The organism is Marinovum sp., from assembly GCF_048263515.1.
Classification (GTDB): Bacteria; Pseudomonadota; Alphaproteobacteria; order Rhodobacterales; family Rhodobacteraceae; genus Marinovum.
The window spans coordinates 223,426-281,096 of sequence record NZ_JBLXEC010000001.1 but is presented as its reverse complement, the minus strand read 5'-3'; the positions used below and the strand labels follow the sequence as shown (position 1 = coordinate 281,096).

The 57,671-nt window shown below is 65.6% G+C and carries 52 protein-coding genes (2 of these 52 only partly in view); 20 read left to right on the top strand and 32 right to left on the bottom strand.

The genetic code is table 11. From position 1 onward, the window contains the following. The 12 genes from ACN0SE_RS01335 to ACN0SE_RS01280 form a co-directional block, all read right to left on the bottom strand. Positions 1–60, bottom strand: the 5' end (the start) of a protein-coding gene (locus ACN0SE_RS01335; RefSeq protein ID WP_417522666.1) for an ABC transporter ATP-binding protein. The gene continues 684 nt to the left of window position 1, outside the view; only the first 60 of its 744 coding nucleotides appear in the window; the start codon lies at positions 58–60; its stop codon lies beyond the left edge, outside the window. Further along, entirely contained in the window at positions 53–1,057 is a 1,005-nt protein-coding gene (locus ACN0SE_RS01330; RefSeq protein ID WP_417522665.1) for a branched-chain amino acid ABC transporter permease, read from the bottom strand. The genes ACN0SE_RS01335 and ACN0SE_RS01330 overlap by 8 nt, the downstream gene beginning before the upstream one ends. Positions 1,058–1,061: 4 nt before the next feature. Then, positions 1,062–1,931 (bottom strand): branched-chain amino acid ABC transporter permease, encoded by an 870-nt coding sequence (locus tag ACN0SE_RS01325; RefSeq protein WP_417522664.1) that lies wholly within the window; start codon positions 1,929–1,931, stop codon positions 1,062–1,064. Between the two features lie 58 nt (positions 1,932–1,989). Next, positions 1,990–3,162, bottom strand: coding sequence for an ABC transporter substrate-binding protein (locus tag ACN0SE_RS01320; protein ID WP_417522663.1), 1,173 nt, complete (start codon positions 3,160–3,162; stop codon positions 1,990–1,992). Positions 3,163–3,204: 42 nt separating this feature from the next. Continuing rightward, positions 3,205–3,984, bottom strand: coding sequence for a benzoate diol dehydrogenase BenD (gene benD, locus ACN0SE_RS01315; protein WP_417522662.1), 780 nt, complete (start codon positions 3,982–3,984; stop codon positions 3,205–3,207). Further along, a complete protein-coding gene (benC, locus tag ACN0SE_RS01310) occupies positions 3,981–5,000 on the bottom strand; it encodes a benzoate 1,2-dioxygenase electron transfer component BenC (RefSeq protein ID WP_417522661.1) in 1,020 nt (339 codons plus the stop codon). Before benC ends, benD begins: the two co-directional genes overlap by 4 nt. A 74-nt stretch (positions 5,001–5,074) precedes the next feature. Further along, positions 5,075–5,599: a benzoate 1,2-dioxygenase small subunit gene (gene benB, locus ACN0SE_RS01305; protein WP_417522660.1), complete on the bottom strand. Its 525-nt coding sequence runs from the start codon at positions 5,597–5,599 to the stop codon at positions 5,075–5,077. A gap of 12 nt (positions 5,600–5,611) precedes the next feature. After that, entirely contained in the window at positions 5,612–7,000 is a 1,389-nt protein-coding gene (gene benA / locus ACN0SE_RS01300; RefSeq protein ID WP_417522659.1) for a benzoate 1,2-dioxygenase large subunit, read from the bottom strand. A 71-nt stretch (positions 7,001–7,071) separates the two neighbouring features. Then, complete coding sequence (locus tag ACN0SE_RS01295; RefSeq protein WP_417522658.1) at positions 7,072–8,220, bottom strand: muconate/chloromuconate family cycloisomerase; 1,149 nt, start codon at positions 8,218–8,220, stop codon at positions 7,072–7,074. Positions 8,221–8,505: 285 nt separating this feature from the next. Beyond that, positions 8,506–9,465: a glutathione S-transferase family protein gene (locus ACN0SE_RS01290; RefSeq protein WP_417522657.1), complete on the bottom strand. Its 960-nt coding sequence runs from the start codon at positions 9,463–9,465 to the stop codon at positions 8,506–8,508. 12 nt (positions 9,466–9,477) lie between these two features. Then, positions 9,478–10,299, bottom strand: a complete 822-nt coding sequence (gene ygiD / locus ACN0SE_RS01285; protein WP_417522656.1) for a 4,5-DOPA dioxygenase extradiol — start codon at positions 10,297–10,299, stop codon at positions 9,478–9,480. Positions 10,300–10,360: 61 nt separating this feature from the next. After that, positions 10,361–10,792, bottom strand: a complete 432-nt coding sequence (locus ACN0SE_RS01280; RefSeq protein WP_417522655.1) for a DoxX family protein — start codon at positions 10,790–10,792, stop codon at positions 10,361–10,363. A 288-nt stretch (positions 10,793–11,080) separates the two neighbouring features. Between ACN0SE_RS01280 and ACN0SE_RS01275 the strand changes: the two genes are divergently transcribed. Beyond that, entirely contained in the window at positions 11,081–11,968 is an 888-nt protein-coding gene (locus tag ACN0SE_RS01275) for a LysR family transcriptional regulator (protein ID WP_417522654.1), read from the top strand. Positions 11,969–12,024: 56 nt separating this feature from the next. On the opposite strand, the gene ACN0SE_RS01270 is transcribed toward ACN0SE_RS01275, so the two are convergent. Continuing rightward, positions 12,025–12,198: a GntR family transcriptional regulator gene (locus ACN0SE_RS01270; protein WP_417522653.1), complete on the bottom strand. Its 174-nt coding sequence runs from the start codon at positions 12,196–12,198 to the stop codon at positions 12,025–12,027. Positions 12,199–12,391: 193 nt separating this feature from the next. Then, positions 12,392–13,282: a LysR family transcriptional regulator gene (locus ACN0SE_RS01265; protein WP_417522652.1), complete on the bottom strand. Its 891-nt coding sequence runs from the start codon at positions 13,280–13,282 to the stop codon at positions 12,392–12,394. 95 nt (positions 13,283–13,377) lie between these two features. Here ACN0SE_RS01265 and ACN0SE_RS01260 point away from each other — a divergent pair, with 95 nt between their 5' ends. From ACN0SE_RS01260 to ACN0SE_RS01195, 14 genes are all read left to right on the top strand, one after another. After that, positions 13,378–14,751: an ABC transporter substrate-binding protein gene (locus ACN0SE_RS01260; protein WP_417522651.1), complete on the top strand. Its 1,374-nt coding sequence runs from the start codon at positions 13,378–13,380 to the stop codon at positions 14,749–14,751. Positions 14,752–14,861: 110 nt separating this feature from the next. Further along, positions 14,862–15,740: a carbohydrate ABC transporter permease gene (locus tag ACN0SE_RS01255; RefSeq protein WP_417522650.1), complete on the top strand. Its 879-nt coding sequence runs from the start codon at positions 14,862–14,864 to the stop codon at positions 15,738–15,740. Beyond that, positions 15,737–16,585: a carbohydrate ABC transporter permease gene (locus ACN0SE_RS01250; RefSeq protein WP_417522649.1), complete on the top strand. Its 849-nt coding sequence runs from the start codon at positions 15,737–15,739 to the stop codon at positions 16,583–16,585. The genes ACN0SE_RS01255 and ACN0SE_RS01250 overlap by 4 nt, the downstream gene beginning before the upstream one ends. Next, positions 16,582–17,631 (top strand): aldose 1-epimerase family protein, encoded by a 1,050-nt coding sequence (locus ACN0SE_RS01245; protein ID WP_417522648.1) that lies wholly within the window; start codon positions 16,582–16,584, stop codon positions 17,629–17,631. Before ACN0SE_RS01250 ends, ACN0SE_RS01245 begins: the two co-directional genes overlap by 4 nt. A gap of 5 nt (positions 17,632–17,636) precedes the next feature. Next, the gene (locus tag ACN0SE_RS01240) at positions 17,637–19,166 is read left to right on the top strand and encodes a sulfatase (protein WP_417522647.1); all 1,530 of its coding nucleotides are present in this window, start codon (positions 17,637–17,639) and stop codon (positions 19,164–19,166) included. Between the two features lie 2 nt (positions 19,167–19,168). After that, positions 19,169–20,236: an ABC transporter ATP-binding protein gene (locus ACN0SE_RS01235; protein ID WP_417522646.1), complete on the top strand. Its 1,068-nt coding sequence runs from the start codon at positions 19,169–19,171 to the stop codon at positions 20,234–20,236. 651 nt (positions 20,237–20,887) lie between these two features. Beyond that, the gene (gene dgoD / locus ACN0SE_RS01230; RefSeq protein WP_417522645.1) at positions 20,888–22,060 is read left to right on the top strand and encodes a galactonate dehydratase; all 1,173 of its coding nucleotides are present in this window, start codon (positions 20,888–20,890) and stop codon (positions 22,058–22,060) included. After that, on the top strand, positions 22,060–22,821 hold the full coding sequence (locus ACN0SE_RS01225; protein ID WP_417522644.1) for an SDR family oxidoreductase: 762 nt from the start codon (positions 22,060–22,062) through the stop codon (positions 22,819–22,821). The genes dgoD and ACN0SE_RS01225 overlap by 1 nt, the downstream gene beginning before the upstream one ends. Before the next feature lie 28 nt (positions 22,822–22,849). Next, on the top strand, positions 22,850–23,824 hold the full coding sequence (locus tag ACN0SE_RS01220) for a substrate-binding domain-containing protein (protein WP_417522643.1): 975 nt from the start codon (positions 22,850–22,852) through the stop codon (positions 23,822–23,824). A 64-nt stretch (positions 23,825–23,888) separates the two neighbouring features. Further along, the gene (locus ACN0SE_RS01215) at positions 23,889–25,421 is read left to right on the top strand and encodes a sugar ABC transporter ATP-binding protein (protein WP_417522642.1); all 1,533 of its coding nucleotides are present in this window, start codon (positions 23,889–23,891) and stop codon (positions 25,419–25,421) included. After that, on the top strand, positions 25,418–26,407 hold the full coding sequence (locus ACN0SE_RS01210; protein WP_417522641.1) for an ABC transporter permease: 990 nt from the start codon (positions 25,418–25,420) through the stop codon (positions 26,405–26,407). The genes ACN0SE_RS01215 and ACN0SE_RS01210 overlap by 4 nt, the downstream gene beginning before the upstream one ends. 7 nt (positions 26,408–26,414) lie before the next feature. Then, complete coding sequence (locus tag ACN0SE_RS01205; RefSeq protein WP_417522640.1) at positions 26,415–27,161, top strand: FadR/GntR family transcriptional regulator; 747 nt, start codon at positions 26,415–26,417, stop codon at positions 27,159–27,161. Between the two features lie 6 nt (positions 27,162–27,167). Further along, positions 27,168–28,079 (top strand): hypothetical protein, encoded by a 912-nt coding sequence (locus ACN0SE_RS01200; protein WP_417522639.1) that lies wholly within the window; start codon positions 27,168–27,170, stop codon positions 28,077–28,079. A gap of 296 nt (positions 28,080–28,375) precedes the next feature. After that, a complete protein-coding gene (locus tag ACN0SE_RS01195) occupies positions 28,376–30,235 on the top strand; it encodes an ABC transporter ATP-binding protein (protein WP_417522638.1) in 1,860 nt (619 codons plus the stop codon). A 97-nt stretch (positions 30,236–30,332) separates the two neighbouring features. Here ACN0SE_RS01195 and ACN0SE_RS01190 read toward each other — a convergent pair whose 3' ends face one another. From ACN0SE_RS01190 to ACN0SE_RS01180, 3 genes are read right to left on the bottom strand one after another with little or no spacing between them, the layout of a single operon-like run. Then, complete coding sequence (locus tag ACN0SE_RS01190) at positions 30,333–31,976, bottom strand: alkaline phosphatase family protein (protein WP_417522637.1); 1,644 nt, start codon at positions 31,974–31,976, stop codon at positions 30,333–30,335. Between the two features lie 55 nt (positions 31,977–32,031). Further along, positions 32,032–33,063, bottom strand: coding sequence for a TAXI family TRAP transporter solute-binding subunit (locus ACN0SE_RS01185; protein WP_417522636.1), 1,032 nt, complete (start codon positions 33,061–33,063; stop codon positions 32,032–32,034). Positions 33,064–33,086: 23 nt separating this feature from the next. After that, complete coding sequence (locus tag ACN0SE_RS01180; protein WP_417522635.1) at positions 33,087–34,949, bottom strand: TRAP transporter permease; 1,863 nt, start codon at positions 34,947–34,949, stop codon at positions 33,087–33,089. A 136-nt stretch (positions 34,950–35,085) separates the two neighbouring features. Here ACN0SE_RS01180 and ACN0SE_RS01175 point away from each other — a divergent pair, with 136 nt between their 5' ends. The 3 genes from ACN0SE_RS01175 (at position 35,086) to ACN0SE_RS01165 (ending at position 37,137) form a co-directional block, all read left to right on the top strand. After that, complete coding sequence (locus ACN0SE_RS01175) at positions 35,086–35,865, top strand: IclR family transcriptional regulator (protein ID WP_417522634.1); 780 nt, start codon at positions 35,086–35,088, stop codon at positions 35,863–35,865. Between the two features lie 13 nt (positions 35,866–35,878). Further along, a complete protein-coding gene (locus tag ACN0SE_RS01170; RefSeq protein ID WP_417522633.1) occupies positions 35,879–36,277 on the top strand; it encodes a DUF488 domain-containing protein in 399 nt (132 codons plus the stop codon). A gap of 155 nt (positions 36,278–36,432) precedes the next feature. After that, on the top strand, positions 36,433–37,137 hold the full coding sequence (locus tag ACN0SE_RS01165; protein WP_417522632.1) for a 5-formyltetrahydrofolate cyclo-ligase: 705 nt from the start codon (positions 36,433–36,435) through the stop codon (positions 37,135–37,137). A 13-nt stretch (positions 37,138–37,150) separates the two neighbouring features. On the opposite strand, the gene purU is transcribed toward ACN0SE_RS01165, so the two are convergent. The 7 genes from purU to ACN0SE_RS01130 form a co-directional block, all read right to left on the bottom strand. Continuing rightward, complete coding sequence (gene purU, locus ACN0SE_RS01160) at positions 37,151–38,062, bottom strand: formyltetrahydrofolate deformylase (protein ID WP_417522631.1); 912 nt, start codon at positions 38,060–38,062, stop codon at positions 37,151–37,153. Beyond that, complete coding sequence (locus ACN0SE_RS01155) at positions 38,028–39,440, bottom strand: L-serine ammonia-lyase (RefSeq protein ID WP_417522630.1); 1,413 nt, start codon at positions 39,438–39,440, stop codon at positions 38,028–38,030. The genes purU and ACN0SE_RS01155 overlap by 35 nt, the downstream gene beginning before the upstream one ends. 4 nt (positions 39,441–39,444) lie before the next feature. Continuing rightward, positions 39,445–40,719, bottom strand: coding sequence for a serine hydroxymethyltransferase (gene glyA / locus ACN0SE_RS01150; RefSeq protein ID WP_417522629.1), 1,275 nt, complete (start codon positions 40,717–40,719; stop codon positions 39,445–39,447). Between the two features lie 78 nt (positions 40,720–40,797). After that, positions 40,798–41,328 (bottom strand): sarcosine oxidase subunit gamma, encoded by a 531-nt coding sequence (locus tag ACN0SE_RS01145; protein ID WP_417522628.1) that lies wholly within the window; start codon positions 41,326–41,328, stop codon positions 40,798–40,800. A gap of 13 nt (positions 41,329–41,341) precedes the next feature. Then, positions 41,342–44,344, bottom strand: coding sequence for a sarcosine oxidase subunit alpha (locus tag ACN0SE_RS01140; RefSeq protein ID WP_417522627.1), 3,003 nt, complete (start codon positions 44,342–44,344; stop codon positions 41,342–41,344). Further along, positions 44,341–44,640, bottom strand: coding sequence for a sarcosine oxidase subunit delta (locus tag ACN0SE_RS01135; RefSeq protein WP_417522626.1), 300 nt, complete (start codon positions 44,638–44,640; stop codon positions 44,341–44,343). The genes ACN0SE_RS01140 and ACN0SE_RS01135 overlap by 4 nt, the downstream gene beginning before the upstream one ends. 11 nt (positions 44,641–44,651) lie before the next feature. Continuing rightward, positions 44,652–45,905, bottom strand: a complete 1,254-nt coding sequence (locus tag ACN0SE_RS01130; RefSeq protein ID WP_417522625.1) for a sarcosine oxidase subunit beta family protein — start codon at positions 45,903–45,905, stop codon at positions 44,652–44,654. Positions 45,906–46,031: 126 nt separating this feature from the next. Here ACN0SE_RS01130 and ACN0SE_RS01125 point away from each other — a divergent pair, with 126 nt between their 5' ends. Continuing rightward, positions 46,032–47,006, top strand: a complete 975-nt coding sequence (locus tag ACN0SE_RS01125; RefSeq protein ID WP_417522624.1) for a GlxA family transcriptional regulator — start codon at positions 46,032–46,034, stop codon at positions 47,004–47,006. A gap of 46 nt (positions 47,007–47,052) precedes the next feature. On the opposite strand, the gene ACN0SE_RS01120 is transcribed toward ACN0SE_RS01125, so the two are convergent. The 8 genes from ACN0SE_RS01120 to ACN0SE_RS01085 form a co-directional block, all read right to left on the bottom strand. Beyond that, positions 47,053–47,814 (bottom strand): BCCT family transporter, encoded by a 762-nt coding sequence (locus ACN0SE_RS01120; RefSeq protein ID WP_417522880.1) that lies wholly within the window; start codon positions 47,812–47,814, stop codon positions 47,053–47,055. Positions 47,815–47,939: 125 nt separating this feature from the next. Further along, positions 47,940–49,025, bottom strand: a complete 1,086-nt coding sequence (locus tag ACN0SE_RS01115; protein ID WP_417522623.1) for an ABC transporter ATP-binding protein — start codon at positions 49,023–49,025, stop codon at positions 47,940–47,942. A 5-nt stretch (positions 49,026–49,030) separates the two neighbouring features. Beyond that, positions 49,031–50,026, bottom strand: coding sequence for a levansucrase (locus tag ACN0SE_RS01110; protein ID WP_417522622.1), 996 nt, complete (start codon positions 50,024–50,026; stop codon positions 49,031–49,033). A gap of 10 nt (positions 50,027–50,036) precedes the next feature. Next, complete coding sequence (locus ACN0SE_RS01105; protein WP_417522621.1) at positions 50,037–50,918, bottom strand: carbohydrate ABC transporter permease; 882 nt, start codon at positions 50,916–50,918, stop codon at positions 50,037–50,039. After that, positions 50,918–51,988, bottom strand: coding sequence for a carbohydrate ABC transporter permease (locus tag ACN0SE_RS01100; RefSeq protein WP_417522620.1), 1,071 nt, complete (start codon positions 51,986–51,988; stop codon positions 50,918–50,920). The genes ACN0SE_RS01105 and ACN0SE_RS01100 overlap by 1 nt, the downstream gene beginning before the upstream one ends. Before the next feature lie 54 nt (positions 51,989–52,042). Then, the gene (locus ACN0SE_RS01095) at positions 52,043–53,305 is read right to left on the bottom strand and encodes a sugar ABC transporter substrate-binding protein (RefSeq protein ID WP_417522619.1); all 1,263 of its coding nucleotides are present in this window, start codon (positions 53,303–53,305) and stop codon (positions 52,043–52,045) included. Between the two features lie 20 nt (positions 53,306–53,325). Then, complete coding sequence (locus ACN0SE_RS01090) at positions 53,326–54,381, bottom strand: LacI family DNA-binding transcriptional regulator (protein ID WP_417522618.1); 1,056 nt, start codon at positions 54,379–54,381, stop codon at positions 53,326–53,328. Between the two features lie 358 nt (positions 54,382–54,739). Continuing rightward, positions 54,740–57,175, bottom strand: a complete 2,436-nt coding sequence (locus ACN0SE_RS01085; protein WP_417522617.1) for a GcvT family protein — start codon at positions 57,173–57,175, stop codon at positions 54,740–54,742. A 183-nt stretch (positions 57,176–57,358) separates the two neighbouring features. Here ACN0SE_RS01085 and ACN0SE_RS01080 point away from each other — a divergent pair, with 183 nt between their 5' ends. After that, positions 57,359–57,671 carry the beginning of a trimethylamine methyltransferase family protein gene (locus ACN0SE_RS01080; RefSeq protein ID WP_417522616.1) on the top strand. The gene runs 1,208 nt beyond the window's last position, so 313 of the gene's 1,521 nt are visible here — the first part of the coding sequence; the start codon lies at positions 57,359–57,361; its stop codon lies beyond the right edge, outside the window.

The following is a 57,671-nucleotide window of genomic DNA, read 5'->3' as shown; positions in this document are numbered from 1 at the left end:
GACCGATCGGGTGACGTGGACGGCGCCGAAGCTCTTGTCCAGATTGCATGTCTCAAGCATCGCTCAGCACCTCCTTCGGGGTTTGTTTGCGACTGGCATCCGCCGTGCGACGGTCGGCCCGCGCGCTCCAGCGGGCCTCGATCCAGCCAAAGAGCCCGTTGGCGCGGCTCATCACCACGGCGATCAGGATGAGGCCGACAACCAGGTGCCAATAGGTCGTGACCGCGCTGAGTTCGTGCTTCAGCACGACAAAGGCCGCAGCCCCAACCAGCGGGCCGACAAGGGTGCCGAGACCGCCAAGGATCACCACCACCAGAGCTTCGCCCGAGACCGTCCAGGCCAGCAGTCCGGGCGAGATGTAGAGGATATGCTGAGCTGCCAGAACACCCGCGATCCCTGCGATCATGCCAGACAGGCCGAAAACATCCGCCTTCACCCGCCAGACGGTCAGGCCCAGCGCCCGCATCCGCTGTTCGTTGTGCATGACCCCGGTCAGCGAGCGCCCGAGACCGGAGCGCAGGATCAGCACCGAGGCCCCGTACAGTGCCGCCAGCACGGCAAGGCAGAAGAGCGCGAAGCTGCGGCTGTCGTTCAGGTCGACGCCGATGACGCTCAGGTCAAACCGCGAGATCCCGCCCAACCCGTCATCGCCGCCAAAGATCGGCGCTTCGAAGACGTAGGAATAGGCCATCTGGCCAAAGGCCAGCGTCGCCATGATGAAGTAGATGCCATGGCTGCGGGCGCAGATCGCGCCGATGACCCAGGCGATGGCCCCGGTCAGGACGACCGCCCCGGCCATCGCCACCGGCGGCGCGATGCCGGCCTTGGTCGACAGCAGCACATAGGCATAGGCCCCGACGCCCATCAGCGCACCGTGGCAGAGCGAGACCATGCCGCCGAAGCCTGCGACGATGTCGAGCGCCAGTACCAGCATGGCGAGGATCAGGATCTCGGTCAGGATCTCCAAACCGAAGTAGCCGGCGGTAAAGGCCTGAAACAGCGCGCCTGCGGCCAGCAGGGCCAGCACCGCGTAGCGGAGAGAATTGTGGGAAAACATCGTCTTATCCTTTCGCCGGGAACAAGCCCACCGGCTTGACCACCAGAACGGCAGCCAGCAGGGCGTAGATCAGAACCGAGGCAAGCTGCGGCGCCAGCACCGCGCCGAAGGTCTGTACGAAGCCGAAGATCAGCGATCCGGCGATTGCGCCCCTGAGCGATCCGAGCCCGCCGATCACGATCACGATCAGGGTCGGGATCAGGATTTGCAGCCCCATGTCCGGCGTCACGCTCAGCAGCGGTGCGGCCACCGCCCCGGAAAGCCCGGCCAGCGCGCATCCGACACAGAACACGATGAAGAACAGCCGTTCGACGTTGATCCCGAGGCAGGCCGCCATGGCGTCATTGTCGACACCGGCCCGGATCATTGCGCCGATCTGCGTGCGGGAGAGGCCAAAGGCCAGCACGGCAAAGATCGTCAGACCCAAAGCGATGATGAACAGGCGATAAGTCGGATACTCGACGCCGAGAAAGCTCAGGCGGCCGGAGAGCACCGCTGGCACGTCGATCGCCAGCGCCAGGTCACCCCAGACGATCCGTGTGAGATCGAGCAGCACGAAGATCAGCCCGAAGGTCACCAGAACCTGCGCCATGGGGCCGGATTTGCGCATCCGCTTGATCAGCCCGGAATAAAGCAGGATGCCGACGCCCGCGACGGCCACGGGGGCCAGGAAGAACCCCATCCAATAGCCGCCCACTGCGGCCAGCGACGCGGCAAAATAGGCGCCCAGAGCATAGAGCGAACCATGCGCAAGGTTGACGAAATGCATCAGCCCGAAGATGACCGTCAGGCCGATGGAAAGCAGAAACAGCAGCATGGAAAGTTGCAGCGCGTTGAGCGTCTGAAGTGTCCAGAAACCAAGATCATGGGTCATGAGAAGGTCCTCCTCGCAGGGTGCGACCCGGCCACCGACAGGCGACCGGGCCAGACAGTCAGTTGGAGACAGGTGCCATCTCGCAGCCGTTGATCGGATCGGCCTCGGCCGGCAGCTGGGCCAGGATCTTCTGGGTCAGCCCGCCCTCGCCCGCCACGGTCTCGTAGACGTAGATCGGCTGGATCAGGTTGTTGGTGGCCGGATCGACCGACAGCGCGCCGCGCGGCCCCTCGAAACGGACCTGACGCAGAGCAGTGGCCAAGGTGGCACGATCAGTGGCCCCGGTCTTGACCGCTTCGATCAGGGCGTGCGCCGCGTCATAGCCATGCACCGCGAATTCCGACGGCATGCGCCCGGTTTCCTCGATGAAGGCACCGACAAAGGCTGCGTTGGGACCGCTGTCGATAGTCGGCGCATAATGCAGCGCAGTGATGATGCCTTCGGCCGCTTCGCCCTGCGCATTGACGTAGAGCGGCGAGGTCAGGAAGCCCGAGCCATAGAGCGGCAGGTCGGCCTTCATCCCGAAGCTGTCGTATTGTTTGACAAAGGAGATCGCCTCGCCGCCGGCGTAGAAGACATAGACGGCGTCCGCGCCGCTGGCCTTGGCCTGCGCCAGATATGGCCCGAAGTCCTGGGTTTTCTGGAACGGCGTAAACTCCTGTCCGACCACCTCTCCGCCGGCGGCGGTGAAGCTGTCGACAAAGCCGCCGATCATCTGGTGGCCTGCCGCATAATCCGGCGCCAGTGTGAACACCTTCTTGATGCCCTGCTGCGCCATCCAGGCGCCCATCGGCCGGTTGACCTGACCGTTCGAAAAGGACATCCGCGTGATGTAGGGCGAACAGGCGGCACCCGTGGCCTCGTCATTGCCGGCGTTGGCAACGATCAGCGGCACCCCTGCGCCATGCACCATGTCCCGCAGGGCGCTCAGCACGCCGGAGCTGACGACGCCGACCAGCACATCGGCCTTGTCCTGCAGGATCAGCTTCTTGGCCTTGCCAAGCGCGACGGGCGGTTTCACCTCGGTGTCTTCGCGGACGATCTCGAAGGTGACGTCGGTCTCGGCGCCATACTGCGCAAGCCCTAGGTTGAAGCCGGTCTCGATCTCGGTGCCAAGCGCGGCATAGACCCCCGAGAAGGGCAGCAGCAGGCCGACCTTGATGTCTTCGGCTGCGACAGGCACAGCGAGGCTGGTGGCGAGCCCGAGGGCCGCCAGGATAGAACGTTTCATTTGGTATCTCCTCCAGTTGGTTGAACGGCCCCTCCTCAGGGCCTATCCCAAGTCGCCCCCACCCACCGGCACGGTCACGCCGGTGATGTAGGAAGCGTCGTCCGACGCCAGGAACAGGATCGGGCCTGCCTGCTCGTCGAGCGTTCCGTATCGTTTCATCAGGGAGGACTGGATCGTCTGGTCGACGATGGTCTGGTACCAGTCCTCGCGCTGCTCCTCTTCAGCGTTGGCATTGCGCGGCACCACGCGCGGCGGCGCCTCGGTACCGCCCGGCGCTGTGGCGACCACGCGAATGCCGCGCTCTGCGACTTCCCAGGCCAGGCTTGCGGTGATCGCGTTCACGCCGCCTTTTGCTGCCGCATAGGGCACGCGGTTGAGCCCCCGCGTGGCGATGGACGAGACGTTGACGATCACGCCAGCGCCCTGCGGCAACATCCGCTCGATTGCGGCGCGGCAGCAAAAAAGCGTGGGAAACAGCGACCGGCGCACTTCGGCCTCGATCTGCTTGGGCTCGTAATGTTCGAAGGGCTTGGCCCAGATCGTGCCGCCGACGTTGTTCACCAGGATGTCGATCCGGCCCCAGACATCCATGGCCTTTTGCATCGCCTTGTCGCAGCCGGACCAGGTTTCGAGGTTGACCGAGAGCGCCTCGGCCGTGCCGCCTGCCGCGCGGATCGCGGCGACCACGTCCTTGCGGGCCGGGGAGCGGTCGACGATCAGCACCTTGGCGCCTTCGGCAGCGGCCCGTTCGGCGACGCGGCGGCCGATGCCCTGCGCGGCGCCTGTCACCACCATGATCTTGTCCTCGAAACGACGGGTCATGCCGCTTCGGCCTTGTCTTCCGTCGGGTTGAACTTCTCGTAGTAGAAGTTCGCGGGCGCGACACCCAGCTTGCCGAAATGGCCGCGCACCGCGTCCACCATGGGGGGCGGTCCGCAGAGATAGACGTCGCAATCGCCGCCGGTCAGGTCATCGGCGGTCAGGTGGTCGGTCACGAAACCCTTGCGGTCATGCGCGTCGTCTTCTGCGGCGAGAATGGTGATCACGGTGACATTGCCGATCCTGTCGGCCAGCGCCTTGACCCGCTCGAGCTCCACCAGGTCGGCGGCCCGGGTCACGGCGTAGTAGAGCACGATGGGGTGATCGCTGCCCTGCTCGGCCACCTGTTCGAGCATCGACAGGAAAGGCGCGAGGCCGGTGCCGCCGGCCAGCCAGAGCTGCGCGCGCTCGATCGGACGCAGGTAAAAGGCGCCCATCGGCCCGGTGGCTGTCAGCGCATCGCCGGGTTGTGCTTGCTGGCCCAGATAGCTGCTCATGACGCCGCCCGGAATATTGCGGATCAGGAAGGTCGCCTCCTGCGCGCCCGGCGCCGACGAGAAGGAATAGGACCGGTGCTTGTCGGTGCCCGGAACACTCAGGTTCACGTATTGCCCCGGCAGAAAGCTGATCGGCTTGGCCAGCTTCACCCGAAGACCGAAGGAGGTCTCGGACAGCCGGTCGACGCCCTGCACCTCGGCCTCGACGGCCTCTGGCGCGGTCTTGCAGAGGGCGGACGAGGCCGGAACCCGCACGACGCAATCGCTTTCGGGGATCATCTGGCAGGTGAGCGCATAACCTTCTGCGGCCTCTTCGTCGCTCATCGACTCGTCCATGTAGAATTCCAGCTCGTATTCGCCCTTTTCGACGAAACACTTGCAGGTGCCACAGACGCCGTCGCGGCAGTCCATCGGCAGGTTGATCTTCTGACGGAAGGCCGCATCGGTCACCTTCTCGTCGTCATCGCACTGGATGACGCGGGTGACGCCATCTTCGAAATTCAGGGCAATGTTGTAGGTCATCTTGGCATGCTCCTCCCATGGCCGCGCACCACAGGCGGTGCGCGGAGGTTCGTTTCTCTCCCCTGTGGCAGAGATCAGATGTGGTAGATGTCGATCACGTGGTGGATGTGATCGTTCTTCAGGACCACCTTCTTGTCGGTGATCAGCGGCTTGGGCCCGCTGGTGTCGAGCGTGTAGAACGACGTGCCCCAGTGCTGGTCGGTCTGGCCGTAGCGATAGCTCAGCGTGTGCCAGTTGAAGCGCAACCTGATCTCGCGGCCCTCCCGGCTCAGCACCTCGATGCCCGACAGGTAGTGGTTGGTCCGGGGCTCGGGCAGCGAGGTCGCGGACGACCGGTCGGTCTTGATCCGGAAGACGCGGTCCTCGATCCCCTGCTTGTTGGGGTAGTACATCAGCGACATTTCGTTTGCCGGGTCTTCCGTCAGGGTGTCGAAGTCATCCCAGGCCGGCATCCAGAACGGGCAGTCCTGATGATAGAAGGTCAGCCAGGTGTCCCAATCCCGGTCGTCCAGGGCGCGCACCTCGGCGTGGAGGAAGGCCTGGATGTCTTCGTAGGACAGCGTTCCGGCGTCGGGGCGTTCAAGCGTGTCAGTGGTCATTGTCTCTCCTCCTCATTCGGCCGCGACAGCCGCGCCGGGCGCGGTTTCGCGTTCCTTGGAGATGGCCTGGCCCATGCGCTCGGACCAGTTGCTGTGCTGGATGACGAAGAGCCCTTCGTCCTCGGTCCGGGCGCCGGACAGAACCGGGTTGATGCCCAGGGCCTTGGCGTCTTCGTCCGGGCCTTCGATCCACTGGGTCGCGCCCCGGGTCAGGTCGTTCCACTTGGCATGCGCCGCGCCGGCATAGCCGCGCTGGGTGGCACGGAATTCCTCGGTATCGTCCGGCGTCGCCATGCCGGAGGCGTTGAAGAAATCCTCGTACTGGCGGATGCGGCGGGTGCGCGCCTCCTGGGCTTCGCCCTTGGGCGCGATGCAGTAGATCGTGACTTCGGTCTGATCGACGCTGATCGGGCGGAACACCCTGATCTGGCTCGAGAACTGGTCCATCAGGAAGACGTTGGGATAGAGGCAGAGGTTGCGCAGCACGCCGACCATCCATTGCGCCTTGGTCTCCCCGTACTTCTCGGTCCATTCCGCCAGTCTCGGATAGCCCGGACGGTTCGTCGGGTCGGCCCATTCGGTCCAGAGCAGGATGTGGCCGTTGTCATAGGCGTGGAAACCGCCGCGCTGCTTGGCCCATTTGCTGGCATCGGTCGCCTTGATATTGTCTTCCTTGCCGTCGTCGGTGCGGTGCGCGGTGGTGGCGACATAATTCCAATGCACGGCAGAGACGTGGTATCCGTCAGCGCCGTTCTCGGCCTGAAGCTTCCAGTTGCCGTCATAGGTATAGGTTGACGAGCCGCGCAGCACCTCGAGGCCCTCGTCGGCCTGATCGACCATGATGTCGATCATCTTGCGCGCCTCGCCGAGGTACTCCTCCAGCGGCTTCACATCGGCGCTGAGCGAGCCGAACAGAAAGCCCCGGTAGCTTTCGAACCGCGCCACCTTGGTCAGGTCATGGCTGCCGTCGGTGTTGAACTGCTCGGGGTAGCCCGCGCCCTTTGGGTCCTTGACCTTGAGCAGCTTGCCGGTGTTCGAGAAGGTCCAGCCGTGGAACGGGCAGGTAAAGGTCTTCTGGTTGCGGCGCTTGAAGCGGCAGAGCTGCGCGCCCCGGTGCGAACAGGCATTGACCAGCGCATGCAGTTCGCCGTCCTTGTCGCGGGTGATGACGACGGGCGTGCGGCCCATGGTCAGGGTGAAGTAATCGCCGGGGTTCGGGATCTGGCTTTCGTGCGCCATGTAGATCCAGTTGCCCTCGAAGATGTGCTTGATCTCGAGCTCGAAGAGCTCTTCGTCGGTAAAGATGTCCCGGCGGCAGCGAAAGGTGCCGGTTTCCGGATCATCCTGGATCGCGCCATCGAGGCGCGCCTCGAATTCATCGAGATTGGATTGGGTGAACATATGGGGTCCTCCTCCTGTCTGCCGTCACGCGTCTCCGGCGCGGCGGCTGGGTTTGATATCGGGCCGCCGGGTTATGCGCCGGCGACAGCGGTCATGGTCCGGCCGCCATCGCGGCGGAAGAAATCGATCTTGTCGGGGTCGAGCGTCGTGCCGATGCCGGGGCCGCGCGGGATGTCCACGCAGAAATCGCGATAGGTGATGGGCTCGGCGAGAATGTCCTCGGTGAGCAGCAGAGGCCCGAAGAACTCGGTCCCCCAGTGCAGCGTCTCGACCGTTGCGAAAAGCTGCAGCGCTGCGGCGGTGCCCAGCCCGGTTTCGAGCATCGTGCCGCCGTAAAGGCCAAGCCCCGCAGCCTGGCCGATGGCGACGACCTCCGAGGCCCGCTTGAGCCCGCCGGATTGCGCGACCTTGACGGCAAAGACGTCGGCGGCCTTGCTGGCGGCCACCTCGAAGGCGTCCTCGGGGCCGTTCAGCGCCTCGTCCGCCATCACCGCGATCTCGTAGCCGCGGGTCAGTTCCGCCAGGTCCTTGCGATAGCGCGCCGGCACTGGCTGCTCGACCAGCTCGCAGCCGGCGTCCTGCAGGCCTTTCAGACCCCAGCGCGCATCCTGCAGCGACCAGGCGGTGTTGATGTCGACGCGCACGCTTGCGGCCTCGCCCACCGCCGCCTTGATCCGGGCGACATGGGCCACGTCATCGCGCACCGAGCGCTTGCCGATCTTCAGCTTGAAGATGTTGTGGCGCCGGGTTTCGATCATCTCATGCGCTTCGGCGATGTCGGTCTCGGAATTGCCCGAGGCGAGTGTCCAGGCGACCGGCAGCCGTTCGTGCACCGCACCGCCAAAGAGCTGCGACACCGGCACGTTCAGCCGCTTGCCCAGGCCGTCCCAGAGCGCCATTTCGACGGCGGTCTTGGCAATCCGGTTGCCCTTGACCAGCTTGTCGACCAGCTGGATCGCACCGTTGACGTTATCGGCGTCGCGCCCGGCCAGCGCCGGGGCGATATAGGTGTCGATGGCCGACTTGATACCTTCGGGGCTTTCGGGCCCGTAGCTCAGCCCGCCGATGGTGGTGCCTTCGCCGATCCCTTCCGACCCGTCGGAAAACCGGACCCGCACCAGAACCGCGGTCTGGACCCGCATCGTGGCCATCGACAGCACGTGGCCGCGGATGGTCGGGATATCGAGGATCAGGGTCTCGATCTGGTCAATCTTGGTCACTGGGGCACCACATCTACATGTTTCGTTGGACTGCAGACTGCGCCGCGAACCGGGATTCTGTCGATGATTGGGGGGGTCTTGACTGATACCCTGGCGTCGGCATTTGGCCGGGACGCAGGCGCAGAAAAGGCCGGCCGGTCCTCCGGCCGGCCTGAACCGGAGATCTGATTTTGCAGTGAAGGGTCGTCCGAGCTGTAGCTCGCCAAAGGACCGGCCTGCCCGATTCCGCCCGGCACCCCCCCCTGGAAAGGGCCAAACCCGTCAAACCGCCTGGCCCCTGCCAAGTCAGGCCGCGAGCAGTCTTTCGACGTGCGCCGGGCCGGTCGGCCTGATGCCGGTCGGGTTCAGAGCCTTGATCGAGTAATACCCGTGGGTGATGTGGTCGATATCAACGGTCTCGGCCACCCCCGGCAGGCGCAGAATGCGCGCCATGTAGGCCGAGAGCCGCGGATAGTCGCTGATCTGCCGACGGTTGGTCTTGAAGAGACCGTGATAGGCGGCGTCGAAGCGGATCAGGGTGACAAAGGCGCGGATATCCGTCTCGGTCAGGCGGTCGCCGAACAGGAAATCCCCCGAGAGCCGATCCTCGAGCTCGTCGAGCATGGCAAAGACTCCGTCGACAGCCTCGTCATAGGCGGCCTGCGACGAGGCGAAGCCCGCCTTGTAGACCCCGTTGTTGAGCAGGGTATAGAGCCGCGGGTTCAGTGCGTCGATCTCGGCGGCAAGGTCCGCAGGATAAAGCCGCAGGTCGGACGGGACAAGCTGTTCGAACGCGGTGTCGAACATGCGCAGGATATCGGCGCTCTCGTTGTTCACGATCACATTCCGCACCGTGTCCCACAGAACAGGCACGGTGGCGCGGCCGGTGAAATGCGGATCGGCCCGGGTATAGATCTCATGCATGTAGCGCGCCCCGAACAGCGGGTCTTGATCCGCACCGGGATAGCCACCGAAACACCAGCCCTGATCAGTCAATGTGGGGTTCACCACGGTCACCGGGATGACATCCTCAAGCCCCTTGAGCTTTCGGGCAATCAGCGTCCGCGACGCCCAGGGACAGATCAGCGCGACATAAAGCCGGTAGCGGCCGGGTTCAGCCTTGAAGCCGCCCTCCCCGGTCGGGCCGGGGGCGCCATCGGGCGTGATCCAGTTGCGAAAGCTCGAGACCTGGCGCACGAAGCGGCCCTTCTCGTCGGCCTTCTGCACGGGTTGCCAGTTCTCGATCCATTTTCCGTCGACAAGCATGGGGCTGTCTCCTCAATTCGCATGAAAGATGAACGACCGCATCGACACCGATCCAAGGTCGATGGCGTCGGTCATGAAGGTCAGGTCGTCGCGGGTGTCCGACGCGCCGGCGATGGTCAACGCCGGCAGGTAGTGATCCACGGTCGGGTGGGCGACAGAGAGCATCGGGCCGAGCCCCCTGGCATCTGCAAGCGCCGCGAAATTGCGGTCGGTCAGGCGCTCGGCAACAAGCGCATCGAACTCCAGCGCGAAATCCTGCGGTTTGCCGCCCGGGCGCATGGCGTGCAGGTTGTGGACCACGTTGCCCGAGCCGAGGATCAGGACGCCCCGGTCGCGCAGCTCCGACAGGGTTCGACCGATCTCGAGCTGGTGGTCCAACCCGCGGCTCATGTCGATGGAGACTTGGAAGACCGGCACATCGGCCTCGGGATAAAGGTATTTCAGCACCGCCCAGGCGCCATGGTCGAGCCCCCAGCGATCGTCTTCCTGCGCCCGGTGGCTTTTCAGCAGCGAGACGACTTCGCGGGCCAGGGCGGGCTGACCCTGCGCCGGGTAGTGCTGATCGAACAGTGCTTGGGGAAAGCCGTAGAAATCGTGGATCGTGCGCGGCATTGCCGAGACATCGACCAGCGTGGTGCCTTGGGTCATCCAGTGCGCCGACACCACGAGAATGGCCTCGGGCCGCGGCAGACTCTTGCCCAGCTCGGTCCAGGCGCGGCTGTAGGCATTGTCCTCGATCACGTTCATCGGGCTGCCATGGCCGAGAAAGACCGCCGGCAGCCGGTCAGAGGGGGCAAAGCGATCGCGAAGGTCCTGAAGGCTGTGGGTCTGCATGATGGGTCTCCCGTGTCCGGGCCGGACCGCCGCCTTGGCGATCCGGCAGCTTGAAGTGCACTCAGGCGAGCTTGCCGAGGCTGCGGTCAAGCACCGGCAGGCGCAGGGCAAAGGCACCGGCGCCCAGCAGCAGGATCACCCCCTGCACGATGGTCCAGAACAGCGGGAATTCCCAGCCGCCACCTTCGTTCGAGAAGGTCCAGCCAAAGCCCGCGTGCGCCCAGACCGAGCCGAGCAGGATCGCGATCAGCGGGATCGAGACCGCGCGGACGGCGACACCGAGGATCAGGGCCAGACCGCCGCCCAGTTCGCCAAGGATGGTGAGGTAGGCAAAGAAACCCGGAAGCCCGAGGCTTTCGAAGAAGGCGACGGTGCCGGGGATGGTGAACAGGCTCACCTTCATCCAGCCGTGGGCGAGGAAGGTCACACCGCTTGTCACGCGCAGCACGAGGGCCGCATAGTCGGCATTGGGGTTTGCGGAATTGATGGACATGTTGGTCACTCCTTGGGGTTGGGACAGGCCGCCGGCCAGCGCCGCGCGTTCCGGGGAAGTGCCCGGCACCTGTCCGAATTGTCTGTTCATGAAGCCGAAAGGCTCGAAGTTGCGTTCTTTGGCGGTCCGGTATCGGCGGCCTCCGAACTGATCTTCACGGCTTTCTGCATCTGCGTGCCGTCCTGAGCGACGGACCGTTTTGATCTGCTCCCAACATAAGGCTTGCAGACCTTCTACGAAATGTAGAAGTTATGGAATGACTATCTCTTATATGTTCCGAATAGTGCCATGGACCTCATAGACCAGCTTCGCGCCTTTGTCGCGACGGCCCAGACCGGGTCCTTCACGGCCGCCGCTGACCACCTGGGCATTTCGAACCGGCTGACGTCCAAATACGTGGCCGAGCTCGAGGCGCGCATCGGCGTCCGCCTGTTCCAGCGCACGACCCGCAAGGTCGGGCTGACCGCGGCCGGGACCGACCTGCTGTCCCGCGCGCCTGCCCTGCTGGACGACCTGGATCATATGCTCGCCGACATCTCGGAGTCGTCGAAGGGATTGTCGGGTGTCGTGAGAGTCTCTGCGCCCATCACCTTTGGCGAGGTGCATATCGCGGGATTTCTCGCGCGGTTCGCCGAGCAACACCCCGGCATCACCATAGACCTGCGGCTGAGCGATGCGTTCAGCGACCTTGCCGCCGAGGGCATCGACCTTGCCTTTCGGATCGGCCGTTTCGACATGGCCTCACTCAAGGTTCGGCGGCTGGGCGCGTTCCAGAGCCTGCCGGTCGCCAGCGCCGCCTACCTCGCGCAGGCCGGCGCGCCGACAACGCCCGAAGAGCTCTCAGGGCACAGTTGCATCGTCGATACCAACCGCCGGAACCCCCGGCGTTGGGTCTTTGACCATGACGGCACCGAGGTCGTAGCTCAGATCGAGGGCCGGTTTCATGTAAATTCGGCCAGTGCCGCCGTCGATCTGGCGCGCCGCGGCCTCGGGGTCGCCTATGTTCCCAGCTTCGCCCTGCGCGGCGCGCTCGACAACGGCGAGCTGGTGCGGCTTTTTGACGGCTACACCGGTGAACGTGGTGACATCGCCGCCGTCTATCTCGAAGGGCGCACCTTGCCGCGCAAGGTTCGCGCCCTGATCGACTTTGCCGTCAAGGACATGCAGGAGACCTAGCGGACAGCTGGTCCGCGACGGACCGTCCCGGCGGCATCAGTCGTCGTGTCAGGCAATCAGCTTGGCCTTGAAGCCGTGCGGCCTCTGCTGACACCGAAACTTTCGGCAAGCTGCACTTCGTTCAACCTCTGGCCCGACTTCAACGCCCCCGAGGCGATCAAACGGACCAGTTCGTCTCCGACGGTTTCCGACAGGCTCTTGTTCTGGAGTTTCTTGATCGACGGGGTCATCTTTTGGTCCTTTGGTCGCTGTCCGCGAAAACCGACGAGGGGCCAGTCATCCAAGTACATCATATACTTGGATGACCGGGTAAACGGAACCATTTGAACGCCAGCGGGTCAATTGCGATCCGCCTGTTCCATCCTGACGACAGACCATGGCTGTGAAGAGGCGCCCGGTCCTGAATGCAGCGCCCCCTTCGGATCAAGGCTTCAGGGCGGTCGACAGCATCTGCGAAAACCGGCGGCCGAGCGGTGTGCTGATGTGGCCGGCGCGGCGGACGATGCCGACTTCTCGTCTGAAGTCGAAGCCTTGCAACCGGAACTGGCCGAAATCGCGAAACCCCGGCATCGCCATCGAGGACTCGGGCGCGATGCTCAGATAGCGGGTGCCTGACAGGAACTGACGGATCAGATGATCGGCGTTGGTGGTGACCTTGACCTGCGGCTTGCGTTTCAGCGACGACAGGAAAAAGGCATCAAGGGCCGCCCGCCCCGGCTCTTCGAGATCGGGAACGATCCATTCGCCGTCGTGGCATTTCTCCGGCGGCACCACCTGACCGGCGAAGGGATGCTGTGGCGAACAGATGCCGACAAAGGCATCGGCAAACAGCAGCTCGACGTCAAAGGCGGGATCGAACCTCTCGTTGTTGGCCATGCCGAGGTAGAATTCGATCCGATTGGCCAGTAGCGCCTGGCGCAGGTTGTGGGCGTGATCGGTGATCACCTTGAACTGCACGTTGGGCACCTCGCGGTCGAGGTCGCGGATGGTGTCGCTGGCGATCTGCACAAAGGCCGCGCCGACCCCGATCGAAACCGTGCCTGAGGAGCCAGAGGCAACCGCCGCCATCTCGGCCCGGCTTTCTGCCTCGTCATGCAGGAGCCGACGGGCATGAGGCTCCAGCGTCAGGGCAAAGGCCGTGGGCCGCACGCCGCGCGGCAACCGCCGGAACAGCGCAACGTCGTAATAGCTTTCCAGCGCCCCGATGCTCTTGCTCAGGGCCGGTTGGCTGATGTTGAGCTTGCGCGAGGCTTCGAGCAGGCTGGCGCTTTCGAGAACGGCGATGAAATGGCTGTACTGGCGCAGATTGATCATCTTTCACCTCTGGAGGTCGGCCGGACAAAGGTATAAGCAAAGGTTGCATAACTGAAGAAAAAAGAAGTTAGTAGTTTTACCTCGATGCGGGCAGGATGACCGCAGTTTCAAGGGAGGAAACCATGGGCACTTTGCCGTTCATGCCGCGGGCGATGTCATTCGCCGTTGCCGCGTCACTTGCCGTCCTTGTCGCGCCGGAAAGCCGGGCGCAGACTCAGGATCCGATCAACATCGTCATCAACCAGTCGCCCTGGCTGCAGGGCTTTGCCAATATCGTCGATCTCTATCAGGAGCAGACCGGCAACAGCGCGACGCTCGACGTGAACCCCTATGCCGGCAGCCTCGAGAAGCAGCGCAATGCGGTCCGCGCAGCTGAGAGCGAATACGACATCCTGATCGTCAACGGCATCTTCTATCCCGAGATGTACGAGGGCGGGTTCCTCGAACCGCTGACCAGTATCGACGCCGGCTTCACCCTCGACCCCAATGTCTATACCTTTGACGACACGCTGTATTACGACAGCGAAACCGGGACGGTGAACGCCGAGACCGGTGATCTGCTGACCATTCCGGTCAACCCCAACATCACCATGATGTTCTATCGCGCCGACCTGTATGAAAAGCACGGGCTGGCCATCCCCGAGACCTGGGACGAGCTGCTGGCCAATGCCAAGGCGATCCAGGAGGCCGAGGGAATGGTCGGGATGATGCAGCGCTCCGCGCGGGCCACCATCTCGATCAGCTGGGATTACTGGCCCTACATGAACAGCTATGGCGGGTCGATGTTCCGGGACGAGGGCAACGGTGATTTCTTTGTCACGCTGAACAGCCCCGAGGCGCTGGCAGCGCTGGAGATGTACCTGAAGATCGCCGAAGAGGTCGGTCCGCCGAACCCGGCGTCGATGGATCAGGCGACCCTGATCCAGTATCTCGTGACCGGCCAGGCGGCCCATGCGATCCTGCCGGTGGCAGCGCAGTCGCAGATGGACGACCCCAACAAATCCGCGGTGGTGGGCAAGATCGGCTACATGAACCTGCCGCATGCGCCGGGCGGCGAGAGCGCGCCGGCGATCGGCCACTGGCTGGGCGGTATTCCCAAGAACATCCCCGATGCACGCAAACAGGCGGCGCTGGCCTTTCTCGACTGGTTCCAGCAGACCGAAACCCAGGTGGCCTATGCCGAGCTGGGCGGCTCGCCGATCAGTGCCGCGGCCTATGAGGGCGAATTCGCCGAGAAGCCGGAAAACCGCTACATGCCGGTGATGCGCGAGGCGCTGCCGACTGCGCGGCGGATGTGGACGATCCCCGAAGGCGCCGAGATCGTGGCCGTGACCGAGGTCGGCCTCAACCGGGCCGTCGCCGGCGAGATCAGCCCGGTGGAGGCGCTGAACTCCATGGCGGCCGAGATCGAGAAGATCATGCAGGATGCAGGCTACGAGACCGGGCGTCTGCCCAATCTGACCGAGTAATCCCTGCAGGGCATCAAACGACGTCACCGGGCCGCCACAGCGCGGCCCGCCCGAAACCGCCCTCTCCGCGTCGGTGACGCGCGCAGCGGCGAAGCTTACTGGACATGACAATGGCAACGGTCAAAGCCAGCGGCCCGGTCAAGTTGATGACCGTCCTGCCGGCGCTTCTTTTCCTCGTCCTTTTGTCGGCGCTGCCGCTGGCCAACCTCCTGGCGCTCAGCTTTGCCAAGGTCTCCTGGGTCGAAGGCCAGGCACAATGGGACTGGGTCGGGCTGTCGAACTACCGGGCGCTGGCGGACGACGCGCTGTTCAAGGCCGGCATTCTCAACACCCTGATCCTTGTGATCGTGGCGACCACCCTTCAGGTCGGTATCGGCCTTGCGTTGGCGCTGATCTGTTCGCGGCTGGGGCGCGGGGCCAAGGTCTATCGCACGCTGTTCCTGCTGCCGATCCTGATCCCCGGCATCATCATCGGCGCGATCTGGAAGCTGATGTACAACACCCAGTTCGGCATCATCAATCAGGCGCTCGGGCTGATAGGCCTCGGTCCGGTGGACTGGCTGGGCTCGTCGTCGCTGGCGCTGGGTTCGGTGATCGCGGTCGATGTCTGGCACTGGACGCCGTTCTCGTTTCTGCTGCTGCTGGCGGCGGTCGAAGCGCTGCCGCGCGATGTCTTCGAGGCCGCGCAGATCGACGGCGCCGGCGCATGGCGGACCTTTCGCCGGATCACCCTGCCGCTGCTGTGGCCGGCGATCTTCACCACCTTCGTGTTCCGCGCCATCATCGCCTTCAAGGTGTTCGACGAGGTCTATCTGCTGACGGGCGGTGGCCCCGGCACCTCGACCCAGGTGATCAGCTTCACCATCTACCAACGGTTCTTCGTGCAGGACAGCGCCGGCTACGGTGCCGCGATGTCGGTCTTCGTGATGTTCCTTGTCGCCCTTGTCATCGGCGTCGCCATGACCCGTCAGAAGGCCAGAAGCCAATGAGTGTCTCCGCCCGCCGCTTCACGTCGCGCCGCGCCGTGACCCTTGTCCTGCACGGCGCCCTGGTCGCCGCCGCGATCCTGACGCTGGCACCGTTCCTCTGGATCGCCCTCGCCTCGCTGAAGACTCAGATCGCGTTGCTGATGGGCACCGTCGCCTTCAAGCCGGTGTCGATGAACTATGCCGAGGTGCTGTTCGGCAATACCTCGACCTTCACCCGCAATTTCCTGAACTCGGTCATCGTCGCCTCGACGAGCACCCTCATCGCGCTCTCCGTCGGCTTCCTTGCCGGCTATTCGCTGCTCAGGATGCGCTGGCCGCGCTGGATCGTGAACCTGTTCCTGCTCTGGGCCGTGGTCTTCAACCTCGTGCCGCCGGTGACGCTGGCCGGAGCCTGGTACGAGGTGTTCCGCCATGTCGGCCTGACCAATTCGCTGACCGCTCTGATCCTCGCGCACACCACGCTGCACCTGCCGATGGCGCTCTGGCTGCTGTCGTCCTTCCTGCGCGAGATCCCCAACGAGCTGGAAGAGGCGGCGGTGGTCGACGGCGCCGGTTTCCTGCGGCTGATGCGACGGATCGTTGTGCCGATCATGATGCCGGGGCTGGTCTCGACCGGGATCCTGATCTTCATCTTCTCCTGGAACGAGTTCCCGGTCGCCCTGGCGCTGACCAACAACCAGTCGGCCACGGTGCCGGTGGGCATTGCCAAGTTCGCGCAAGAGAACGAGATCAAGTACACCCAGATGGCAGCGGCCTCGGTGCTGTCGGCGATCCCGGCGCTGCTCGTGCTGGTCTTCTGCCAGCGGTTCATCGTCAAGGGTCTGACCGCAGGGGCGGTGAAATGAGCGCCTGGGTGACCGAGCTGCGCCGCCGCCACGCCAGCCTCGACGCCTATGCCGGCACGCGCCTGGTGACGCTGGAGGACGGGCCGGGGCGCGGGCTGCGGGTGATCGAGATGCGCTCGGGCGGCGGGCTGGAGGCCGAGATCGTCGTCGACCGCAGCTTTGATATCGGGCGGCTGGCGCAGGACGGCGAAACCCTGTCGTGGCACACGCCCAACGGCGATCGTCACCCGGCCTTGATCGATGCGCAGGGTGACGGCGGGCAAGGGTATCTGCGGGGGCTGAACGGGTTTCTGTCGACCTGCGGGTTCGACCATATCCGCCAGCCCGAGCAGGCACCGCCGTACGATCTGCCGCTCTATCCCGGCCGGGAGATCGCCTATCCGCTGCATGGCCACGGCGCGCAGCAGCCTGCCCGGCTGATCGGCCACGGGCTGTCAGAGACCGACGAGACGCCGATGCTCTGGTGCGAAGGCGAGGTGATCCAGTCGATGACATTCGGCGGTGCGCTGCGCCTGCGGCGGCGGATCGAGATGCCGTTGGGCGGGAAAGACCTGCGGATCCGCGACCGTGTCGACAATATCGGGCCGCACCCGGCGCCGTCGATGATGCTCTATCACTTCAACCTCGGCTTTCCGCTCGTCGATGCCGAAAGCGTCATCGACCCCGGCCCGGGCGCGGCGCTGTGGCACAGCACGCCGCACGATCCCCGCAGCCCCTTCGGCCCTCCGGCCGACAGCTATCAATCCGAGATCTCGGTGCACCGCCCCGAAGCGCCGGGACCGGCCAAGTGCCGGTTGATCAACCCGGACCGCGGCCTCGCGCTGACGATCTCCTTCGACACCCGGACCCTGCCCTGCCTGCAGCTGCTGCGCCTGCGCGGCGCGGGCTACTACATGGTCGGCATCGAGCCTTGCACCACGGTGCATCGCTCCCGGGCCGCGGCGCAGGAGGCCGGAGAGCTTCCGGTGCTGGCGCCGGGCGAAGCCCGCGATTTTGCCGTCGATATCTCGCTCGTCCGAGACACTTCCATCCTTGCGAAAGCCTGACCCTGATGCGTGCGATCCTTGTCCTGTTTGACACCCTGAACCGTCACTACCTCGAACCCTATGGCGGCACCGTGATGGAGACGCCGAACTTCCGGCGTCTGGCCGAGCGGTCGGTGCGGTTCGACAACCACTACGTCGGATCGCTGCCCTGCATGCCGGCGCGGCGCGATCTGCAGACCGGGCGGCTGAATTTCCTGCACCGCAGCTGGGGACCGCTGGAACCGTTCGACGTGGCGATGACCCAGGTGTTGAAGGAGGCCGGCATCTACAGCCACATGATCACCGATCATTACCACTACCTCGAGGTGGGCGGCGCGGGCTATCTCAATGCCTTCAGCAGCTTCGAAGCCGTGCGCGGGCAGGAGGGCGACCGCTGGAAGGCCGAGCTTGCCGCGCCGCTCGACGACTGGCGCGCCGCCTATCACCCGGCACAATTCAGCGACCAACCGGGCGACATGCGCTATCACAACATGGTCAACCGGGCCGAGCGCCATAGCGAGGCGGATTTCTCGTCAGTCCAGTGTTTCGACCTTGGCTGCGCCTTCCTCGACCGCAACCGCGCAGCCGACAACTGGTTCCTGCAGATCGAGACCTTCGACCCGCACGAGCCCTTCGATGCGCCGGCGCGGCTGAAGGAGAAATTTGCCGTCGATCCCGACAGCCCGACCCGCGACTGGCCGCCCTACGCGCGGGTGACCGAGGATGCGGCAGAGGCCGAGGAGATGCGGGCCAGCTACAAGGCGCTGCTGGCGCATTGCGACGAACAACTTGGCCGGCTGCTCGACAGGATGGATGCCCTGGAGATGTGGGAGGACACCATGCTGATCGTCTCGACCGATCACGGCTTCCTGACCGGCGAACACGGCTGGTGGGCCAAGAACAAGATGCCCGCCTATCAGGAAATCGCCCATATCCCGCTGTTCGTTCACCACCCCGCCCATTCCTCGCGCGACGGCACCGCCCATGCCGGGCTGTTCCAGACGCCCGATCTGATGCCGACCCTCCTCGAGGCCTTCGGCTGCGATCTGCCCGAGGCGGTGCGGGGCCGGTCGCTGCTGCCGGCGCTGGCCGATCCCGATGATCCCGGCCATGAGGCGGTGATCTTCGGCTATTTCGGCGGCGCGGTGAACGTCACGGACGGGCGGCAGACCTACTTCCGCTATCCCGAGGACATGCTGGACCAGACGCTCTATCAATACACGCTGATGCCGTCGCATATGCTGGTGCCGTTCGGTCGGGAAGAGCTGGGCGCGGCGCGGCTGACCCATGATCTGAACTATGCCGCGGGCTATCCGGTGCTGCAGGTGCCGGTTCTGCCGTCATCGGCCTGGTACCAATCGCACGGGCCTGCGGTGATGGAAGCCAGCGGTTCGCTGCTCTACGACATCGCAGCGGACCCGGGCCAGCAGGCCCCGCTGCAGGATCCGGCGCGCGAGCACCGGATGACCGAGCTGCTGTGTTCCGCAATGGCGCGGCAGGACGCGCCGGCCGAAGCCTATGGCCGCCTGGGCCTGAACATCCATGAGGAGGCGTGATCATGGCGCATATGAGCATCCGTAACCTGCGCAAGGCCTTTGGCGCCGTCGAAGTTCTGCACGGGCTCGACATCGAGATCGAGGATGGCGAGTTCATCGCGGTGCTGGGCGAAAGCGGCTGTGGCAAATCCACCTTCCTGCGCATCGTTGCCGGGCTGGAAGATGCCAGCACCGGGGTGATCGACATCGATGGTCGCACGGTGACCCATCTGACCCCGAAAGAGCGCGATATCGCCATGGTGTTCCAGACCTACGCTCTCTATCCGCACATGACCGTGCGCGAGAACATCGAGTTCCCGCTCGAGGTTCTGGGCCAGTCGCGCGAGGAACGCTCCCGGCGGTCGGACGAGGCGGCGGCGTTGCTGAACCTCGGGCCTTACCTCGATCGCAAGCCGCGCGACCTCTCGGGCGGCCAGCGGCAGAGGGTCTCGATGGCGCGTGCCATCGTGCGCGAGCCCAAGGTCTTTCTCTTCGACGAGCCGCTCAGCAACCTCGATGCCAAGCTGCGGGTGCAGATGCGCGGCGAGATCCGGCGGTTGCAGCAGCGTCTCGGCGTGACCGCGATCTATGTCACCCACGATCAGGTCGAAGCGCTGACCATGGCCGACCGGGTGATGCTGCTCAACGGCGGCCGGATCGAGCAGTTCGCCCCGCCGCTGGAGCTCTACGACCGTCCGGCAAGCCTGTTCACCGCCGGCTTCATCGGCAGCCCGCCGATGAACCTGTTCGAGGCCACCGCCGAGGCCCCGGGTCGGGTCTCTGCCCTCGGCACCGAACTGGCGGTGCCGACCGGCGCGGTGCGCGAGGTGACCCTTGGCATACGCCCCGAACACCTTGAGATCGCGCCCGAGGGTCAGGGACATGTTGCCGGGCGCGTCGAGAGTGCCGAGAACACCGGCGACCGCCTGATCCTCGCGGTCGACGTGGCGGGGCATCTGATGAACGTCAGCCTGTCGGAGCGGCGCAACCTCGGCCCTGGCGACCGGGTGGCGCTTGCCCTGCCGTCGGAGCGGTTGCATGTCTTTGACACGACCACGGGATCGCGGCTCGAGGGCAGTCGAAACGCCTGACCCGCCCCGCTTCGACGCGGTATCCGGAAAAACGCCTCGGCCGAAAGACACCGGCCGAGGCGTTTCGGGACAGATGGTGGCGAAGAGGGACCGCCGTCCCGACCTCCCTCGCTGCCTGAGGTGAAAAACCAACTCCCCACGCCGGCCTGCCGCGCGTAGTGAATTCGGCATTGTCGATCCCAACCGGCTGCAGGTTGAGGATCACCACCGACACGGCGGCCCTGCGCACCACCGGAAGCACGCTCGACGACAGCGCGCAGGTCGTGACATACGAATAAACGCCATCCACATCGCTGGTCCGGACATCCTGCCCGGCCTGCACCGCCTTCTCACGCGTGTCGATCAGGCCGAGGGTCACCACCTCGGCATGGTCACGGCCAGGCTTGCCCTCGACGACCCCGACACAGGATTCCAGCTGGGGACGATGTGTCACGTGGAGAAACCGACTCGGAGTTCAGGGCGCGCGCGCGGGCAAACGAGCCTCGCGCCAACCAGCCCGAACCAGCGCTCGCAGCAGCCTTCTCTCGGGCCGCACTGCTGAAACCCTAACGAAATCAACCTCCTGACGGGCATGCAGCATGTATGAATGTTTTCATTGACTCGCATTATGATTCAATCTTATTAATACTACAAATAGAGGGAGAGGACGCTTTGCGGATTACGAGGATCAGCGCTGTTGCCTGCAACGCCCAGATGCGGAACTGGGTGTTTGTCCGGGTCGAGACCGACGTGCCGGGTCTCGTTGGCTGGGGCGAAGCGACGCTTGAGTGGAAGACACGGTCCGTCCTCGGCGCGATTGCCGACCTCGAGCCTCTGCTGGTCGGACAGGACCCGCGCGACATCGAACAGTGTTTCCAGATCATGACCCGCCATGGCTTCTGGCGCATGGGCGTCATCGGCATGTCCGCGATCAGCGGCATCGAGATCGCGCTCTGGGACATTCTCGGCAAATCCCTGGATACCCCGGTCTGGCGGCTGCTTGGCGGAAAATGCCGCGACGGCCTGCGCAGCTATACGCATCTGGGCATGGGCGACATGAACTCGGTCTATGAAACCGATGGCGCCGAGGCGCTGGCCGAACGGGGCCGGCAGGTGGTGGCCGCCGGCTACGACGCGGTCAAGGTGGTCTCGATCCCCTACGCCCATTACATCGCGCCCAACCGCGCCATCGACGCGGTCGGCACCGCGATGGACGCGCTGCGCGCCGCGGTCGGGCCGGATGTCGACATCATGGTGGATTTCCATGGCCGGCCGGCGTCACTGCCGTTGGCGCGCGATTTCCTGCGCGCGCTCGAGCCGGCCCGGCCGCTGTTTGCCGAAGAGCCGGTGCCGCCGGAACAGATGGACAATTGCGCCGAGCTTACCCGGACCTCGCGGGTGACCATCGCCGCCGGCGAACGGCTGATCGGGCGCGGCGCCTTTGAAGAGGCGATCCGCCGCCGGGCGTTCCACATTGCCCAGCCGGATATCGTGCATGTTGGCGGGCTTCTGGAGGCCAAGAAGATCGCCGCAATCTGCGAAACCGCGGGGATCGGCGTCGCGCCACACAACCCGCTCGGTCCGATTGCCGGCATTGCGGCGCTGCATTTCGGGGTCTCGACCCCGAACCACATCATCCAGGAGGAAATGGTTGGCGCGGTGCCGTGGTACGATGACGTCGTGCAATGGCCGATCGCGCGCCAGCCCGGCCATTGGCCCCTGCCCGAGAAACCGGGCCTCGGGCTCGAGGTCGACGAAGCCGAGATCGCCCGCCATCCGTTCGAACAGGAAGTGCTGCACACCCGCAATGCAGTGATGCCCGACGGCACCGTGGTGGATTGGTGATGGCCGGGCGGCTTCAGGACAAGGTGGCCATCGTCACCGGCGCGGGCCGGGGCATCGGCGCGGCCATCGCCCGCAGCTTTGCCGCCGAGGGCGCCAAGGTCGTGGTGGCGGAACGCAACTCCGAAACCGGGGCCGCGGTGGCCGCCGGGACCGGCGGGGTGTTCGTCGAGACCGATGTCACCGAGCAAGATCAGGTCGAGGCCATGGTGCGCACCACGCTGGAGCGTTTCGGCAGGATCGACGTGCTGGTCAACAACGCCGGGGCCAACGTGTTCTACCGGCCCCACGAGATGCCGCGCAGCGAATGGGCGCGCTGCATGTCGCTCGATCTCGAAGCCTGCTGGGCGCTGAGCGAAGCCGTGTTGCCGAACATGCGGCAGCAGGCCGCCGGCGCGATCATCAACATCGCCAGCACCCATGGCTTCAAGATCATCCCGCAGACCTTTCCCTATCCCGTGGCCAAACACGGGCTGATCGGACTGACCCGCGCGCTGGGGATCGAATATGCCGCCGAGGGCCTGCGGGTGAACGCCATCGCGCCGGGCTACATCGACACCGAGATTGCCCGCGACTACTGGGCCGGTTTCGACGACCCCGACGCCGAACGCCGCCGGGCCGAGGCGCTGCATCCGCCGCGCAGGATCGGCCGCCCCGAAGAAGTCGCCATGACCGCGGTGTTTCTCGCCTCGGACGAGGCGCCTTTCATCAATGCCGAGACGATCATGATCGACGGAGGACGATCGGCCTTGTTCCACGACTGAACCATTCGAAACTCATTGGGAGGACACCATGAAGACCCTGAAACTTACTCTGGCCTGCCTTGCCGGTCTCGCCGCGCCGCAGGCGGCGCTTGCCGAGACTGACACCATCAAGATCGGCTACATCAACAAGATGGGCGATCACCCCTGGTTCGTGGCCGAGGTCGCCGGCGCGGCCGCGGCCGCCGAAGAGGGCGGCGCCGAGTTCGTCAGCCAGGACGTGCAGTTCAACGCCGACCTGGCAATCACCACGCTCGACACCATGATCGGTGACGGTGTCGACGGCATCGCCATCGTGGTGCCCGACCGCGCGCTTGGCCCGGTCGTGGCGGCCCGCGCCGCCGAGGCCGGTGTGCCGCTGGTCGCCGTCGACGACGATATCCAGGACCGCGACGGCAATGCGGTTCCCTATGTCGGCCTCAATGCCTTTGCCATCGGCGAACGCGTCGGTGAAAACCTGGCCCGGTTCTATGCCGAGAGCGGCTGGAGCAAGGGCTCGGTCGGTGTCGTCTCGATCGAGGACCGCAAGGCCGACACCTGCATGCAGCGCAACGGCGGCGCCGAGAAGGCACTGCTGGCCAATTCCGACCTGAGCGAAGACCAGATCGTGCGCGCCGCCTATGACAACACCATGGTCAACGCCATCGACGTGATGACCACGACGCTGACCGCCAATCCGCAGTACGATCACTGGATCTTCTATGCCTGCAACGATGACGGCGTGCTGGGCGCGGCGCGGGCGATGGAGAACTCGAACTATCCGGCCGAGGCCGGCATCGGTATCGGGATCGACGGCAGCCGGGCCTGCGATGCCTTCGGCAACAGTCGGACCTCGGCCTTCAAGGGCACCATGTGGCTGAACTCGGCCAACCACGGGCGCGATGCGGTGCAGCTTTTGCTGGCCTCGATCAAGGAGGGCACGCCGCTGCCGCAGGCCACCTACTCCGATCCGGAATTCGTGACGCTCGAGAACTTCGGCGAGTACAAGGACCGGCTCTGCAACTGAACCACAGCAGAGGGCGCCCCCGGCGGGCGTCCTCTGCCACCCGGAGCCAGCCAAGGAGACCCCGATGACTATACCCTTTCTCCGCATTGACGGTCTGACCCGGCACTTTGGTCCGGTGCAGGCGCTCAACGACATCACCCTGGAGTTTCACGGCGGACAGGTGCTTGCGCTCGTCGGCGAGAATGGCGCCGGGAAATCCACCATGATGCGCCTGCTCGAAGGCGTGTTTCCTCCGACCCGTGGCAGCATCCACATCGAGGGGCAGGAGGTCAGCTTTGCCCAGCCCCGCGATGCGCATTCCGCCGGGATCCGGGTGATCCATCAGGAACCCGAGATCGTCCCGGACCTGACCGTGGCCGAAAACATCTTTGCCGGCGACCTGCCGCGCAAGGGCCGCCACTTTCTCGACTGGACCCGGCTCCAGGCCGAGACCGAGGCCCTGCTGGACACCTTCGGGATGTCCGGCGAACTCCGCCCCCGGCAGCTCTGCGCCGGCCTCGGTCCGGCCCAGCGCCAAATGATCGAGATCATGCGGGCGGTGCAGGCCGGCGGGCGCCTCATCGCCTTTGACGAGCCCACCTCGTCACTGACCGACGAGGAGACCCGCCGCCTGTTCACCATCATCCGCCGCCTGCGCGACGAAGGCGTGGCGGTGATCTACATCTCGCACCGGCTGGTCGAGATCACCCGGCTGGCCGACCGGGTCGCGGTGCTGCGTGACGGGCGGCTGGTCGACGATCTGCCGGCGGCGGGCATTACCGAGGAACGGATCACCCAGTTGATGGTGGGCCGCCCCCTGTCGGACATGTTCCCCGACCGCACCCCCTCGACCGGCAAGGTGATCCTCGACGTGGCCGGGATGAGCACCGAGCATGTCTCGGACATCACGCTGCAACTGCGCGCCGGCGAAGTGCTGGGCATCGGCGGGCTGATCGGGGCCGGACGCTCGGAACTGGCCAAGGGCATCTTCGGCTTTCACCGCCGCACCGCCGGCCGGGTGCGCATCGACGGTGTCGACCTGCCCTCTGGCGATACCGCCGCGGCGATTGCCGCCGGCATCGGCTTTGCCCCCGAGGACCGCAAGGAAGAGGCGCTGCTGCTGATGCAAACCATCCTCGAGAACGCGGTCCTCTGCGTGCCGCAGAAGGTCTCGAGCAAGGGGTTCTTCAGCCGCAACAAGGCTCTGGAGCTGATATCCCGGGTCTCGACGCAGATGCGGCTCAAGGCTTCGTCGCTGGATGCGCCGATCACCTCGCTGTCTGGCGGCAACCAGCAGAAGGTGGTGCTGACCCGCTGGCTGGCCAGCGATCTCAAGGTACTGATCCTCGACGAGCCGACCCGCGGCATCGACGTCGGGGCCAAATCCGAGATCTATGACCTGATCCGCAGCCTGACCGACACCCAGGGGTTGGGGGTCATCGTGATTTCGTCGGAACTGCCAGAGCTTCTGGGCCTGTCCGACCGGGTGCTGGTGATGGCCGATGGCCGCATCCGCGCCGAATTCGACCGCGCCGAGGCCAGTGAAGAGGCCATTCTGGCGGCGGCCATTCCACAGGGCCAGAGCGCCCGGGACCTACATGAAGGAGTCGGCCAATGACCGATCAGACCGCAAACTCCGGGCGCGGTGGCGCCACGGCCCATCGGCTTGTCGAACGCATCGGCATCCACAACATCAGCCTGCTGGTGGCCCTCGTCGGCCTGCTGGTGATCTTCGGCGTGCTGCGCGGCGACGTGTTCTTTTCGACCCGCAACCTGCTCAACATCGGCATGGGCGTGGCGATCCTCGGCGTTCTGGCGATTTCGCAGACCGGGGTGATCGTTTCCGGCGGACTCGACATCTCGGTGGGCTCCATCGTCGGGCTGACCACGGTGGCCACGGCGATGACCATCCAGGCCACCGAGATGGCCGGGCTGGGGCTTGTCGTCGGGGTGATCGTCGGCGGTCTGGCCGGGCTGATGAACGGGTTGCTCATCACCTACGGGCGCATCAACGCCGTGATCGTGACACTTGGCACCATGGCGATCTTTCGCGGTGTCGCCTTCATCCTGTCGAACGGCCAGTCGATCTCGATCTTCAATGACGCCTTCCGCTGGATCGGCACCGGCCGGATCCTCGGCCTTCCGGCGCCGATCTGGATCCTGATCGCGGTGGCCATCGGCTTCTACATCTTCATGCACAAGAGCATTGTCGGACGGAATTACTACGCCATCGGCGGCAACCCGATCGTCGCGCGCCTGTCGGGGCTGAACATCCCGCGGTACCGGGTGGCGATCTACGTCGTCTCCGGGGTGATGGCCGGCGTGGGCGGCATCCTTCTTGCGGCACGCACCGGCTCGGGGCAGCCGATCTCGGGCTCCGACGGGCTCGAGCTCGAGGCGATCACGGCGGCCTTTCTCGGCGGCTGCGCGATGCAGGGCGGGCGCGGCACGGTTGTGGGCGCACTCTTGGGCGTGGCGATCATCGGCGTGCTCAACAATGGGATGATCCTGACTGCGGTTCCGACCTTCTATCAGATGCTGGCAAAGGGTACGCTGCTGATACTCGCGGTTTTCCTTGCGGAGTACCGTCTGAACAGGAACTGAGGCAGGCATGGCAGAACCCCGACAGCGCGGACAGGGCGGCGCGCGCGAGATCATCACCACGACACTCGCGCGCATGATCCTCTCGGGAGAGATCGCGCCCGGCGAGCGGCTTCCGACCGAAGAGACCCTGCGCACGCAGATGGACGTCAGCCGCACGGCGCTGCGGGAATCCGTGCGCATGCTGGCGGCGAAGGGCCTGGTCGAGAGCCGCCCCCGGGTCGGCACGATCGTGCAGCCCGCCGCCAACTGGAACCACCTCGACAGCGAGCTTCTCGCGTGGCGCGAGGCCCTGCCCCCCGATCTGGGGTTCATCCGCGCGCTGACCGAAGCCCGACAGGTGATCGAGCCCGCCGCCGCCGAGATGGCCGCCCATCGGGCCGACGGGACCGATCTGGGACGCATGGAGGACGCCTTTCGCCGGATGTGCGCGGCCCGGGGCGACGACATCGACGAGACGGTCGCGGCCGACGAGGCCTTTCACTATGCGATCCTGATGGCCTCGCGGAACGAGATATTCTCGAACTTCGGCGCGGTGATCGGCTCGGCGCTGCGCATGAGCTTTCGGCTGACGACACAGGCGTCGGAGAACTTCGGCGCCTCGCTCGAAACCCATCGCAACGTGCTGGAAGCCATCCGCATGCGCGAGGCCGAGACCGCGCGGCACTTGATGACCGAGCTGATCGGCGTGGCCGCACGCGACCTGACGCGCGCCGCAGAGGCGCGGGCGGGCGGCGCCGCCGTGGCCGGTGCATGAGACCCCATGACGCCGGAGCCCGGGGCGGTGCGCGATAACCCCGCCACGCCCGTGATCCACCTGCAGTCGCCCCGCTTCCACATGGAGGTTTCCCCCCGGCTTGGCGCCTCGGTGCTGACGTTCGACCTGCGCCGCCAGAGCCACTGGGTGCCCGTTCTTGCGCCGCTTGACGACCGCTGTCTCGGCATCGACGCCGCGGCGATGTTTCCTATGGCGCCTTTTGCCAACCGGGCCCGAGACAATGCCCTTCACCTGGAGACGCGCAGCTTTGCCCTTCAGCCCAACACCGACGACCCCCTGGCCTTGCACGGTGTCGCATGGCAGCGTGCCTGGTCGGTGACGCAGACCGGCCCGCAGCACGTCGCGATGCGCCTCGACCTGACGGGGCGCTATCCCCTGACCGTGGCCATGACCTGCGCGATCGCCCTGATCCCCGAGGGCGCGCGGTTTGCCCTGACCCTGCAGAACACCGGGGCAGAGCCTGTTCCCGTCGGGATGGGGTTTCACCCCTATTTCCCGCGCAGGCCCGATACCCGCGTCGCCTTTGCCGCCGAGGCGCTCTGGCCGGAAGGTGCGGGGCACCTGCCGCGGGGCAGGACCGCCATCCCCGGCGTAGAAGACTATAAAGGACTTCGCCCCCTGCCGGATACCTGGCGCAACCAGTGCTATTCCGGCTGGTCCGGCAGCGCCCGGATCGTGCAACCTTCGCTCGACCACGAGGTCCGGATGACCGCGCGCGGGCTGGAGGCCTTGATGATGTTCGCCACGCCCGAAATGGATCGCTTTGCCCTGGAACCACAGAGCCATGTCAGCGGTGAAACCCGCACCGGCCCTGACGGCCTGATGCGGCTGGACCCGGGTCAAAGCGTGACCTCCGAGATGACGCTCGAAGTCCTTTCGCCGATCTCGTCACCGTGACAGATCGTCGGCGGAGCCCGTCCATGCCGTCTGGCTGTGTCTGAGCCGTCCGCAACCAGCCGACAGCCGCGATGGCGGACTGGACCGATGGCCCCTGCCCCTCGACGCCAACAGGAATGGCAGTTCGGGTCTCGTTCACGGACATTCGCGCCGCGAGCGCCCGAAAACATGCCGTTCAGCGGATGAATGCGGCTCGATTTCGGCAGATGTCTCCTCTCCGAGTTGCAGGGGCCCGGATCCGACGCCATGGTGGCGGCCTGTGGCTGAAAGGCCGTGATGTGTGAAGAGGGACGGCGGTGAAATTCTACAACTGGCTGACGCGGCGCGCGCTCAATCTCTCTGACCCTTATGTCCACGGCAACGGGGCTGCGCCGGCGGCGCGGGTCTGGCCCTATCTCAGATCGCATCTGCCGCCCCTGCGTCGGGTGCTGGTGCTGAGCGTGATCGTCACCATTCTGGCGGCAAGCGTCGAGGTCTGGCTGATCAGCTATGCCGGGACGCTGATCGACATGCTGGCCGACACCCCGCCCGCCGAGATCTGGGCGCAGCACAGCCGCAGCCTGAGCTTTGCGGCGGTGATGGTGATCCTGCTGCGGCCGCTCACGCAATTCGCCCGCTTCGCGATAAACGACATCGGGTTTTCCTGCAATGTCGCCAACCTGTTCCGCTTTCGCGCCCACGATCACCTGACCCGGCAATCGGTCGGCTGGTTCCAGGAGGACCTGGCCGGGCGCACGGCCTCGCGGCTGGTGCTGATGGGCAACTACGCCTCGGACGCGATCTATCAGACGATCAACGCCCTGGCTTTCGGCTTTGTCTACGTGATCGGCGTCGTGCTGCTGCTGGCCGGCACCGACATCAGGCTGGCCATTCCGCTGTTTGTCTGGATGGCGCTCTACATCGCGCTGATGGCGGTGATCGTGCCGCGGATGATCCGCGCGATGGAGGCGTTCAGCGCCGCCAAGTCCGGCCTGCTCGGCAAGGTGGTCGATACCTTTTCCAACTTCGACACAGTGAGCCTGTTTGCCCGGCGGGCCGATCTCGAGGCCGATCACATGGTCTCGCTCGAGGACACCCGCGAGACGCTGTTTCACGCCCGCCAGATCGGCCTGGCGCTGCGCACGGTGACGGTCTGGCTGGAGGGGGTGATCATGGCCGGGATCGTGGGCTATGGCATCTGGCTCTGGAGCCAGGGCAGCGCCAGCATCGGGCTGGTCAGTGCCGCGGTGGCGCTGTCGCTCAGGATCACCACCATGGCGGAATGGATCCTCGAGGCGGTCTGGCGGATCTTCGAGCAGGTCGGCTCGATCCGCGAGGCGCTGCACACCATCGCGCAACCGCTGGTCATTCCCTGTGACGCCGATGCGCCGGAGCTGCAGGTGACGGCGGGCGCGATCACGGTCGCGGGCGCGCGGCATCATTACGGCAAGGGCCGCGGCGGGCTGCGGGATGTCGATCTGCAGATCGCCCCGGGCGAGAAGGTCGGGCTGGTGGGCCCCTCGGGGGCGGGCAAGTCGACGCTGGTGAACCTGATCCTGCGGTTCTACGAGCCCGAGGGCGGCGAGATCCGCATCGACGGTCAGGACATCCGCAAGGTCGATCCCGAGAGCCTGCGCCGCGCCATCGGCATGGTCAGCCAGCAGGCGGCGCTGCTCAACCGCTCGGTGCGCGAGAACCTGACCATCGGACAGGAGGGGCTGACACAGGCCCAGATCGAGGCCGCGGCGCGCGAGGCGCGGGCGCATGACTTCATCTGCGAACTGAAGGACAGCAAGGGCCGCACCGGCTATGACGCGCATGTGGGCGAACGCGGCGTCAAGCTCTCCGGCGGTCAGCGGCAGAGGATCGCGCTCGCGCGGGTGCTGTTGAAGGATGCGCCGATCCTGATCCTCGACGAGGCGACCAGCGCGCTCGACAGCGAGGTCGAGGCCGAGATCCAGGCCGAGCTGACCCGCGCGATGCGGGACAAGACGGTGATCGCCATCGCGCACCGCTTGTCGACAATCGCCGAGATGGACCGGATCGTGGTGCTCGACGAGGGCCGGATCGTCGAGAGCGGCACCCACCGGGAGCTTCTGGCGGCCGGGCAGCTTTATGCGACGCTCTGGAACCGGCAGTCGGGCGGCTTCATCGGAGGCTCGCTCCAGACGCCCTGAGGTCGATCAACCTCTGTCCGGTCGCGCCGGGCACCAGACCTCTGGTCACGCGACCAACGTCCGACCGGCGACCGAGGAGCGTTTCCGGACCCTCGGGTCAGGAGGCCTTGTCGGTTTTCCTGTCGCAGTCCGCGCCGGTCCCGAGAACCTCGCGCAGTTCGGCCTCGTTGCGATAGCCGATCAGGATCCCCGCCTTGGCTTCCCCCAGACTGGGATCGAGTGAGGCGATCCAGGCATCCGACCGGGTGGTGCGCTGCGATGTGCGCCGCGCCCAGGCAAAGTGCAGCTTTTCCATGCGGGCGCATTCCGCCGCATGGGCTGGATCGGCGCCGAGATCGGTCAATTCGTCGGGGTCGTTCTGCAGGTCGAAGAGCATCGGGCGGAAGCCTTCGGCAAAGACGTATTTCCAGCGCCCGTCGAACAGCATGGTCAGCCTGGCATCCTTGACCTCGACACCCAGCCGCTTGCGGACGTCGCGCATGGAATAGTCGTATTCCGAGATCGCGACCTCGCGCAGACTGTCGGTCTGTCCATGCAGCACCGGCAGCAGCGACTGCCCTTCGAGGATATGCGGCACCGCCGCGCCGCCGAAATAATCGAGGAACGTGGGCACGAGGTCGATCGCCTCGACCAGCGCATGAGAGGTCTGCCCGCGGGTGGCATCAGCCTCTGCGCTCGGGTCGACCACGATCATCGGAATGCGGGCCGAGGCGTCGTGAAACAGCTCCTTCTCGCCCATCCAGTGGTCGCCGAGGTAATCGCCGTGATCGGAGGTGAAGACGATCATCGTCTCCTCGGTCAGGCCCTGCGCCTCGAGGAACGCCATCAGCCGCCCCATCTGATCGTCGATCTGCTTGATCAGCCCCATGTAGGCAGTCAGCACCCGGGTGCGGGTGGCGTCGTCGCAGAAGGCGCGGCTCACGCGCTCCTGCATGAAGGCGCCGTAGACGGGATGCGGGGTGTCGCGCTCGGCCTCGCTGCGCACCGGGTCGAGATGCGTCTCGGGGCCATACATGTCGTGGTAGGGCGCCGGCACGATATAGGGCCAGTGCGGCTTGATGTAGCTCAGGTGCAGGCACCACGGCGTATCGCCCGCCTCGCGGATGAAATCCATCGCGCGGGTGGTGATATAGGGGGTCTCGCTTTCCGCGTCGGCGGCGCGGGCGGGCTTGTCGGCGTTGTCCATGAACCAGCCGCTGAGGATGTTGCCGTCGGCGTCCTCGGCGCTGTTGGCGACCGTCTCCCAGGGGTTTTCATCCGGCCAGCCGCGCTGCTTCATGAACTGGTCATAAGCCGGGTTGCGCGGATAGCGCGGGCCGTCGGGGTGCAGACCGTCCTCGCGTTCGAAGGGCTCGAACCCGCATTCCGACAGCAGCACGCCGATCTCGCTGTCGGGGGCGATGCCGAGGCGCTTCAGCCCGTCCTCATCGGCCTTCATGTGGGTCTTGCCGCAGAGCGCGGTGCGCACGCCCAGGGGGCGCAGATGGTCGCCCAGCGTCATCTCGCCGACCTTCAGCGGGATGTTGTTCCAGGTGGAGCCGTGCGAGCTGACATAGCGCCCGGTGTAGAAGGACATCCGTGACGGGCCGCAGATCGGCGATTGCACGTAGGCGCGGTCGAACAGCACGCCTCGCGCGGCCAGCGCATCGATATGCGGTGTGTGCAGATGCGGATGCCCGGTGCAGGACAGGTAGTCCCAGCGCAGCTGATCGCACATGATGAATAGAACGTTCTTGGTCATGATCGGGCATCCCTGGGACGGCGGGCCGGGGCGCTGACGCCCCGGCCGGTTCGGTTTACGCGCGGGCGGCGTCGGGGATCGTCACGCCCAGCTCTTCGAGCGCACGAAGCGAGCCGGGGTGCAGCGCCAGGTTGATGTCTCCAACCGCCGCCTCAGGGGTGATCGCGGCCAGCCAAGGCGCGCCGTCGCGCATGTCCTCGACGCCGGCAAAGAACGCCTTGGTCATCTGGTAGATCATCTCCTCATCGGCATCCTGATTGGTGACGATGCTGGCGGTCACGCGGATGGTGGTCACCTCTTCGTCGTTGACCTGATTGTCGCCGTACTTGTCCGACGCCAGCGTGGTCAGGCCATAGCCGGGCCGCGCTGCGAGCGACTTGATCTTGTCGGTCTCCAGCTTGTCCTTGGGAATGCCGAGGAAGCGGATCGGGTTGGTCACCGCGATCTGCGTCAGCACCGGGCTGGGCGCGTTGGTCGGATTGCAGTAGATGTCGAGATTGCCGTCCTGGAACGACGCGGCGGCGGCATCCCAGCCGAGCTTGACCGCCTCGTAATCTTCGCCCGCCTTCAGGCCGGTGACCGCCTCGAAGAGATAGGCCATGGTGGCATAGGCGACGCCGCCCGGCGGCCCGAGGAACACCCGCTTGCCCTTGACCTGATCCATCTCGGTGATGCCCGAGCTGTCGTAGGCCGCGATGTGGTAGATGCCCATGGGGAAGTTGATCACCGTGCGCAGCTTCTTGGCCAGCTCCGGCGCCTGATCGATCTTCTCGAACATCGCGCGCTGGTTGGACATCAGCGCATGCAGCGCCGGCGAGGACATGCAGAACGCGGTCTTGCCCATCGCCACTTCCAGGACGTGGCGGGTGGCGGCGCCGGTGGCGTTGATCTGGATCTCGTAGTCCGGCAACTGGCCGTTGACGATATTGGCGAAGGTGGTCATCACCAGGTTCGGGCTGGTGCCCGGCCCCAGCGTCGACATGCGCAGCAGTTCCTTGGCAAAGGCCGCACGCGGCAGCATGGCAAGGGTCGCGGCGGCGGCGGTGCCGGCCAGCAGGCTCCGGCGGTTGAGTGTATCGGTCGTCATGATTGGGTTCTCCTCCATTGCGATCATGAAATCTGGTTCTTGGCGGTCAGCTCCAGCCGGTCGATGTACATCAGCCCGACGGCGGCCACGGTGGCGATCCACGAGACCAGCGGTCCGAAGAAGATCAGCGCGATGGCCAGTGCCAGTCCCACCGGCACCATGTAGCTCTTGCCCCGGCGCGGATAGCAGGCGCGCGAGATCAGCACCGTGGCGAGCAGGACGAACAGGATCGCCTGCGCCGACTCGGCCAGCGGGAAGCCTGTGCCCAGCAGCAGCGCCGGCTGGTAGATGAAGGCGAAGGGGATCACGAAGCCCGGCAGCGCCAGCCGCGACGCCTCGAGCGCGGTGGCCATCGGGCTGGAGCCCGCGATCGGCGCGGCCGCAAAGGCCGCCAGCGCAACCGGCGGGGTGATCGCCGACAAGACGCCGAAATAGAGCACGAACATGTGGGTGTGGACGATCGGCACGCCGAGTTTCTGCAGCGACGGGCCCATCACCAGCACGATGATCAGGTAGGCCGGCACCGTCGGCATCCCCATGCCGAGCAGCAGGCAGGCAATGGCCATCAGGATCAGCGAGATGATCAGCTGGTCTTCGGCAAGGCTCGACAGCAGCGAGGCAAAGCGCAGTCCCACGCCGGTCAGGTTCAGCACGCCGATGACGATGCCCACGGCGCCGACGATGACCACCAGCTGGGCGGAAATCAGGCCGGCCGAACGGACGAACTTCAGCCAGGCGGCACCGTTGAACAGCAGGTCGGGACGCACGGCAAAGCCCAGAAGCGCGGCCAGCGCGACGCCGACAAAACCGGCATAGGCGGGCGACGAGCCACCGACCATGGTCACCACGATCCCGGCGAGCGCGAGGACAAAGATGCCCATCTGCACCAGCTCGCGCCAGTTGAAGCTGATCTTCGGACGCGGCTCTTCGGCCAGGTCCATGTTGCGGGCAGCGCTGGAAATGGCGACGAAAAGCCCGCCGTAGTACAGCAATGCCGGCACCGCGGCGGCGGCACAGATCGTCAGATAGGGCACGCTCGTCACGTCTGCCATGATGAAGGCGACGGCCCCCATGATCGGCGGGGTGATCTGGCCGCCGCTCGACGCCGCGGATTCCACCGCCGCTGCGAACCGGGGCGAGAACCCGCGTTTCTTGATCAGCGGAATGGTGATGACCCCGGTGCCCACCACGTTGGCCACCGCAGAGCCCGAAATCGTGCCGAACAACCCGCTGGCCACGGTGGCCGCGGCAGCGGGGCCGGAGCGCATCCGCCCGGTCGCCGCCATCGCAAGCCGCACCAGCACGAGGTCGATGGCCAGCAATTCAAGCAGCGCGCCGAAGACGATGAAGATCAGGATGGTCGAGACGACCGTCGCCATCGGGCGGCCGAAGACGCCGTCGAAGGAATACCACAGCACGGTCATCAGCTCTTCGGTCGAGATCCCGGCATGCCGCAGGAACCCCGGTGCCAGATGGCCGAAGGCGCCATAGGCCAGCAGAAGGCCTGCAACCACCGCCATCACCAGACCGACCGAGCGTCGGGTCAGCTCGATCACCGCGATGAGCCCCAGAACACCCATCCAGATATCGGTCGAGGTCAGGAAATAGAGCCCGGTCTCGATCTCTTCGGCGGCGCGAAAGTACTGGTAGACGCTTAGCGACAGACAGATGGCAACGACCGCCAGAAGCCCGCGATCCACAAGGCTGTCAGAGCGGGACACCGCGGTCAGGATGATCAGCAGCCCGCCCGCCAGCAACATGCCGACCCGCAGGTAGGAATCCGAGAAAACGCCGAAGACCGAGACGTAGAACACCACGCCGATGACCATGAGTGACAAAGCCGTCACGACGTGATCGAGATAGGCAGATTTCCTGAAGTCCGACACGGTATCCTCCCCGGTGTAATGCCCCGCCGCTCAGCCTCCGATTCCCAGGTCGAAGCGCGGGGTGCATCACAAAGGGGTATCGCATCGCCGCGGATTTTGCGAAGTTGCGTTACACCAGGTGAAACGGAGAGGCAGGGTGAAACTGAACAGATCCATCGAACGCGGGCTGACGGTGCTGGAGGTCATCCATACCTCGGGCGCCAGTTCGCTCCCATTTCTGGCAAAGCAGACCGGGCTGTCTAAGCCGACGCTGTTGCGGATCTGTGCGACGCTGGAAAAGCGGCGCTGGCTGACCCGCAGAAGCAGTGACGGCTGCTTCCAGCTCGGCTCGGCCTTCCCGCAGGCTGGCGGGATGGCGGATCTGGTCGACAGGCTCGTGGCGGTCAGCAAGGAGGAAATCGTTCAGCTGTCCAGAGAGACCCGGCTTGGCGTCGATCTGGCGGCGGCGATTGGCGGCGGCCGGACCGAGATTGTCGATACCACCCGGGCCTTCAGAACCCACGGCGTCTATCCCGATGCGGTCGGCTTCCGACCCTCGCCGGTCCTGTCGGCACTGGGGGGCGCGTATCTCTCCGGCCTGTCAGGGCCGGAGCGCGCGACGGTGCTGAAGGAGCTGGTGCCAAGACTGCCGCGAGAAGACGCATCCGCCTTGCTGCAACTGCCGAAAATCCTGAAATTCATCGCAAGGAATGGCTATGCCACCCGCGCCGAGGGGCACTGGGGCCGGGCGGTGGACTACGGCGAGCTCCCGGCGGCCATAGCCGTTCCGATCCTCGCCGGCTCCGAGGTGGTCGGCGCGATCAACCTGGTCTGGAACGCCAGTGATCAAGCCGTCCACGCCGTCGCGAAACGCCACCTCTCCCGTCTTCAGGCCACGGCGGATACCATCGGTCGGAAATACGCCGCCCTGTCATGATCGGAGGTGCTTGATGCCACAACGCCCCGCCGTTCCCGATACCCCCGCCGAGCGCATCCGCATCAAGCGCATCTACCGCGCTGCCCGGGTGTCGGATGGCAGGCGCATCCTCGTCGACCGGCTCTGGCCTCGCGGCGTGGAGAAGGACCGCGCGCGGCTGACCGAGTGGTTCAAGGAGATCGCGCCGAGCGACGATCTGCGGCATTGGTTTCACGACTCCCCCGGCCAATGGGACGCGTTTCGCACAAGGTACGAGGCGGAACTGGACGCGCATGACGATTTGGTGCGCGCCCTTGCCGGATATGCACAGGACGATGTGGTGACTCTGCTCTATGCCTCGAAGGACGAGGATCACAACAATGCCGTCGTGCTGCGCGACTACCTGCGCCGATGGCTGGAGCAGGAGGCGTGACATGACGGCCCAATCGCAGCACACGCCCACCGGCGACCCGAAGGCTGTGGCGCTCTTTGCCGGTCAAGACACCTCCGACAGTCACGGTATCCTGCCAGGCGCCTTGCCGACAAGGTCGACCGGGCGCGACACATTCCGGACACCGAGGCATTGCCATGACCGACGAAAATGACAGCTTCCGCTGCCAGAGCGGCTTTTCCTCTCCGCCGTGTTCTGCCGCGGACATCGCGCCGGATTACTTCGATCCGCTGGGGGTGCACCCGGAACAGGCGCGCGACGTCGCGCGCTGGCGCACGGCGGAACGCAGGCGGCTGCGCGATGCGCGCCGGGCGTTGTCGGTGGCCGAACGCCAAGAGATCGGCAACGCCCTCGCGGGACACCTGAGGCAGGTCCTGACCGACCGCTTTGGCGGCGCGCGCGGCATGATCCTGTCCGCCTATTGGCCGATCAAGGGCGAGCCCGACCTGCGCCCCCTGATGGCCGAGTTGCACGCCGCGGGCGTGACCGTCGCCCTGCCGCTGGTCGAGGTCAGGGCCGCGCCGCTCACCTTTCGCCGCTGGACACCCGAGACGCAAATGGTGCGCGGCGACTGGGATATCCCCGTGCCTCCCCCCGACGCGGCCATCGTGACACCCAAGATCACGCTGGCGCCACTGGTCGGCTGGTCGGCGGACGGCTATCGGCTGGGCTATGGCGGAGGGTATTTCGACCGGACGCTGGCGGCCCTGAAGCCCGCACCCTTTGCCATCGGCACAGGATTCGACGCGGCGCAGCTTCAGACGATCTATCCGCAGCCGCATGACATTCCGCTCGATCTGATCGTGACCGAGGTCGGGGTGCGCGCGGCGCCCGCTGCCTGACCCCGGGCTCCTGTCAGCTGAACACCACGGTGCGTTTTCCATTCAGCACCACCCGCCCCTCGAGGTGCATCTTGACGGCGCGGGCCAGCACACGGGATTCGATGTCGCGGCCGACCGCCACCAGCGCCTCGGGCTCCATCGAATGGGTGATGCGCTCGGCCTCCTGCTCGATGATCGGGCCTTCGTCGAGATCGGCGGTCACGTAATGCGCCGTCGCTCCGATCAGCTTGACCCCGCGCTCATGTGCCTGATGATAGGGTTTCGCCCCCTTGAAGCTGGGCAGGAAGGAATGGTGGATATTGATGATCCGGCCCGAAAGCCTGCGCGAGAGATCGTCGGACAGAACCTGCATATAGCGCGCCAGCACGACAAGCTCGGCGCCGGTCTCCTCGACCAGCTGCAGCAGCCGGGCCTCGGCCTCCGGCTTGGTGGCGGCGCTGACCGGGATATGGTGAAACGGCAGGCCTTCGTGATCGGCCACGCGCCTGGCGTCGGGATGGTTTGACACGATCGCCACCACCTCGGCATCGAGCCAGCCAACCCGGACCTGATAGAGCAGGTGCAGCAGCGCGTGGTCGAAGCGGGACACCATGATCAGGACACGCGGCCTGCGCGAGGTATGGGTGAGGTGCATCTCCATGCCGAACCGGGCCTTGACCGGCGCCAGGGCGGTCTCGAGCCCCGCGACATCGATGCCGTCCCGCCCCAGAAAGGCCAGCCGCAGGAAGAACCGGTCGCTCTGACGATCCCAGAACTGCGCGGTCTCGACGATATTGGCGCCCTGCTCGGCCAGCACCGTCGTGACCGCGGCCACGATCCCGGGTTCGGCGGTACAAGACAGCTTCAGAACGAACTGACGCTCCGGCGCCTCTGGCACCTGGGTCCGGCGTTCAGCATTCGGGAAGGTTGACTGCAAGGCCTCCAAGGCTTGTCTCCTTGTATTTGATGAGCATGTCATGGCCGGTCTGGCGCATGGTTTCGATGCAATTGTCGAGCGGCATGAAATGGCTGCCGTCGCCGCGCAGGGCGAGGCTGGCGGCCGAGACCGCCTTGATCGCCCCCAGCCCGTTGCGTTCGATGCAGGGTACCTGCACCAGCCCCGCCGCCGGGTCGCAGGTCATGCCGAGATGATGTTCCAACGCGATCTCGGCGGCGTTTTCGATCTGTTCATTGCTGCCACCAAGGGCCGCGCAAAGCCCCGCCGCCGCCATGGAAGAGGCCGAGCCGACCTCGCCCTGACAGCCCATCTCGGCCCCCGAGATCGAGGCGTTGTGCTTGATCAGCCCGCCAATCGCCGCCGCGGTCAGAATGAAGTCGCGCACGCCCTCGCGGCGCGCACCAAGGCAATGGTCGCGGTAGTATCGGATGACGGCGGGCACCACGCCGGCCGCGCCGTTGGTGGGCGAGGTGACGACGCGGCCGCCGGCGGCGTTCTCTTCGTTTACCGCCATCGCGTAGACCGACAGCCAGTCATTGGCGACATGCGGCTGGCTCAGGTTGCGGCCGCGCTCCGCCAGAAGCTGTTCGTGGATCGCCTTGGCGCGGCGTTTCACCTTCAATCCACCGGGCAGAATACCGTCCATGCGCAGCCCCCGGTCGATGCAGGCGTCCATCACCTCGCAGAGGTGGTCGATGCGCGTGTCCAGTCCACCGCCGGAATGAGCCTCCTCATTGGCGCGCTTCATCTGGGCGATGCCGAGCCCCGATCTGCGGCCCATCTCCAGCATCTCGGCGGCAGAGCCGAAGGGATAGGGATAGCCCAATGCGGTTTTCTCTTCGCGCAGATCGCCGGACGCCGCAGCCTTCTCCTGCGCCAGTTCGGCCTCGGTGACGACAAAGCCGCCGCCGACCGAGTAATAGGTCTGCGTCATGTAAGGCGCGCCGCGCTCGTCAAAGGCACGCAGCACCAGACCGTTGGCATGGCCGGGCAAGGCGGGGCCGTAATCGAACACCAGATCGCTGTCGGGGTCGAAATCGAGCGTGCCCAGCCCAGGAGGGCTGATGCGTCTGCAAGCCCGCACCTCGGCCTCGAGCCGTTCGGCAGCGTCCGGATCGAGCGTGTCGGGCAGATAGCCGATCAGCCCGAGGATCACCGCCCTGTCGGTGGCATGGCCCTTGCCGGTGAACGCCAGAGACCCGTGCAACGAGGCCCCGAGGCGGGCGAGCCTGCCCGCCCCGGGAATTTTCTCGGCGCCGCCGCGCAGATCGTCAAGAAAGCGCGCCGCCGCCGTCATCGGGCCCATCGTGTGCGACGACGACGGGCCGACGCCGACCTTGAAGATATCGAAGACCGACAGGAACATGGGCCTACACGCCGTCCGCATAGATCGGGTGCGCGGCGCAGAGCGCCTGCACCTCTTCGAGCACGGCCGCCTCGACCGCCGGATCGCCTTCGGGCGTATCGGCGAGCGCGTCGATCACCTTCAGGATCAGCTCACCGACCTTGCGGAACTCGGCCTCGCCGAAACCGCGCGTGGTGCCGGCCGAGGTGCCGAGGCGCACGCCGGAGGTGACAAAGGGCTTTTCCGGATCGAAGGGAATGGCGTTCTTGTTGCAGGTCAGCCCGGCGCGTTCCAGCGCGATTTCCGCCACCTTGCCGGTGACCCCCTTGGGCCGCAGATCGACCAGAACCATGTGACAATCGGTGCCGCCCGAGACCACGCCCAGACCACCGGCGACCAGCACTTCGGACAGCGCACGCGCATTGGCGATGACGTCATTGGCGTATTGCCTGAACGCCGGTTCCAGCGCCTCGCCAAAGGCCACCGCCTTGGCCGCGATCACATGCATCAGCGGCCCGCCCTGGTTGCCGGGAAAGACGGCGGAGTTGAATTTCTTGGCCAGCGCCGCGTCATTGGTCAGGATGAGGCCGCCGCGCGGCCCGCGCAGGGTCTTGTGGGTGGTCGAGGTCACCACATGCGCATGCGGCATCGGGTCGGGATAGGCACCGGCGGCAATCAGCCCGGCGTAATGCGCCATGTCGACCATCAGGTAGGCCCCCACCTCGTCGGCAATCGCGCGGAAACCGGCGAAATCCATGTGGCGCGGATAGGCCGAGGCCCCGGCGACGATCAGCTTCGGACGGGTCTCCAGCGCCACCTTGCGAACCTTGTCCATGTCGATCAGGTGATCCTCTTCCGACACCTCGTAGCTGACCACGTCGAACCACTTGCCCGACATGGTGACCGGGGAGCCGTGGGTCAGGTGGCCGCCATGCGCGAGATCCAGCCCCATGATCCGGTCGCCCGGCTGCAGCAGCGCAAGGAACACCGCCTGGTTGGCCTGGGCCCCGGAATGCGGCTGGACATTGGCAAAGCCCGCGCCGAACAGCGCCTTAACCCGGTCGATGGCAATCTGCTCGACGGTGTCAACATGTTCGCAGCCGCCATAGTAGCGCCGGCCCGGATAGCCCTCGGCATATTTGTTGGTCAGGACAGAGCCCTGGGCGCGCAGCACGTCGCGGCTGACGATGTTTTCCGAGGCGATCAGTTCGATCTGCGACTGCTGGCGGTCAAGCTCGCGGCTCACGGCATCGGCAATGGCGCTGTCGGTGATCGCGTTGGGGGTGACGGTCTTGAGCATGGAAAGGGTCCTTTCAGACAGGGGGAGAGGGTCGCGTCCCGACAGCGGGACGCGGCAGTCAGAAGAAACAGGGCCGGATCAGAGGCCGACGGCGAACTCTCGCGTGGCGACGGTCAGGATGCCGTGGACATGCGGGAAGAACGACCGCCAGACCTCGAGCCGGAAGGCATCGTTGCCATCGCGGATCAGCACCACCTGCGCATAGTCGAAGACGGTGCGCTTGGCAGAACCCACCGCTATGCGCGACAGGTCGAGAGGGCAGCCGACCGAGAGCAGCTCTGCCGCCGCGGGCCCGGTGATGCCAAGGCTCAGCTCGCGGTCCGAGACCACCACCAGGCTGTGCGGGGTCCGGGCGCGAACCGCGTCGAAGGCGGCGACGATGGCCTGCTGGTCGGCCGCGTCGGCGTGCAGCAGCCACTCGTCCGGCCCGAGGCAATAGGCCGCGCGGTCGCCGTCCCGGGCGCCCCGGCCAATCGTGTCAGGCAGGTCCAGGCCAAAGGCCTTCGACGCAACGGCCAGGTCGGCTGGCGCAATCCGCAGGTTGAAGCGTGCCACCGGCGGCAGGATCGCCACGTCGACGGCGTCGAAGGATGTTACGGGAGCATTCATGATCGATTTCTCCTCATGCGACCTTCAGGCGGTCGCCCGCCGGGTCGTAGAACTGGGTTGAGGTTACTTTTGCGGGCGCGGTCCTGCCGTCCTCGGTCGGCACGTAGAGCACCGTGTCCATGCGGTCGAAGCCGTCTTCGATGACTGCCATGGCAATCGACCGGCCCAGTGTTTCCGACCAGTAGGACGAGGTCACGTGACCGATCATCTTCATCGGCCTCGGCTGGTTCGGATCATCGACGATCTGCGCACCTTCGGTGAGCACGGTCTTCGGATCCTCGGTCAGAAGACCGACCAGCTGCTTGCGCCCCGGCGCCACGATGTCGGGCCGGTCGAGCGAGCGTTTGCCGACGAAATCGGCCTTCATCTTGCCGATCGCCCATCCGAGGCCGGCATCCTGCGGGGTCACCGTGCCGTCGGTGTCCTGACCGACGATGATAAAGCCCTTCTCGGCGCGCAGGACGTGCATCGTCTCGGTGCCATAGGCGCAGATGTCGTAGCGCTGGCCGGCCTCCCAGAGCTTTTCCCAGAGCGCCTTGCCATGGCGGGCGGGTACGTTGATTTCGAAGCCGAGCTCGCCGGTAAAGCTGATCCGGAACAGCCGCGACGGGAACCCGGCGACGGTGCAGTTCACCACCGACATATGCGGCATCGCCTCGGCAGAGATGTCCGCCCCTTCGACGAAGGGCGCCAGCAGCTTGCGGGCGTTGGGGCCGTTCAGGGCGATGGTCGCCCATTCCTCGGTGGTCGAGGTCAGCCATACCCTGAGATCGGGCCATTCGGTCTGAAGGTAGTCCTCCATCATGTTGAGCACCCGCGCCGCGCCACCGGTGGTGGTGGTGACATGGAACAGATCATCGCGCATCCGGCCGATGACGCCATCGTCGCGGATGAACCCGTCCTCGCCCAGCAGCAGGCCATAGCGGGCCCGGCCGACGCCCAGCTTGGTCCAGGGATTGGTGTACATGCGGTTCATGAACTCGGTGGCATCCGGCCCCGAGACCTCGATTTTGCCCAGTGTCGAGGCGTCGAAGATGCCGACGCTTTCGCGGGTCGATTTGCACTCCCGCGCCACGGCCTTGTGCATGTCTTCGCCCGGTTTCCGGAAGTACCAGGCCCGCCGCCACAGGGCCACCGGCTCGAAGACGGCGCCGTTTTCGTCGGCCCAGGCATCGATCGGCGTCTTGCGCGTCACCTCGAAATGCGCGCCCTTGTGATAACCCGCAAAGGCCCCGAAGGTGGTCGGCGTATAGGGCGGCCGGAAGGTCGTGAGACCGACCTGCGGCGCTTCCTTGTTCAGCGCGTCGGCGGCGATGGTCAGCCCGTTCATGTTCGACAGCTTGCCTTGATCGGTGGCCATGCCGTTGGTGGTGTAGCGCTTGACGTGTTCGATGGACTTCATGCCTTCGCGCACGGCAAGGCGGATATCCTTGGCGGTCACGTCGTTCTGGAAATCGACGAAGGCCTTGGCCTTGCCGGGCCGGCCATCGGTGGGCAGCTCCTTCTGGGTGATGCCGGTACCGGTACGGTCGTGCATCACGTCAAAGGTCGCGGCCCCGGTCTGACCACCGAGCGCGCGCACCGCCGCGACCCCTGCCTTGGTGCCGTCGTCCAGCGCCGCGGCTATGCCCCAGAGCCCGCGCCCGGCGCCCGCGATATGCACGTCTTCGGTCTTGTGACCGGGCAGATAGACCTTGGCCTCGGGGTCCCAGTGCAAGGATCCCTTGGTGTGCGAAAAGAGATGAAGCGACGGCGTCCAGCCACCGCAGACCAGCACCGCGTCGCAGTCGAGCCACGCGGTTGCACCGACCTTGCCATGCCGGACCGGATTGACCCGCAGCGCCTTGATCCGGAGCCGGCCCCTCGTGCCGGTCGCGGTGTGGCCGAGACGGATGGCGATGCCGCGCGCTTGGGCCGCCTCCTGCAGATCCTGTGCCACGGTCTCCCGGGTGTCGACGATCGCCACCACCTGCGCGCCGGCATCGGCCATGTCGAAGGCAGAGTACCAGGCGCTGTCGTGGCTGGTGAGCACGACGGGCTTGCGCCCGACCAGAACCCCGAACCGGTTCAGAAAGGTCTGCGCCGCGCCGGCCATCAGGATACCGGGCGTGTCGTTGCCGTCAAAGACCATCGGGCGCTCGATGGCGCCCTGCGCCAGCACCACTTCCCTTGCGCGCACCCGCCACATCCGCTCGCGCGGGGCCCCTTCGGGCACCTCGCCCAGGTGATCGGTCAGCTTCTGCACCAGCCCGATCATGTTCTGATGGTAATACCCCATTGCCGTGGTGCGCGTCATGCGCGTGACGTTGGGCATCGCATCCAGCTCGGCCATCGCTGTGTCGAGCCAGTCCCACGCGGACTGCCCGTCGATCGAGACCGAGGGCTCCGACAGCAAGGTGCCGCCCATCTCGGCATTCTCGTCGACGACAACCACCTTCGACCCGGCCCGCCCGGCGGTCAGCGCCGCGGCAATGCCCGAAGGCCCGGAGCCCACGACCAGCACGTCACAATGCAGGTAGCGGCTGGCATAGCTGTCGGGGTCGACCTTGGTGGGCGCCTTGCCCAGACCGGCGGCCTTGCGGATCATCGGTTCGTAGACCCGGTCCCAGAAGCTGCGCGGCCACATGAAGGTCTTGTAGTAGAAGCCTGCGGAAAACAGCATGTAGAGCCGGTCGTTGATCGCGCCGAGATCAAAGGCAAGGCTCGGCCACTTGTTCTGGCTCTCGGTGCTCAGGCCGGGATGGATCTCCTGCATGGTGGCGCGGGTGTTGGGCTCGAACCGGCCCTCGCCGCGGCTGGTCCCGATCAGCGCATTGGGCTCTTCCGAGCCGGCGGTGACCACGCCGCGCGGGCGGTGGTACTTGAAGCTGCGGCCCATCAGGTGCACCCCGTTGGCCAGGAGCGCCGAGGCCACGGTATCGCCCTCGAACCCGGTGTAGGACTTGCCGTCGAAGGTGAATGTCACCGGAGCCTGGCGGTTGATGCGGCCACGGCCCTTGATACGAAACCCGGTCATTCTGCAGCCTCCAATGCGGTGATGTCGGGACGGGCAACGCCCGCCTTGTAGGTGGTCAGGAAACGGTCGCTCACGGTGTCGCGCAGCGCGTTGAAGAACCGCCCGCAGCCATTGATGTGACGCCAGCGCTCGGCATGGACGCCCTTGACGTTGGTGCGGATGAACAGGAAATCACGCCACTCCTCGTCGCTGAGCTTCGACGGATCTGCCGGGCGATCGATATGCGCCTCGCCGGCATAGGCAAATTCCAGCTCGGGCAGCGTGTCGTCGCAATAGGGGCAGTGGATCAAAAGCATCTCGGGTCTCCTCAGTGTGCCACCGCAGCCGCAGCGGCCTCGTCGATCAGACGACCGGTGGTGAAACGTTCCAGCGTGAAGGGCGCGTTGATCGGGTGCGGCTCGTCCTTGGCGACCGTATAGGCCAGCGTATGCGCCGCGCCGGGCGTGGCCTTGAAGCCGCCGGTGCCCCAGCCGCAGTTGACGTAGAGCCCCTTGACCGGGGTCTTGCCCAGAATGGCCGAGCGGTCCGGCGTCACATCCACGATGCCGCCCCATTTGCGCAGCATGCGCATGCGGTTGAAGATCGGGAACACCTCGCAGATCGCCGCCACGGTGTGCTCGATCAACGGCAGACCGCCGCGCTGCGAATAGCTGGTGTACTGGTCGGTGCCCGAGCCGATCACCAGCTCGCCCTTGTCGGACTGGCTGATATAGGCGTGCACCGTGTTCGACATGACGACGCAGGGAAAGACCGGCTTGACCGGTTCCGACACCAGCGCCTGCAGCGGGTAGCTTTCCAGCGGCATCCGCACCCCGGCACTGTCCATCACCACCGAGGTATGACCAGCGGCAGAGACCGCGACCTTTTTGGCCTTGATGAACCCCTTGGCGGTGTCGACCCCCTCGACCGACCCATCGGCGCCACGGCGGATCGCGATCACCGGACAATTCTGGATGATGTCGACGCCGCGTTTCGCGGCGGCCCGCGCATAGCCCCAGGCCACCGCATCGTGCCGCGCGGTGCCGGCGCGTTTCTGCAGCGCCGCACCCATCACGGGATACCGCGCGTCGGGCGAGATATTGAGCGGCGGGCAGAAGGCCTTGGCCTGCTCGGGCGTCAGCCACTGGTTGTCGACGCCGTTCAGCCGGTTGGCATGGATGTGCCGCTGAAAGCTCTGCACGTCATGCACGTTGTGCGCCAGCATCATCACGCCGCGCTTGGAATACATCACGTTGTAGTTCAGCTCGGTAGACAGGTTTTCCCACAGGTCGAGCGCGTGATCGTAGAGCCGCGCGCTTTCATCATAGAGATAGTTGGAGCGGATGATCGTGGTGTTCCGCCCGGTGTTGCCACCCCCCAGCCAGCCCTTCTCGATCACCGCGACATTGGTGATGCCATGCTCCTTGGCAAGGTAATAGGCAGCGCCCAGCCCGTGCCCGCCCGCGCCGACGATGATCACGTCGTATTCGGCCTTGGGCGGTTTGTCGGGCCATTGCTCGGGCCAGTTCTTGTGGCCGCTGAGCGCGTTCTTGAGCAGGGAAAAGGCAGAATAATGCGTCATCTGGCAGGGCCTCTCAGGTGTCAGGAGCAGTCCTTGCCTATGTGCCGCATCGAGGGAAAATCACATTGTACCTTTGCGCCAAAATCCTATGATATATGCGTCACACCCATGCATCTGGAGGCGCCGATGCCCCCCGCGCAGCCCGCCCTGAAAGTGGGCCTCATTCTGGCCCGGCAATTCACGCTTTCGGCCTTTGCCAATTTCGTCGACGTGCTGCGGCTGGCGGCGGACGAAGGCGATCGTTCGCGGCCGATCCGGTGTTCCTGGCGGGTGATTTCGACGACGATGGATCCGGTGGCGTCAAGCTGCGGCATCCCGGTCCAGCCCGACGAACGCCTAGGGGATCCGCGCGATTTCGATTACGTCGTGGTGGTCGGCGGGTTGATCCCGGCCATCGAGCGGCTCGACCCCGCCTACATCGCCTATCTCAAACGCGCGGCCGCGGCCAATGTGCCGCTTGTGGGGGTTTGTACCGGGGCCTTCATCCTGCACAAGGCAGGGCTGATGGAGGGCCACCGCTGCTGCGTCAGCTGGTTTCACCATGACGACTTTCTCGAGCAGTTCGAGGGGCTTATTCCAGTGTCCGATCAGATATTCGTAGTCGACCGCAACCGGCTCACCTGTTCGGGCGGCGCAAGCTCGGCCCATCTGGCGGCCTTTCTGGTGGATCGGCACGTCGGATCGGGGGCCGCGCGCAAGAGCCTGAACATCATGATCATCGACGAAGCCCAGTCCCAGGAAAACCCGCAGCCCGGTCTGCCGCTGGAGTTCACGACCTCCGACAAGCTGGTGCGCAAGGCGCTGCATCTGATGCGGCAGAACGTGGCGACGCCACTGACCGTCGATCAATTGGCACAGCGGCTGAAGATCAGCCGCCGCAAGCTTGAACGTCATTTCGGAGAGGCGCTGCAGATGTCGCCGGCAGAGGCCGGCATCTCGGTCCGGCTGAGCGTGGCGCGCAATCTGCTCACGAGCACCGATCAGACCGTCACCCGGATCGCCGCCGCGACCGGGTTTTGTGATGCGTCGCATTTCGGCAAGGTGTTCCGGGCTCGCGAGGGCGCGCCGCCCGATGCCTGGCGCAGCACGAAACTGGCTTAGGCAGAGGTGTCTGCGACGGGCACCCGGGCGCCCGCCGCATGGGGGGTCACTGGGTCGCGACGACCCCGTCAACCGCGTCCTTGTGATGCTCCCGGCTCAGGCAGCGGACGATGGCCACGCACATCAGCACCATGATCACCGAGAACGGCAGGGCAGCGATGATGGCCGCGGTCTGCAAGGTGCTGAGCGCGGCGCTGCCGCCGACCACCAGCAAGACCGCCGCCACGACGCCTTCGAAGGTGCCCCAGATCACCCGATGGCGGAACATCGGGTTCTCGTTGCCTTCGCTGAGGATGGTGGCCACCACCAGCGTGCCCGAGTCCGAGGAGGTGACGAAATAGGTGGTCACCAGGATCGTGCCGAGCACACCGGCGACCACGCCGATCGCACCGACCTCCATCGCCTCGAAGGTGGCAAAGAGCGCCATCGAGACGTTCGCACTGACCGCCTCGCTCACGCCGCCCGGTCCCAGAAGCTCGGCCCAGAGCGCCGTGCCGCCGTAGGCCACGATCCAGACGAAGGACAGCAGGGACGAGACGCCGACCACGCCGAAGATGAACTCGCGCACCGTCCGGCCCCGCGACACCCGGGCCACGAAGACACCGACGAAGGGCGACCAGGAAATCCACCAGCCCCAGTAGAAGGTGGTCCACCAGCCCTGCCACATGTCGCCCCAGCCGGTCGCCTCATGGGGCACGCTTTCGACGAAGACGTTCATCGCGAAGAGACCTTTGACATAGGCCATCGTGGTCTCGCCGAGACCCAGGATCAGGTACCGCGTCGGCCCCCAGGCCCCGCCATCGGAAATCGCAGCCCCACACAGGCACTGCGCAAACCCGAAAGGCCCCGCTGCATGCGGGGCCTGCGCCGGGTCTGAAGGATGCCGGAGCGTCTGGTTCGGGCGGGCCCGGGGACAGGCCCGCCCGGGCCAATTCAGTGCGCGGCGCTGGCGGTCTCGCCGGGCGCAAAGAGATGCGCCTGTTCGGGGGTGAACACCAGGTCGATGCTCTCTCCCTGCTGAAACACCTTGTCCTCGTCGAAGGCGGCGATGAACTTCGATCCGTCCTTCAGGCTCATGTTGACCACGGTTTCGGTGCCCAGACGTTCGGCCATGTTCACCGTGCCGTGCAGCATGCCCTCGCCCGCCGGAACCGCGCTGACGTGCTGCGGGCGGATGCCCAGGACGGCCTTGCCGGGGCCGTCGATGCGGCCCTTGTGCGCCACCGAAATCGGCTCGAGCGCGGCATTGGCAACACGCGCCGCGGCGGCGTCGCGGTCCGACACGTCGACCTCGAGAAAGTTCATCGACGGCGCCCCGAGAAAGCCCGCAACGAAGAGGTTGGCCGGCTCGTGGAACAGCTCCATCGGGGTGCCGACCTGCATCACCTTGCCGTCCTTGAGCACCACGATCTTGTCGGCCAGGGTCATCGCCTCGACCTGATCATGCGTGACATAGACCATCGTCGCGTCCAGCGTGCCATGCAGCCGGCCGATCTCCATCCGCATGTCCATGCGCAGCGCCGCGTCCAGATTGGACAGCGGCTCGTCGAACAGAAAGACCTTGGGCTTGCGCACGATGGCGCGGCCGATGGCCACCCGCTGGCGCTGGCCACCCGAGAGCTGCGAGGGGCGACGGTCAAGCAGATGCTCCATCTGCAGCACGCGCGCGGCCTCGGCCACCTTCTCTTCCTTCTCCTTCTTCGAGGCGCCGGCGATGGTCAGGCCGAAGGCCACGTTCTCGCGCACGGTCATGTGCGGGAAGATCGCGTAGGACTGGAACACCATGGCGATGCCGCGCTCTTTCGGCGGCAGGTCGTTGACCACCTGGCCGTCGATCTCCAGCGTGCCGGACGTGATGTCTTCGAGCCCCGAGATCATCCGCAGAAGCGTGGACTTGCCACAGCCAGAGGGGCCGACAAAGACCACGAACTCGCCATCCTCGATGTCGAGATCGACGCCCTTGATCACATCGACGGAGCCATAGGACTTCCGCACGTCTCTGAGTTTCAGTGTTGCCATTGCTCTTACTCCGCCGCCAGCGACGGGCGCACGACCTTGAGCAGCCCGTCTTCTTGATGCACCACCGGGTCGGGGTCCATGACGAACCCGCCGAACGCCCCGTCAGGTGCGGTGTGGTTGAACCCGAGGATCATCAGACCGTCGTCGGTCGGAACGATCCGCGCCGCGTAGCGCAGGCAGGGCTGCGCGCCGTCGAGAAAGGCGCCGGGGGCGATCTTCCACGGACCGCGCGGGCCCTCGCCGATCAGGTAGTGGTTGCCGGTCACCGGACCGCCGGGCGTGGCCTCGGCCTGCGCCTTCGAGAAATGCTCGTCGGCGGTGCAGAACAGGCAGTACCACTGGCCCGCGTGGTTGAAGACCTGCGGCACCTCGAGCTGGCCGAAGCCCCCCGAGAACACCGGCGGTTGCAGCGTCCAGGTCACAAGGTCGGGCGAGGTGGCAAACCCCACCGCGCCGCCGTTGTTGGCCTCGGCCTCGCCCGGCACCCGGGCGGTAAAGAACATCAGCCAGCCGTCACCCTCGGGGTCGCGCATCACCCAAGGGTCGCGCATCGCCCGGTCATGCCAGAAGCCTTTCCTATGCTCGGCTTCGTAGAGCGCGGCATTCGGCCCGGTCAGGTCGAGGCAGAGCCCGTCGCCGACACGTTCCCAGCTGTGCATGTCGGAGGATGTCGCATGGCCCACGCGCTGGTACAGCCCGTCCTCGGCGCGCGAGGTGCCGGTGTAGAACAGGTGCCAGAGGCCGGCGTCATCCTGCACCACCGATCCGGTCCAGGTGGTGTAATCGTCCCAGGCCGGGCCTTCGGCGGGCGCGAAGCAGGTGCCGAGATGCTCCCAGTTGACCAGATCGTCGCTGACCGCATGGCCTTGGCTGACGTTGAAGTGGCGCAGCTCCGGGTCGCCAAGGCTCTTGGGGGCCTTGAGGAAATAGCCGTGCCAGCGCTCGCCGTCATGGGCATACCAGCTGTCCCAGATCCAGTCGTTTTCGAGTTTCAGTGTCATGTTGAGATCCTCAGCCCTTCACGCCGGTCGAGGCAATCGACGAGATGAAGGCGCGTTGCAGAACAAGATAGAAGGCGATGACCGGGACCGAGATCAGCGTCAGATAGGCCATGACCTCGCCCCAGGCGATTTGCAGTTGGAAGAAGTACCCGAGGCCGACCATCACCGGGCGGTGCGCCTCGTCCTGAACCACGATCAGCGGCCAGAGGTACTGGTTGTTGTACATGGTCAGCGACTTCAGGATCGCGGCGGTGGCAATCACCGGGCCGGACAGCGGCATGACGATCTTGCGATAGATCAGCATCCAGCTGGCGCCCTCGACGCGGGCGGCCTCGATCAGCTCTCGTGGCAGGTCCTTGAAGAACTGCACAAAGAGGAAGATCGTCAGCGCGTCCACCATCCACGGGATGATCTGCACGCGGTAGGTGTTGAGCCAGCCGATCTCCAGGCCTTCGAGCCCGATCCACGGCAGCTTCGACACGAAGAGCAGGAGCGGCACCGCGATGGTCTCGAACGGGATGATCAGCGTCGCCACGATCACCGAGAGCAGCACGCCCCGGCCCTTCCACTCGAGAAAGACAAAGCTGAACGCCGCCAGCGAGCACAGCAGGATCGACGCCACCACCGTGACCACGGTGACAAAGACCGAGTTCAGCATGAACCGTCCGATCGGCGCGCGCTCGAACGCCTTGACGTAGTTATCGAGGCTGATGTCGCCCACCGGCAGGAAGGCCCGGATGCTCGAGGTGTCGGCCAGCAGCTGCTGGTCGGGCTTGAGACTGGAGACCACCATGAAGACCAGCGGGAACAGGAAGATGAAGCCCACGAGGATCAGGGTCAGGTAGCGCACGGCAAGCCGCAGGCCCCGGTTGTCGGATGTAACAGCAGCCATTACTTGCGCTCCCGTGTGAGATAGCCCTGGACGGCCGAGATGGTCAGGACCATGAGGAAGAGGATGACCGAGATGGTCGCACCGCCCGAGATGTCCTGCTTGCCGTAGCCGCGTTCGACGGTCTGGAAGACCAGCGTCTGCGTCGAGTCGAGCGGGCCGCCATTGGTCATCACGTCGACCTGGGCAAAGACCGCAAAGCTCTGCATGGTGATCACGATCAGCACCAGCACCGCGGTGTTCCTGAGCCCCGGCCAGGTCACATAGCGGAAGGTCTGCCATTTGCTGGCGCCTTCGATGGCGGCAGCCTCGTAGAGCGTCGGCGAGATCGCCTGCAACCCGGCGAGCCAGATCACCATGTGAAAGCCCATGCCCTGCCAGGCCGACATGGCGATGATCGAACCGAGCGCCGTGTCGGTGCGGCCAAGCCAGTCAATCGGGGTAAAGGCGCCGAAGGTCAGCACTTCGAGGATGTTGTTCAAGAGCCCGTCGTTGCCGGAGTAGATGAACCGCCAGAGCAGCGAGATCACCACGATCGAGATCACCACCGGCATGAAGTAGACGGTGCGGAAGACGTTGATCCCGCGCAGTTTCTGGTTGATCAGCAAGGCCAGCAACAGCGCCCCGCCGCCCTGCACCGGCACGATGAACAGCGCAAAGGTCAGCGTGTTGACCAGCGCCTTCATGAACAGCACGTCCGAGGCGATCACCACCTTGGCGGTGTCACCCCACTGCCAGCGGAACCACTCGCCCATGCCCTTGTACTGCGGGAACGCGTCGCTGCGGGTGATCGAGCGGACGCGGGGATATTCGATCTCGCCGTCCTCGTCGCGCACCACCTGGCCGGCGTCGTCGCGCTCCGGCTCGAGCGTCACAACCGCGAGGCCGAGCAATTCGCTGTAGTTCTTCAGCCCGACGAATTCCGCCTCGTTGGGCGAGACCAGCCGCTGGTTGGTCAGCGACAGCCAGAAGGCAAAGAAGAACGGAACGATGATGAAGAGAAACAGAAGAGAGAACCCCGGCAGGGCAAAGAGCCACCCCGCCCGGTTCGATCGGGTCAATTTGCTGGACATGTGATTTCCTCGGCAGTGCGGGGGCCGCCGCCGTGGGCGGCCCGCCGTCTGCGCTTAGTGGCCGTAGCCCTGGTTGCTTTCGATATCCTTGTCGATCTCGTCGACCGCGGCATCGAGCGTGTCGGCGACATCGGCGCCATTGGCGATGTCGGCCAGCGCCTTCTCAAACACCTTCGCCGCCACCACGTAGCCGGGCGTCACCGGACGCACCAGCGCCTGCTCGGCCGAGAGATCGAAGAACACCGCCAGCGGGCCGCCGTCGGCGTATTTCTCGGTCATCTGCGCCGCTTCCTTGGAAGCGGGGATCAGGCCGATACCGTCGGAGAAGGCTGCCATGTACTTGTCCTGCAGCGCATGTTCGACAAAGGCCGCCGCGCCCTCGGGATGCTCACAGGCGCTCGACACGCCGAACTGCCACGAACCCGCGCCGATCTTGGGGCCGTTGCCGAAATCCGGCGCCGGCAGGAAGCGGACATCGTCGACACCCGCCTCGAGCGTCGCCGCCGCGGCCCAGTTGCCGTTCCACGAGAACGCGTATTTGCCTTCGTTGAAGCCCACATCACGATCCGCCGGGTCCTGGCTGGTGCCGGGGGCATAGCCTTCGGCAAAGAGCGACTGCCACCATTCACCGAATTCGATCGCCTCGTCGCTGTTCAGCACGTCTTCTGCGCTGGCATAGGTCGAGCGGTCGATGATGTCGCCGCCAAAGCTCTGCAGGAAGGGCGAGAAGGCATAGGGATACCATTCACCGGTCCATGCGGTGCCGAGATCGAGCGCGTAGTCATACTTGCCGGATGCCTTGGCCGCATCGAGCGCCGCCATAAACTCGTCGCGGCTCCACGGCTCCTCCAGCGTCGGGGTGCGCAGGCCAAGCTCGTCGAGCGTCGACTGGCGGGCATAAAGCGCCACGGCGGCATCCCAGAGGCCGACCGAATAGATTTCGCCATTCCAGCGGCCGATGGTGGCGTCGAGATGGCCTTCGATGGCGGCGTCGCTGACGGGCAGCGGCTGCAGATAGCCGGCCCAGGCCCAGTTCGGCATCACCGGACCGTCGACGTCGAGGATGCAGGGCAGGTTTCCGGCCAGCGCCGAGGCGACAACCGACTCGTTGTAGCTCTGCTGCGGGAAGCTCTCGACCGAGACGGTCCAATCGGATTGCGCGCCGTTGAAATCCTCGATGATGGTATTCAGGATGCCGCTTTCGACATCGTTGCCGGCCCCATGATACCAGAGCGTCAGCTCGGTCTGGGCCGTGGCCGCCCCGGCCAGGGCAGTGGACGCCGCCAGGGCGCCGAGGATGGTCTTGGTCAGTTTCACGTTGATGTCCTCCCGTGAGATCAAGTTTGAACAGAATTTCGCGCGGTCACCGAGGACCGCCAGACAACTGGCCCGCGCACCAGCGACGGACCGGATGATGTCGGGGTCTTCCCCCCGATCATTTCGAGCATGTCCCTGGCCGCCTGCCGCCCCATCTGGGTGTAGGGCAGTTCGACCGTGGTCAGCTGCGGGTAGAGCATTTCCGAGATCGCGCGGTGATCGTCGTAGCCCGCGACCGAGATATCCTCGGGCACCCGCAGGCCCCGGCTGCGCAACAGGCCGTAGACCCGCATCGCCATCTCGTCGTTGCCGCAGCAGATCACCGTCGGCGGCACCGGCAGCGACAGCAACTGGCCCAGCGCCTTTTCCAGCACGTCGCCGGTCTTGTCTGCGCCTTCGACAAAGCCCTGCACCACCAACGCCGGATCAGGATTGACGCCCGCCGCCCGGTGCGCCGCCATGTAACCTTCGAGCCGCAGCCGCGCCGCCGGCATCGCCGGGTCGAGGGTCAGAAAACCGATGCGCTCATGGCCGGTCTGCAGAAGGCGCTCGACCAGCTCCCTCCCGCCGGTCCGATCGTCGGGCAGCACGCAAGGCGTGGCGGCCGTGTCGAAGCAATTCACAAGGATCACCGGGCAGTCGGCGTTGCCGAGGTCGATATCCACCTCGCTGTGGTGGTCGGCCACGTAGATCAGCCCTTCGACCCGGTGCTGCGCAAAGGTCCGCGCCAGAAGCGGCACCGCCTCCGACGTCCCGCCGGTATCGGCGATCATCAGGATCTTGCCGTGCTCGGCCATTTCGCGCTGGACGCCCTGGACGATATAGAGATCCGGCAGGCCCGAGGGCATGGCAGGCTCCGGCGCCTGCGAGATCGCCCCGGTGATCAGCCCGATCAGCCCCGACCGGTTCGAGCGCATCATCCGCGCCGCCTGCGACGGCACGTAGCCCAGGGTGGTGATCGCCTTGGTGACGGCTTCTCTGGTTCTGGCATTCACCGGCGCATCGCCATTGAGCACGCGCGACACGGTCTTCGGGGAGACGCCCGCCAGCTTTGCAACATCGTAGATGGTTGCCATTTTCCCCTCCCCCCGAGCTGTCGGCACCACAGGCCGACTGCATGCACCGATCTTATGACACCGATGTCATGACACCGTTGTCATACGCGATTCCCCTGAGGTCTGTCAACGGGCTTCCAAAGCGATTTGGAAAGGAAACGGCGGCAGCCGCTCGGGAAGAGCCCCGCCACAGGCATCGGCCTTCGCCTGTTTGGCAAGCCGCTGCGCGACAGGATGGATCGGCATGCTGCGTCAGGGGATCGACAGGTCGCTCGCCCGTACCGGGACAACTGCGCAAGTCATTGCGCAGACGGTCCCGTGCGCCAACATCGTGGCCTGCGGGCCGGATCGGGCTGAATGCCGGCCCGACCCGGCGATATCAGCTGCGCATTCGCGCGTAGGACGGATCATAAGGCGACGGCGCGATCACCTCGGTTCCGACGATCTCGCCGCAGAGGTCGAGGTCGATCTTCGTGCCCTCTGCCGCCAGTTCCGGCATGACGAAGGCATAGGCCAGGTTCAGGCCCGTCCGGTGCCCCCAGTCGCCCGAGGTGACGGTGCCCACGACCTTGCCGTCCCGCATCAGCGAGGCGCCGCCGTGCGCCGGGGCGTGGGTGGCCGCGACCTTGAGCGTCACCAGTTTCCTGCGCGGGCCTTCCTCGATACGCTTCAGCAGCGCCGGTTTGCCGATGAAATCGGCTTTTTCGGGCTTCACGAACCGGTCGAGCCCGGTCTCATAGGGATCGAACTCGTTCAGGAGGTCGGCCTTCCAGTGCAGGAAGCCCTTTTCCATCCGCATGGAATCCACCGCGCGGGCCCCGAAGAGCTTCAGCCCGTGCGCCTCGCCCGCCTTGCGCAGGGCAAGATAGGCGGCATAGAGCGCATTGTTGGGCACGTGAATCTCATAGGCCAACTCGCCCGAGAAGCTGACGCCGAGGACGGTGGCGGGGGCGAAGCCGATGAAACATTCCCTGACACTGAGCCAGGGAAAAGCGTCTTTCGACCAGTCCCCGCGGGAACAGGCAGAGAGCACGTCGCGCGCCTTGGGACCGGCCAGCACGAGGATGGTCAGATCATTGGTCAGGCTGCGGATCTGCACGTCCTCGGCCGGGTCCAGATGCATCCGCAGCCAGTCCATGTCGTGATATTCGCTGGCCGCCGCCGACCCGTACCAGACACGCGCCGGCCCCCGGTCCGAGGCCGGGATGTTGGCGATGGTGGCCTCGCCCTTGACCATACCGTGGTGGTTCAGCAGGTAGCCGAGGCCGACACGGCCGTCCCGCTTCGTCACCGCACCGCAGAACATCCGGTCGAGGAAAGCGTGACGGTCGGCGCCGGTGATCTCGAACCGGTTGAAGCCGTTGACTTCGCAGAGGCCGACGTTCTCGGCGACGTTCGTCACCTCCGCCGCAACCACGTCGAAGGCCTCGTCGAAGGTGAAGCCCAGCGTCGGGTGAAAATCCGGCGCGGGCTTGAGGTACTCCATTCGCTCCCAGCCGTTGACCACGGTGAACTCGGCCCCCTCGGCCGCCAGCACCGGCGTCAGCGGCGTCGTCTTGGCGGGGCGCGCGGCGGGGCGATGCTCATGCGGGAAATGAAAGCGGAACTCGTTCTGATAGTCCTCGATGGCCTTCAGCGCGGTCAGTTCCACGTTGGCATGGCCGGTAAATCGGCGCGGGTCGATCACCCAGGTGTCATATTGCGCCTCGCCATGCACGATCTGTTGCGCCAGCAGCCAGCCGTGGCCGCCGCCTTCGCCCAGACCGGCGCGCAATCCGATGATGCAGAAGGCGTTGCGCTTGCCCGGGATCGGACCGACCAGCGGCGCGCCGTCGATGGTATAGGTGATCGGGCCGTTGACCACACTGCGGATGCCGGTCTCGGCCAGCGCGGGCATCCGCTCGAAGGCGCCCTCGAGCACGTCCATCACCCGGTCGAGATCATCGGGGCAGAGCGCGTTGACGAACTTCGGGTCGATCCCGTCCATGCCCCAGGTCTTGCAGCCCTGTTCGTAGAACCCCACCAGCAGGCCGTTCTTCTCCTGCCGGCTGTAGTAGTCGCTGATCGGGCAGCGCAGCAGCGGCATCCGGTGGCCGGCTTCCTTGATCGCGGGAATGTCCTCGGTCAGGAAATACTGGTGCTCCATCGAGGCGACCGGGTGATGCACCCCCATCATCGCACCCACCTCGTTGACGCGGTAGCCGCAGGCGTTGACCACGATATCGCAGTCGATGTCACCCTTCTCGGTATGCACCGTCCAGGTGTCGTCCTTGTGCTGGGTCAGCGCAGTGACCGGCGTGTTGCGATAGACCTCGGCCCCGGCCTTGCGCGCATGATAGGCCAACGCCTGACAGAGCTGCGCCGGGTCGATATCACCGTCCAGCGGGTCCCAGAGCCCGCCCAGCAGGTTGTCGGTCGAGATCAGCGGATGCCGTCGGGCGCATTCCTCGGCGTCGATCACCTCGAACTCCACCCCCATGCCGCGCGCCATCGAGGTGAAATGCCGATAGCCCTGCATCTGCGCCTCGGTATTGGCCAGCCGGATGCCGCCGTCGGCGTGGTGGTAGTTGATCGGGTATTCCGGGTCCTCGGCCAGCCGCTTGTACAACTCGATCGAATGCGTCTTCAGCCCGACCATGGTCTGGGTCATGCCGAAGTTCGTGACCTGCGCCGCCGAATGCCAGGTGGTTCCGCTCGTCAGCTCGTTCCGCTCGACCAGCACCACGTCGCTCCAGCCTTCCTGGGTCAGGTGGTAGAGCGTCGAACACCCGGCGATGCCGCCGCCAATGACAACAACCTTGGTCCGAGTTTTCATGCCGCGCGCCTCCGATACATGTTGAAGTGAGTAGGCGGCCAAGCCGGTGTCCCCGCAACACCGATATGTCTTTGCGTCAAAATATCAAAACTGGCTTTCGATAAATTGAGACTGACACGGAAGCTGTTGCCAGCGGCCAGAAATTGCACCTCTCCTGCTCTCTGCGAAGCAGGGAGGGACGCCATGACGACCGGACCGCGCAACAGGCGCAGTGGACGCCAGGCTCGCATGGCGCTGCGCGCTGCCAAACCGATCTTCGATCCCTGTCCGCCGGGGCAGACCGGCGGCAGCTACAGGCCGCTCTCTGACGAGGACCTCGGTCGCATCCACGCAACCGCCCTTCGGCTTCTGGAAGAGCTCGGAATGGGCGAGGTGCCGCCGCGGCTGCGCGACGATCTTGTGGCGGCGGGGGCCGTGGACGATGGCGCAGGGCGGGTGCTGATCCCGCCGGCGCTGGTCGCGCAGGCGCTCGACCGGGCGGCGCGGAGCTTCGTGC

Coding starts and splice junctions, on each gene's coding strand:
- ACN0SE_RS01240 (WP_417522647.1), top strand. CDS start 17,637: ATGCGTGCGATCCTTGTCCTGTTTGACACCCTGAACCGTCACTACCTC.
- ACN0SE_RS01165 (WP_417522632.1), top strand. CDS start 36,433: ATGACCGACGAAAATGACAGCTTCCGCTGCCAGAGCGGCTTTTCCTCT.
- ACN0SE_RS01215 (WP_417522642.1), top strand. CDS start 23,889: ATGACTATACCCTTTCTCCGCATTGACGGTCTGACCCGGCACTTTGGT.
- ACN0SE_RS01085 (WP_417522617.1), bottom strand. CDS start 57,175: ATGAAAACTCGGACCAAGGTTGTTGTCATTGGCGGCGGCATCGCCGGG.
- glyA (WP_417522629.1), bottom strand. CDS start 40,719: ATGCTCAAGACCGTCACCCCCAACGCGATCACCGACAGCGCCATTGCC.
- ACN0SE_RS01330 (WP_417522665.1), bottom strand. CDS start 1,057: ATGTTTTCCCACAATTCTCTCCGCTACGCGGTGCTGGCCCTGCTGGCC.
- ACN0SE_RS01125 (WP_417522624.1), top strand. CDS start 46,032: ATGCCCCCCGCGCAGCCCGCCCTGAAAGTGGGCCTCATTCTGGCCCGG.
- ACN0SE_RS01280 (WP_417522655.1), bottom strand. CDS start 10,792: ATGTCCATCAATTCCGCAAACCCCAATGCCGACTATGCGGCCCTCGTG.
- ACN0SE_RS01290 (WP_417522657.1), bottom strand. CDS start 9,465: ATGCTTGTCGACGGAAAATGGATCGAGAACTGGCAACCCGTGCAGAAG.
- benD (WP_417522662.1), bottom strand. CDS start 3,984: ATGACCCGTCGTTTCGAGGACAAGATCATGGTGGTGACAGGCGCCGCG.
- ACN0SE_RS01100 (WP_417522620.1), bottom strand. CDS start 51,988: ATGTCCAGCAAATTGACCCGATCGAACCGGGCGGGGTGGCTCTTTGCC.
- ACN0SE_RS01110 (WP_417522622.1), bottom strand. CDS start 50,026: ATGACACTGAAACTCGAAAACGACTGGATCTGGGACAGCTGGTATGCC.
- ACN0SE_RS01145 (WP_417522628.1), bottom strand. CDS start 41,328: ATGAATGCTCCCGTAACATCCTTCGACGCCGTCGACGTGGCGATCCTG.
- ACN0SE_RS01265 (WP_417522652.1), bottom strand. CDS start 13,282: ATGATCAATCTGCGCCAGTACAGCCATTTCATCGCCGTTCTCGAAAGC.
- ACN0SE_RS01140 (WP_417522627.1), bottom strand. CDS start 44,344: ATGACCGGGTTTCGTATCAAGGGCCGTGGCCGCATCAACCGCCAGGCT.
- ACN0SE_RS01205 (WP_417522640.1), top strand. CDS start 26,415: ATGGCAGAACCCCGACAGCGCGGACAGGGCGGCGCGCGCGAGATCATC.
- ACN0SE_RS01320 (WP_417522663.1), bottom strand. CDS start 3,162: ATGAAACGTTCTATCCTGGCGGCCCTCGGGCTCGCCACCAGCCTCGCT.
- ACN0SE_RS01200 (WP_417522639.1), top strand. CDS start 27,168: ATGACGCCGGAGCCCGGGGCGGTGCGCGATAACCCCGCCACGCCCGTG.
- ACN0SE_RS01170 (WP_417522633.1), top strand. CDS start 35,879: ATGCCACAACGCCCCGCCGTTCCCGATACCCCCGCCGAGCGCATCCGC.
- ACN0SE_RS01275 (WP_417522654.1), top strand. CDS start 11,081: ATGGACCTCATAGACCAGCTTCGCGCCTTTGTCGCGACGGCCCAGACC.
- ACN0SE_RS01325 (WP_417522664.1), bottom strand. CDS start 1,931: ATGACCCATGATCTTGGTTTCTGGACACTTCAGACGCTCAACGCGCTG.
- ACN0SE_RS01155 (WP_417522630.1), bottom strand. CDS start 39,440: ATGTTCCTGTCGGTCTTCGATATCTTCAAGGTCGGCGTCGGCCCGTCG.
- ACN0SE_RS01135 (WP_417522626.1), bottom strand. CDS start 44,640: ATGCTTTTGATCCACTGCCCCTATTGCGACGACACGCTGCCCGAGCTG.
- benB (WP_417522660.1), bottom strand. CDS start 5,599: ATGACCACTGACACGCTTGAACGCCCCGACGCCGGAACGCTGTCCTAC.
- ACN0SE_RS01250 (WP_417522649.1), top strand. CDS start 15,737: ATGAGTGTCTCCGCCCGCCGCTTCACGTCGCGCCGCGCCGTGACCCTT.
- benC (WP_417522661.1), bottom strand. CDS start 5,000: ATGACCTACAACATTGCCCTGAATTTCGAAGATGGCGTCACCCGCGTC.
- ACN0SE_RS01220 (WP_417522643.1), top strand. CDS start 22,850: ATGAAGACCCTGAAACTTACTCTGGCCTGCCTTGCCGGTCTCGCCGCG.
- ACN0SE_RS01185 (WP_417522636.1), bottom strand. CDS start 33,063: ATGACGACCGATACACTCAACCGCCGGAGCCTGCTGGCCGGCACCGCC.
- ACN0SE_RS01225 (WP_417522644.1), top strand. CDS start 22,060: ATGGCCGGGCGGCTTCAGGACAAGGTGGCCATCGTCACCGGCGCGGGC.
- ygiD (WP_417522656.1), bottom strand. CDS start 10,299: ATGCAGACCCACAGCCTTCAGGACCTTCGCGATCGCTTTGCCCCCTCT.
- ACN0SE_RS01260 (WP_417522651.1), top strand. CDS start 13,378: ATGACCGCAGTTTCAAGGGAGGAAACCATGGGCACTTTGCCGTTCATG.
- benA (WP_417522659.1), bottom strand. CDS start 7,000: ATGTTCACCCAATCCAATCTCGATGAATTCGAGGCGCGCCTCGATGGC.
- ACN0SE_RS01105 (WP_417522621.1), bottom strand. CDS start 50,918: ATGGCTGCTGTTACATCCGACAACCGGGGCCTGCGGCTTGCCGTGCGC.
- ACN0SE_RS01235 (WP_417522646.1), top strand. CDS start 19,169: ATGGCGCATATGAGCATCCGTAACCTGCGCAAGGCCTTTGGCGCCGTC.
- ACN0SE_RS01130 (WP_417522625.1), bottom strand. CDS start 45,905: ATGACGCATTATTCTGCCTTTTCCCTGCTCAAGAACGCGCTCAGCGGC.
- ACN0SE_RS01190 (WP_417522637.1), bottom strand. CDS start 31,976: ATGACCAAGAACGTTCTATTCATCATGTGCGATCAGCTGCGCTGGGAC.
- ACN0SE_RS01210 (WP_417522641.1), top strand. CDS start 25,418: ATGACCGATCAGACCGCAAACTCCGGGCGCGGTGGCGCCACGGCCCAT.
- ACN0SE_RS01255 (WP_417522650.1), top strand. CDS start 14,862: ATGGCAACGGTCAAAGCCAGCGGCCCGGTCAAGTTGATGACCGTCCTG.
- ACN0SE_RS01245 (WP_417522648.1), top strand. CDS start 16,582: ATGAGCGCCTGGGTGACCGAGCTGCGCCGCCGCCACGCCAGCCTCGAC.
- ACN0SE_RS01090 (WP_417522618.1), bottom strand. CDS start 54,381: ATGGCAACCATCTACGATGTTGCAAAGCTGGCGGGCGTCTCCCCGAAG.
- ACN0SE_RS01115 (WP_417522623.1), bottom strand. CDS start 49,025: ATGGCAACACTGAAACTCAGAGACGTGCGGAAGTCCTATGGCTCCGTC.
- ACN0SE_RS01270 (WP_417522653.1), bottom strand. CDS start 12,198: ATGACCCCGTCGATCAAGAAACTCCAGAACAAGAGCCTGTCGGAAACC.